General features: G+C 72.5%; 57 protein-coding genes and 1 tRNA gene (1 of these 58 cut by a window edge). 24 read left to right on the top strand and 34 right to left on the bottom strand.

The window, feature by feature from the left end; all coding sequences use genetic code 11:
- Positions 1–300, bottom strand: partial view of an LCP family protein gene (locus ACZ3YL_RS13335; RefSeq protein WP_465657179.1) — the beginning only. The gene continues 1356 nt to the left of window position 1, outside the view; only the first 300 of its 1656 coding nucleotides appear in the window; it begins with the start codon at positions 298–300; its stop codon lies off the left edge, out of view.
- Positions 293–643: a DUF6542 domain-containing protein gene (locus ACZ3YL_RS13330; protein ID WP_465657178.1), complete on the bottom strand. Its 351-nt coding sequence runs from the start codon at positions 641–643 to the stop codon at positions 293–295. The genes ACZ3YL_RS13335 and ACZ3YL_RS13330 overlap by 8 nt, the downstream gene beginning before the upstream one ends.
- A gap of 417 nt (positions 644–1060) precedes the next feature.
- Between ACZ3YL_RS13330 and ACZ3YL_RS13325 the strand changes: the two genes are divergently transcribed.
- A complete protein-coding gene (locus tag ACZ3YL_RS13325) occupies positions 1061–1699 on the top strand; it encodes a TetR/AcrR family transcriptional regulator (RefSeq protein WP_465657176.1) in 639 nt (212 codons plus the stop codon).
- A 91-nt stretch (positions 1700–1790) separates the two neighbouring features.
- On the opposite strand, the gene ACZ3YL_RS13320 is transcribed toward ACZ3YL_RS13325, so the two are convergent.
- From ACZ3YL_RS13320 to ACZ3YL_RS13300, 5 genes are all read right to left on the bottom strand, one after another.
- Positions 1791–2495, bottom strand: coding sequence for a hypothetical protein (locus ACZ3YL_RS13320; RefSeq protein WP_188309206.1), 705 nt, complete (start codon positions 2493–2495; stop codon positions 1791–1793).
- A gap of 292 nt (positions 2496–2787) precedes the next feature.
- A complete protein-coding gene (locus ACZ3YL_RS13315; protein ID WP_465657173.1) occupies positions 2788–3570 on the bottom strand; it encodes a GNAT family N-acetyltransferase in 783 nt (260 codons plus the stop codon).
- Between the two features lie 128 nt (positions 3571–3698).
- Positions 3699–4277 (bottom strand): RICIN domain-containing protein, encoded by a 579-nt coding sequence (locus tag ACZ3YL_RS13310; protein WP_465657171.1) that lies wholly within the window; start codon positions 4275–4277, stop codon positions 3699–3701.
- 85 nt (positions 4278–4362) lie between these two features.
- Positions 4363–4812 (bottom strand): CAP domain-containing protein, encoded by a 450-nt coding sequence (locus ACZ3YL_RS13305; protein ID WP_465657168.1) that lies wholly within the window; start codon positions 4810–4812, stop codon positions 4363–4365.
- A gap of 116 nt (positions 4813–4928) precedes the next feature.
- On the bottom strand, positions 4929–7847 hold the full coding sequence (locus ACZ3YL_RS13300; RefSeq protein WP_465657166.1) for an AfsR/SARP family transcriptional regulator: 2919 nt from the start codon (positions 7845–7847) through the stop codon (positions 4929–4931).
- 130 nt (positions 7848–7977) lie between these two features.
- Between ACZ3YL_RS13300 and ACZ3YL_RS13295 the strand changes: the two genes are divergently transcribed.
- Positions 7978–9474: an AfsR/SARP family transcriptional regulator gene (locus tag ACZ3YL_RS13295; RefSeq protein ID WP_465657163.1), complete on the top strand. Its 1497-nt coding sequence runs from the start codon at positions 7978–7980 to the stop codon at positions 9472–9474.
- A gap of 20 nt (positions 9475–9494) precedes the next feature.
- Here the strand turns inward: ACZ3YL_RS13295 and ACZ3YL_RS13290 are convergent, their stop codons facing one another.
- On the bottom strand, positions 9495–9983 hold the full coding sequence (locus ACZ3YL_RS13290; protein ID WP_188309200.1) for a hypothetical protein: 489 nt from the start codon (positions 9981–9983) through the stop codon (positions 9495–9497).
- A 171-nt stretch (positions 9984–10154) separates the two neighbouring features.
- Here ACZ3YL_RS13290 and ACZ3YL_RS13285 point away from each other — a divergent pair, with 171 nt between their 5' ends.
- Positions 10155–10829, top strand: a complete 675-nt coding sequence (locus ACZ3YL_RS13285) for a hypothetical protein (RefSeq protein ID WP_465657161.1) — start codon at positions 10155–10157, stop codon at positions 10827–10829.
- A gap of 178 nt (positions 10830–11007) precedes the next feature.
- Here the strand turns inward: ACZ3YL_RS13285 and ACZ3YL_RS13280 are convergent, their stop codons facing one another.
- The 4 genes from ACZ3YL_RS13280 to ACZ3YL_RS13265 form a co-directional block, all read right to left on the bottom strand.
- The gene (locus ACZ3YL_RS13280) at positions 11008–11175 is read right to left on the bottom strand and encodes a hypothetical protein (RefSeq protein WP_188309198.1); all 168 of its coding nucleotides are present in this window, start codon (positions 11173–11175) and stop codon (positions 11008–11010) included.
- Between the two features lie 170 nt (positions 11176–11345).
- Positions 11346–11489 (bottom strand): hypothetical protein, encoded by a 144-nt coding sequence (locus ACZ3YL_RS13275; protein ID WP_188309197.1) that lies wholly within the window; start codon positions 11487–11489, stop codon positions 11346–11348.
- A gap of 102 nt (positions 11490–11591) precedes the next feature.
- Positions 11592–12104, bottom strand: a complete 513-nt coding sequence (locus ACZ3YL_RS13270; RefSeq protein WP_465657158.1) for a hypothetical protein — start codon at positions 12102–12104, stop codon at positions 11592–11594.
- A 327-nt stretch (positions 12105–12431) separates the two neighbouring features.
- Positions 12432–12950 carry a DUF6879 family protein gene (locus ACZ3YL_RS13265; RefSeq protein WP_465657157.1) on the bottom strand — a complete coding sequence of 173 codons (519 nt, stop codon included), beginning with the start codon at positions 12948–12950 and terminating at the stop codon, positions 12432–12434.
- Positions 12951–13255: 305 nt separating this feature from the next.
- Between ACZ3YL_RS13265 and ACZ3YL_RS13260 the strand changes: the two genes are divergently transcribed.
- Together ACZ3YL_RS13260 and ACZ3YL_RS13255 are read left to right on the top strand one after the other, a co-directional pair.
- Positions 13256–13390, top strand: coding sequence for a hypothetical protein (locus ACZ3YL_RS13260; protein ID WP_465657155.1), 135 nt, complete (start codon positions 13256–13258; stop codon positions 13388–13390).
- Positions 13387–14529, top strand: coding sequence for a methyltransferase domain-containing protein (locus tag ACZ3YL_RS13255; protein WP_465657153.1), 1143 nt, complete (start codon positions 13387–13389; stop codon positions 14527–14529). The genes ACZ3YL_RS13260 and ACZ3YL_RS13255 overlap by 4 nt, the downstream gene beginning before the upstream one ends.
- 75 nt (positions 14530–14604) lie before the next feature.
- On the opposite strand, the gene ACZ3YL_RS13250 is transcribed toward ACZ3YL_RS13255, so the two are convergent.
- From ACZ3YL_RS13250 to ACZ3YL_RS13225, 6 genes are all read right to left on the bottom strand, one after another.
- A complete protein-coding gene (locus ACZ3YL_RS13250; RefSeq protein ID WP_465657151.1) occupies positions 14605–15774 on the bottom strand; it encodes a methyltransferase domain-containing protein in 1170 nt (389 codons plus the stop codon).
- 214 nt (positions 15775–15988) lie between these two features.
- Entirely contained in the window at positions 15989–16837 is an 849-nt protein-coding gene (locus ACZ3YL_RS13245) for a helix-turn-helix domain-containing protein (protein ID WP_465657150.1), read from the bottom strand.
- Between the two features lie 6 nt (positions 16838–16843).
- Positions 16844–17362 (bottom strand): DUF6879 family protein, encoded by a 519-nt coding sequence (locus ACZ3YL_RS13240; protein ID WP_465657149.1) that lies wholly within the window; start codon positions 17360–17362, stop codon positions 16844–16846.
- Positions 17343–17606, bottom strand: coding sequence for a hypothetical protein (locus ACZ3YL_RS13235; protein ID WP_465657147.1), 264 nt, complete (start codon positions 17604–17606; stop codon positions 17343–17345). The genes ACZ3YL_RS13240 and ACZ3YL_RS13235 overlap by 20 nt, the downstream gene beginning before the upstream one ends.
- A 164-nt stretch (positions 17607–17770) precedes the next feature.
- Entirely contained in the window at positions 17771–17971 is a 201-nt protein-coding gene (locus ACZ3YL_RS13230; protein WP_465657146.1) for a DUF397 domain-containing protein, read from the bottom strand.
- Positions 17972–17983: 12 nt separating this feature from the next.
- The gene (locus ACZ3YL_RS13225; protein ID WP_465657144.1) at positions 17984–18859 is read right to left on the bottom strand and encodes a helix-turn-helix domain-containing protein; all 876 of its coding nucleotides are present in this window, start codon (positions 18857–18859) and stop codon (positions 17984–17986) included.
- A 186-nt stretch (positions 18860–19045) separates the two neighbouring features.
- Between ACZ3YL_RS13225 and ACZ3YL_RS13220 the strand changes: the two genes are divergently transcribed.
- The 6 genes from ACZ3YL_RS13220 (at position 19046) to ACZ3YL_RS13195 (ending at position 21791) form a co-directional block, all read left to right on the top strand.
- On the top strand, positions 19046–19414 hold the full coding sequence (locus ACZ3YL_RS13220) for an ATP-binding protein (RefSeq protein ID WP_465657143.1): 369 nt from the start codon (positions 19046–19048) through the stop codon (positions 19412–19414).
- Positions 19411–19674 (top strand): hypothetical protein, encoded by a 264-nt coding sequence (locus tag ACZ3YL_RS13215; protein WP_465657141.1) that lies wholly within the window; start codon positions 19411–19413, stop codon positions 19672–19674. Before ACZ3YL_RS13220 ends, ACZ3YL_RS13215 begins: the two co-directional genes overlap by 4 nt.
- On the top strand, positions 19662–19787 hold the full coding sequence (locus tag ACZ3YL_RS13210) for a hypothetical protein (protein WP_465657139.1): 126 nt from the start codon (positions 19662–19664) through the stop codon (positions 19785–19787). The genes ACZ3YL_RS13215 and ACZ3YL_RS13210 overlap by 13 nt, the downstream gene beginning before the upstream one ends.
- Positions 19780–20067, top strand: a complete 288-nt coding sequence (locus ACZ3YL_RS13205; RefSeq protein WP_465657138.1) for a hypothetical protein — start codon at positions 19780–19782, stop codon at positions 20065–20067. Before ACZ3YL_RS13210 ends, ACZ3YL_RS13205 begins: the two co-directional genes overlap by 8 nt.
- Before the next feature lie 12 nt (positions 20068–20079).
- Positions 20080–20532, top strand: coding sequence for a hypothetical protein (locus ACZ3YL_RS13200; protein ID WP_465657136.1), 453 nt, complete (start codon positions 20080–20082; stop codon positions 20530–20532).
- A 143-nt stretch (positions 20533–20675) separates the two neighbouring features.
- A complete protein-coding gene (locus tag ACZ3YL_RS13195; RefSeq protein ID WP_465657134.1) occupies positions 20676–21791 on the top strand; it encodes an alpha/beta hydrolase in 1116 nt (371 codons plus the stop codon).
- A 3-nt stretch (positions 21792–21794) separates the two neighbouring features.
- Here ACZ3YL_RS13195 and ACZ3YL_RS13190 read toward each other — a convergent pair whose 3' ends face one another.
- The 3 genes from ACZ3YL_RS13190 to ACZ3YL_RS13180 form a co-directional block, all read right to left on the bottom strand.
- On the bottom strand, positions 21795–22511 hold the full coding sequence (locus ACZ3YL_RS13190) for a DsbA family oxidoreductase (protein ID WP_465657132.1): 717 nt from the start codon (positions 22509–22511) through the stop codon (positions 21795–21797).
- 93 nt (positions 22512–22604) lie between these two features.
- A complete protein-coding gene (locus ACZ3YL_RS13185) occupies positions 22605–22871 on the bottom strand; it encodes a hypothetical protein (RefSeq protein WP_465657130.1) in 267 nt (88 codons plus the stop codon).
- Positions 22872–22943: 72 nt separating this feature from the next.
- Positions 22944–23663 carry a chitinase gene (locus ACZ3YL_RS13180; protein WP_465657128.1) on the bottom strand — a complete coding sequence of 240 codons (720 nt, stop codon included), beginning with the start codon at positions 23661–23663 and terminating at the stop codon, positions 22944–22946.
- Positions 23664–23895: 232 nt separating this feature from the next.
- Here ACZ3YL_RS13180 and ACZ3YL_RS13175 point away from each other — a divergent pair, with 232 nt between their 5' ends.
- A complete protein-coding gene (locus ACZ3YL_RS13175) occupies positions 23896–25890 on the top strand; it encodes a tetratricopeptide repeat protein (RefSeq protein ID WP_465657126.1) in 1995 nt (664 codons plus the stop codon).
- 53 nt (positions 25891–25943) lie between these two features.
- On the opposite strand, the gene ACZ3YL_RS13170 is transcribed toward ACZ3YL_RS13175, so the two are convergent.
- A complete protein-coding gene (locus ACZ3YL_RS13170) occupies positions 25944–26135 on the bottom strand; it encodes a DUF6011 domain-containing protein (RefSeq protein ID WP_188309190.1) in 192 nt (63 codons plus the stop codon).
- 41 nt (positions 26136–26176) lie between these two features.
- On the opposite strand from ACZ3YL_RS13170, the gene ACZ3YL_RS13165 reads away from it, so the two are divergent.
- A complete protein-coding gene (locus tag ACZ3YL_RS13165; protein WP_188309189.1) occupies positions 26177–26944 on the top strand; it encodes a TetR/AcrR family transcriptional regulator C-terminal domain-containing protein in 768 nt (255 codons plus the stop codon).
- A 12-nt stretch (positions 26945–26956) separates the two neighbouring features.
- On the opposite strand, the gene ACZ3YL_RS13160 is transcribed toward ACZ3YL_RS13165, so the two are convergent.
- On the bottom strand, positions 26957–27355 hold the full coding sequence (locus ACZ3YL_RS13160; protein WP_465657124.1) for a winged helix-turn-helix transcriptional regulator: 399 nt from the start codon (positions 27353–27355) through the stop codon (positions 26957–26959).
- 100 nt (positions 27356–27455) lie between these two features.
- Between ACZ3YL_RS13160 and ACZ3YL_RS13155 the strand changes: the two genes are divergently transcribed.
- Positions 27456–28304, top strand: coding sequence for an SDR family oxidoreductase (locus tag ACZ3YL_RS13155; RefSeq protein WP_465657122.1), 849 nt, complete (start codon positions 27456–27458; stop codon positions 28302–28304).
- 146 nt (positions 28305–28450) lie between these two features.
- On the top strand, positions 28451–29455 hold the full coding sequence (gene rarD / locus ACZ3YL_RS13150; RefSeq protein WP_465657121.1) for an EamA family transporter RarD: 1005 nt from the start codon (positions 28451–28453) through the stop codon (positions 29453–29455).
- A gap of 23 nt (positions 29456–29478) precedes the next feature.
- On the opposite strand, the gene ACZ3YL_RS13145 is transcribed toward rarD, so the two are convergent.
- The 3 genes from ACZ3YL_RS13145 to ACZ3YL_RS13135 are packed head-to-tail and all read right to left on the bottom strand — an operon-like array spanning position 29479 to position 32719.
- The gene (locus ACZ3YL_RS13145) at positions 29479–30378 is read right to left on the bottom strand and encodes an ABC transporter permease (RefSeq protein WP_465657119.1); all 900 of its coding nucleotides are present in this window, start codon (positions 30376–30378) and stop codon (positions 29479–29481) included.
- Positions 30365–31447 (bottom strand): ABC transporter ATP-binding protein, encoded by a 1083-nt coding sequence (locus ACZ3YL_RS13140; protein ID WP_465657117.1) that lies wholly within the window; start codon positions 31445–31447, stop codon positions 30365–30367. Before ACZ3YL_RS13140 ends, ACZ3YL_RS13145 begins: the two co-directional genes overlap by 14 nt.
- Before the next feature lie 3 nt (positions 31448–31450).
- Positions 31451–32719 carry a LolA family protein gene (locus ACZ3YL_RS13135; protein WP_465657116.1) on the bottom strand — a complete coding sequence of 423 codons (1269 nt, stop codon included), beginning with the start codon at positions 32717–32719 and terminating at the stop codon, positions 31451–31453.
- Between the two features lie 181 nt (positions 32720–32900).
- On the opposite strand from ACZ3YL_RS13135, the gene ACZ3YL_RS13130 reads away from it, so the two are divergent.
- Positions 32901–35507 (top strand): bifunctional FO biosynthesis protein CofGH, encoded by a 2607-nt coding sequence (locus tag ACZ3YL_RS13130; protein ID WP_465657114.1) that lies wholly within the window; start codon positions 32901–32903, stop codon positions 35505–35507.
- 166 nt (positions 35508–35673) lie between these two features.
- Positions 35674–36789, top strand: coding sequence for an ADP-ribosylglycohydrolase family protein (locus ACZ3YL_RS13125; protein WP_188305759.1), 1116 nt, complete (start codon positions 35674–35676; stop codon positions 36787–36789).
- A 223-nt stretch (positions 36790–37012) separates the two neighbouring features.
- Here the strand turns inward: ACZ3YL_RS13125 and ACZ3YL_RS13120 are convergent, their stop codons facing one another.
- The 3 genes from ACZ3YL_RS13120 to ACZ3YL_RS13110 form a co-directional block, all read right to left on the bottom strand.
- A complete protein-coding gene (locus tag ACZ3YL_RS13120) occupies positions 37013–37222 on the bottom strand; it encodes a DUF397 domain-containing protein (protein ID WP_188305756.1) in 210 nt (69 codons plus the stop codon).
- Entirely contained in the window at positions 37219–38082 is an 864-nt protein-coding gene (locus ACZ3YL_RS13115) for a helix-turn-helix domain-containing protein (RefSeq protein WP_465657112.1), read from the bottom strand. The genes ACZ3YL_RS13120 and ACZ3YL_RS13115 overlap by 4 nt, the downstream gene beginning before the upstream one ends.
- 441 nt (positions 38083–38523) lie before the next feature.
- A complete protein-coding gene (locus tag ACZ3YL_RS13110) occupies positions 38524–39276 on the bottom strand; it encodes a GOLPH3/VPS74 family protein (protein ID WP_188305758.1) in 753 nt (250 codons plus the stop codon).
- Positions 39277–39574: 298 nt separating this feature from the next.
- On the opposite strand from ACZ3YL_RS13110, the gene ACZ3YL_RS13105 reads away from it, so the two are divergent.
- The 4 genes from ACZ3YL_RS13105 (at position 39575) to ACZ3YL_RS13090 (ending at position 44087) form a co-directional block, all read left to right on the top strand.
- Positions 39575–42058 (top strand): serine hydrolase, encoded by a 2484-nt coding sequence (locus ACZ3YL_RS13105; protein WP_465657110.1) that lies wholly within the window; start codon positions 39575–39577, stop codon positions 42056–42058.
- 143 nt (positions 42059–42201) lie between these two features.
- Positions 42202–42274 (top strand) — tRNA-Arg (locus tag ACZ3YL_RS13100).
- A gap of 222 nt (positions 42275–42496) precedes the next feature.
- Complete coding sequence (locus ACZ3YL_RS13095) at positions 42497–43276, top strand: ABC transporter ATP-binding protein (RefSeq protein ID WP_465657108.1); 780 nt, start codon at positions 42497–42499, stop codon at positions 43274–43276.
- A 37-nt stretch (positions 43277–43313) separates the two neighbouring features.
- Positions 43314–44087: a hypothetical protein gene (locus ACZ3YL_RS13090; protein WP_188303404.1), complete on the top strand. Its 774-nt coding sequence runs from the start codon at positions 43314–43316 to the stop codon at positions 44085–44087.
- Positions 44088–44151: 64 nt separating this feature from the next.
- On the opposite strand, the gene ACZ3YL_RS13085 is transcribed toward ACZ3YL_RS13090, so the two are convergent.
- Positions 44152–44979 (bottom strand): phosphatase PAP2 family protein, encoded by an 828-nt coding sequence (locus tag ACZ3YL_RS13085; protein ID WP_465657106.1) that lies wholly within the window; start codon positions 44977–44979, stop codon positions 44152–44154.
- A 426-nt stretch (positions 44980–45405) separates the two neighbouring features.
- On the opposite strand from ACZ3YL_RS13085, the gene ACZ3YL_RS13080 reads away from it, so the two are divergent.
- Positions 45406–46377: a sigma-70 family RNA polymerase sigma factor gene (locus tag ACZ3YL_RS13080; RefSeq protein ID WP_188303402.1), complete on the top strand. Its 972-nt coding sequence runs from the start codon at positions 45406–45408 to the stop codon at positions 46375–46377.
- A 158-nt stretch (positions 46378–46535) separates the two neighbouring features.
- On the top strand, positions 46536–46760 hold the full coding sequence (locus tag ACZ3YL_RS13075; protein WP_465657104.1) for a hypothetical protein: 225 nt from the start codon (positions 46536–46538) through the stop codon (positions 46758–46760).
- A 9-nt stretch (positions 46761–46769) separates the two neighbouring features.
- On the opposite strand, the gene mscL is transcribed toward ACZ3YL_RS13075, so the two are convergent.
- The 4 genes from mscL to ACZ3YL_RS13055 form a co-directional block, all read right to left on the bottom strand.
- Positions 46770–47186 (bottom strand): large conductance mechanosensitive channel protein MscL, encoded by a 417-nt coding sequence (mscL, locus tag ACZ3YL_RS13070; protein ID WP_188303400.1) that lies wholly within the window; start codon positions 47184–47186, stop codon positions 46770–46772.
- A gap of 571 nt (positions 47187–47757) precedes the next feature.
- Positions 47758–48096 carry an FmdB family zinc ribbon protein gene (locus ACZ3YL_RS13065; protein WP_188303399.1) on the bottom strand — a complete coding sequence of 113 codons (339 nt, stop codon included), beginning with the start codon at positions 48094–48096 and terminating at the stop codon, positions 47758–47760.
- Positions 48097–48222: 126 nt separating this feature from the next.
- Positions 48223–49590 carry an MFS transporter gene (locus ACZ3YL_RS13060; RefSeq protein ID WP_465657102.1) on the bottom strand — a complete coding sequence of 456 codons (1368 nt, stop codon included), beginning with the start codon at positions 49588–49590 and terminating at the stop codon, positions 48223–48225.
- 354 nt (positions 49591–49944) lie between these two features.
- Positions 49945–51429: a potassium/proton antiporter gene (locus ACZ3YL_RS13055; protein ID WP_188303398.1), complete on the bottom strand. Its 1485-nt coding sequence runs from the start codon at positions 51427–51429 to the stop codon at positions 49945–49947.
- 295 nt (positions 51430–51724) lie between these two features.
- Here ACZ3YL_RS13055 and ACZ3YL_RS13050 point away from each other — a divergent pair, with 295 nt between their 5' ends.
- Positions 51725–54445 (top strand): penicillin acylase family protein, encoded by a 2721-nt coding sequence (locus ACZ3YL_RS13050; protein ID WP_188303397.1) that lies wholly within the window; start codon positions 51725–51727, stop codon positions 54443–54445.
- The last annotated feature ends 145 nt before the right edge of the window (positions 54446–54590 follow it).

The raw sequence follows: 54590 nt of genomic DNA, 5'->3' as shown, positions 1-54590 counted from the left end.
GTCGGAGCCGTCCATGTTCTTGCGGCTGTCCAGGCCGATCAGCAGCAGGTTGACCGAGTTGTCCAGGTGCTTGGGGGCGTCCTTCTTGGTCTCGGCGATGGCGTTGGACGTCGTCATGCCGTCGGTGAGGGACGTGTACTCGTACCAGACCACCCCGCTCGCCGCGAACACCGCGAAGCCGACGGTGGTGGCCACCACCCGCCCGGCGATCAGCAGCGGTGAGTTCTTGCGGGGTGCCGCGTTCGTGCTGCGGCGCCCGGCGGCCCGGCCGTCCTCCTGCTGCTCACGGTCCTCAGCCATGCTGCCTCCTCCGGTCCCGGACCACCCGGACCACGATCACCAGCAGGGCCGCTGCCGCGGCCTGCGCCATCACGGGGAAGCCGTGCACCAGCCACTTCGCGGAGCCGGTGGCCAGGCCGTTGCCCTGGTACTTCTCGGTGTTCGCCGCGAATTCGACCACGGCCGTCACGCCGAGCACGACCACCGGCGAGGCGGCGACCACCCACCACCAGCCGCGGTGGGTGCAGAGCGCGGCCGCCAGGCCGGTGCCGAGCGCCGCGCAGAGGGCGAAGACCAGGCCCATGCCCGGCCCGGCGAGCTCGTCGATCACCGCGCCCAGCAGCGGGAGCCCGAGGGCCGCCACGGCGGGCAGGGTGGGCCCGCCGGAGAAGGGACGCGTGGGGCCAGTGGGCCGGGCCGCCGCCCGCCGTCGTGAACCCTGGTCGGACGACCGTCCTCGCTGCCCCGCCACTCACTCACCCCCGGTGTTCCCGTGCTTCGCGCGCCGCCTCGGCGCTGCGCCGGGTCTGCTGTGGAAGAGCGGTAGCGGCGCTGCCAGTACGGGACGCTGGTGTTCGGCCGGCCGGTTCCCGTTCTCGGTTTCCCGCTGCTGCTCGGGGGCAGGCACGTTTTCGGATTTGCTCTACAGAGGTGTAGAGATCGTACGCAGCATAGAGCACGCCTGTTCGGTGGCAGGCCCGCTCGTGAGCGGGCCTGCATACACTACACCGAGCAGTTTCTGAGAGGGTCGGCGGGGGCGCCGACGGAGAAGGAGAGCGTCGTGGCGACCACGGGCGGAGCGGGACGACCGGAGAAGCGCAAGGCGATCACCCGGGCCGCGACCACGGTGTTCGGGCGCGAGGGCTACGTCCGGGCCAGCATGGACGCGATCGCGGCCGAGGCGGGAGTGTCCAAGCGCACGGTCTACAACCACTTCGCCGACAAGGAGACCCTCTTCCTGTCGGTGGCACTGCAGAACTCGGCCGAACTGACCGAGCGGATCCGCGAGCTGATGGCGCACCACCTCGACCGGGTGCTGGACCTGCGGCGCGACCTCGTGGCCTTCGCGGTCGAGCGGGCGAACGCCGTGCTGTCCGCGGGCGAGCACGGGGCGCTCGGCCGGGCCATCCGCGCCGAGGTGGCCAACATCCCGGCGGACGTCCTGGAGGCCTGGCTGGAGGCCGGCCCGGTGGCCTCCCAGCGCGATCTCGCGGAGCGCTTCACGGCGCTCGCCGAGCGCGGGCTGCTGGCCGTCCGGGACCCTGAGCTGGCCGCCGAGCAGTTCACCCTGCTGACCTTCCACGGCGTGGCCGAACGCTCCTTCTGGGGCGCCCTGCCGGTGGCCGGCGCGGAGGTCGGGCGGATCGCCGAGCAGGGCGTGGACGCCTTCCTGACGATCTACGGCCCGGCGGCGGACTGACCGGGCGGACCGGGCGGACCGGGCGGACCGGGCCGGCGGACGCCGGTGGGCGGGGCGGCATCGGGCCGCCCCGCCCACCGGTCGTCGCGGGTCACTTCCAGTTGACGCCCTTGCCCAGGGTGTACGGCTCGCCCCAGTACTCGGCGCCGGACACCTTGGTCGCCTGCGGCGCCAGGGCCAGCACGCAGGAGGTGACCGACTGCCCGTTGGTGAAGCCCTTCGGGAAGGACGGGTGCGGGCACTTGTCGAAGGTGCCGATCAGCATCACCTCGCTGGCCTCCGAGCCGTCCGGCAGGGTGCCCTTCATCTGGGTCAGGCTGGCGAAGGACAGGTCGGTGCTGCCGGTGTTGGTGACCTTGAAGCGGACGTAGTACGGCACCATGCCCGCGGCCTTGTCGCCCAGCTTCAGCGGGGTGAGGTCGGCCGGGTCGCCCTTGTCGATCGAGGTGACCGCGAGCGAGACGGTGCCCTTGGTGCTGCCCGAGACGAACGGGATGGTGGCGGCCTCGCCGATCTTCACCGTGCTGCCCGCGGCCGCGGTCGGACCGGCCTGGGCCGGGGCCCCGCCGGTGGAGCCGCCCGTCGCCCCGTCGGTGGCGGCGCCGGTCGGCGCGGCCGCGGAGGCCACCGGGGTGGTCGGCGCGGCGGACGGCGTGGCCGGCGCCTGGGTGGCGGGCGGGGTGGTCGCGGTGTCGGACGAGGACGCGTCGTCGTTGCAGGCGGTCATGGTGAGCGCGCCGACCACGGCCAGGCCGGCCAGGGCCATGGTGCTGCGACTGGTGCGGATGGTCTTCACGTGATGTCCCCCGTTTTGCGGACCGCCGTCGCGGCGGTCCTCCTGAGGGACGTTCATAGCGCAGGGGGAACGCGGAACGCCATGCCTTTGGGGTCGTCTTGACGCCGCCGTGACGAGTCCCACGCGGGTCCGTGACAAGGGATGCCGAGTCGTGATCAGTGGTGCCCGAACCGCCCGCCACCTCGGGCGATCGGCGCCGTGCGATCCTGTGCGCCACGGCCGAGGGTGCCGCAGACGTCCCGAAGGCGGTCGATCGGGCCCGTCGGCCGGCGCCCGACCGCCTCCCGGACGGCTACGAGGCCCGCAGCACCAGCTCGTTGTACGTCGTGACGGCGGTGAACCCCAGCTGCCGGTAGAGGTGGATCGCCGGGGTGTTGTCCGTACGGACGTTGAGGCCCAGGTGGTCGGTGGTCGGCGCGAGGTGACGGGCCAGCGCGGTGACGCAGGCGCGGGCGAGGCCGCGGCCGCGGGCGTCCGGGTGGGTGACCACGTTGCCGAGCACGGCGACCCGGTGGGCGGGGGAGTGGACGTGCACCCCGGCGGCGGCCACCAGCCGGCCGTGCTCGCGGACGCCGACGTAGCCGCCGGCCGCCAGCAGCCGCCGGTCGAACCAGGACTCGGGGTAGGCCTCGGCCAGCAGGGCGTGCAGCGCGTCCAGGTCGGCCAGGATCAACGGCTCGGTGTGGTGGGCGGGTTCGGCGGGGAGCAGGCCCTGGTCCGGGAGGATCATCCGCAGCAGCGGGGTGCGGCGCTCGGCGGTGTAGTCGGGGGCGAGGGCCCGCTCGGCGCCGTCCGGGAGCCCGGCGGTGAAGCGGCGCGGAAGGAACGGCCGCAGCGCGCCCAGCAGTTCCTCCAGCGCGGGGACGGCGGCGGGCCGGGCGAAGGCGAGCAGGACGGGGGTGTCGCCGCCGCTGTAGAGCAGGGCGACCGGCCCGTGGCCGGGATCGGCCGTGTACCAGGCGGTGTTGGGCCACAGGGTGTCGTCCAGGTCGCCGAGTTCGAACAGGTGCAGGGCCGGGTCGGTGCGGAACCGTTCGGCGAGCGCGGTCCGGTCGTGCAGGCTGATGAGGGGCACGCGGTCGAGCTTAGGCCCGGCCCGAACCGGCCCGGCCTGTCCCGGCCCGGCCCGGACCGGGCCCTCCCGGACCGGCCCGTCCGTCGGCGGACGGACGGACCGGTCCGGACCGGGGCCCGCGGGGGTGCCTACTTGTGCCAGCGCTGCGCCGGGTCGTTGCCGTTGCAGGAGGTCACCGAGGTGTACTGGCCGATGCCGTTGCCCTTGAGGCACTGCCCGGTGGCGACGTTGCGGATCAGGTACCAGCCGCGGTCCTCGTCAGTGAGCCGCCACTTCTGGTTGGCGCCCATCCAGGCGCCGTTCTGCTGGTTGAGGCCGTCCCAGCCGCCGGGGGTGTCCCAGAGCTGGACGGCGCCGGTGCCGTGCGAGTCGAGGTCGAGCACCTTGCCGCCGCCGCCGTGCGAGATGGCGGTGGTGCCGTCGCAGTAGTCCCAGAACGTCCAGGTCTGGGCGGGGGACTGGTTGGCGGTGTAGGTGCCGACCAACTGGCCGTTGGCCTCGTTGTTCTGCGGCAGGTCGAGGGCGCCGGCGGAGCCGTTGACGACGCTCACGGTGGCGCCCACGGAGGGCCCGAGGTCGCAGGGGCCGGGCGTGGCGGCCTGGGCGGCCGGGGCGGCGACCAGGACGGTGGTGGCCAGGGCCGCGGCGGCGCCGAGTCCTGCGAGCAGGCGGCGGGTGCGGGTGGAGGTGCGGGTGGGGGTGGTCATGGCGGTTCTCCTGTCGGTGGGTTGTCGCGGTCGGTGTCGCTGTCGATGGCCTGTCGCCGGGGGCGGGCTGCCGCCGGGGCCGGTGTCAGACCTGGCCGAGGGTCAGCACGTAGCGGCCCCGCGTGCTGTCGCCCCGGCGGGGTGCGCGGCCGATGCCGAGGTGGTTGAAGCGCGGGTCGAGCAGGGTGTCGCGGTGCTGCGGGCTGTTCATCCAGCGCTGCATGGCCTCCGGCGCGCTGTCGGCCGCGGCGGTGATCTCGGCGGCGAAGCGGAAGGCGAAGCCGGCCGTCCGGATCCGGCGCCAGGGCGTGCTGCCGTCGGTGCCGTCGTGCTGGAGGAGGTCGTGCGCGGCGAGGTCGTCGGCGTGGCGCTGGGCGGCGGTGTTGAGCCGTTCGTCCAGGTGCAGCAGCCGGGCGCCGGCGTGGACGCGCCGGAAGTTGACGGAGGTCAGCATCTCGGTGCGGAAGTCGCCGCCGGCGGTCCGGCCCGCCGCCGCGGGGGTCAGGACCCGGCCGTCGCGTACGAGCGTGGTCATGGGTGGCGCCTCTCCTCGGGTGGCGCCCCGGGGCCGCGAGCGGCGCGGTCCGGGGCCGGATGAGGACTACCGTCCCGGACCGCGGTAGACAGGCGGTCAACGCGCGCAGCGGATGATCACCCGAGTCGGGCGAGCTGCCCTTCGACCTGCGCGGCGTCCTCGGCGAGGCCGAGCCGCCGGTACACCTCCAGCGCCTCGGTGAGCAGGGCCCGGGCGCGGCGCGGGCGGCCGAGGCCGGTGAGCGCGGTGCCGAGGGTGCGCAGCAGGGCGGCCTCCAGGGCGGCGCTGGTGCGGCGGGCCTGCGGCAGGACGGCCTCGGCGAGGTCGGCGGCGAGCAGCCAGCGGTCGGCCTCGGCGTGGATGCGGGCGGCGAGGTCCCCGGCGGCGGCCTCGAACACGGTGACCTGGAGGGCGGCGAACTCGTCCCGGGCGGTGAGCGCGTGAGTGAGGGCGGTTTCCGGGTCGCCGCACAGTCGCAGGACCCTGGCGAGGTAGTAGCGGCCGATCGCGGCGGAGACCGGTCCGGAGCCGGTCATCAGGCGGGCGCTGCGCTCGGCGGCTTCCCTGGCTTCGGGGAGCCGTCCGGTGTGGGCGGCGCTGAACGCGAACTCGCCGAGCGCGCTGCCCTCGGCCCGTCGGGCGCCGAGGCGGTGGAACAGTTCGGCGGCGCGGCCCGCGTGTTCGGCGGCCTCGGCGTAGCGGCCCTGGATCCGGGCGTTGCTGCCGAGGTTGATCAGGGCCTTGGCGAGCACGCGTTCGGTCTGTCGGTCGGTGCAGAGGTCGACGGCCCGGCGGATCTCCTCCTCGGACTCGGTGTAGCGGTTGATGTGCCAGAGCATGGTGCCGCGCAGGTAGCGGGCGAGGGCGAGCGGGCCGCGTTCGCCGCGGGTCTCGGCCTCCTGGGCGAGCCGTCCGGCGAGGTCGCCGATGACGCCGGTCTGGGTGCGTTCGGCGAGTACGGCGCCCATCCGGTCGGCGAGTTCGGCGGCGCGGTCGAGCGGCAGGGCGGGGTCGGCGCAGTTGAGCACGATGGCGGCGGCGTGTACGTCGGCCTGGTCGCGCATCCAGCGCACGGCTTCGGCGCCGTCGGTGATCGGCCGGCCGGCCGCGGTCACGGACGCGTCGAGCAGGCTGAGTTCGGCGGGTTCGGCCTTGCGGGCGGCCAGGTCGGCGTTGCGGGCGGTGGCGAGGCAGAAGTCGATGAACCGGTCGGCGGCGGCGGTGTGTTCGGCGGGGGGCTCCTCGGCGGCGAGTCGGCCCCGGGCGTAGTCCCGGACGAGGTCGTGGAAGCCGTAGCGGCCGAAGCGGGGAGAGTGCAGCAGGTTGAGGTCGACGAGGGTTTCGAGCAGTCGGTCGGTCTCGTCCTCGGTGCGGCCGAGCAGGGCGGCGGCGCAGGGCAGCGGCAGGTCGGGGGCTTCGGGGAGGGAGAGGAGGCGGAAGGCGCGGGCGAGTTCCGGGTCGAGGCGGTGGTAGGAGAGGGCGAAGGTGGCCTCCACGGTCCTTTCGCCGTCGCAGAGTTGGGCGAGGCGGTGCTCGTGGCGGAGCCCTTCGGCGAGGGCGGCGAGGGTGAGCGCGGGGTCGGCGGCGAGCCGGGAGGCGGCGATGCGGACGGCGAGCGGCAGCAGCCCGCAGGCCCGGACGACCTCCTCGGCGGCCTCCGGTTCGGCGGTGACGCGGTCGGCGCCGACGATCCTGGTGAGCAGTTCGAGGGCCTCGGCGGGCGGCAGGGTGTCCAGCCGCAGGTGGTGGGCGCCGGAGAGGCCGGTGAGCCGCAGCCGGCTGGTGATGAGGACGGCGCAGCCGGCGGCGCCGGGCAGCAGCGGTCCGACGTGCTCGGGGGCGGCGGCGTTGTCGAGGACGACCAGGACGCGCCGTCCGGCGAGGGCGGATCGGTAGAGGGCGCTGCGTTCTCCGGTGGCCGGCGGGATCTCGTCGGGGGCGATGCCGAGGGCGCTGAGGAAGCCGGCCAGCACGGCGCCGGGGTCGGGCGGGGTGCGGTCGGCGCCGCGCAGGTCGGCGAAGAGCTGTCCGTCGGGGAAGCGGTCGCGGACCTGCCGGGCGAGGTGCACGGCGAGGGCGGTCTTGCCGACGCCGCCCATGCCGTCCAGGGCGGAGACCGCCACGGCCCGGCCGCCGGCCCCGGCGAGCTGGTCGGCGAGGGTGTCGAGTTCCTCGGCGCGGCCGATGAAGTCGGGTAGGCCGCTGGGCAGTTGGTCGGGGGCCTGCCAGGGGCCGGCGGCGGGCTCGGGCTCGGTCCTGGGCGGCAGCAGGGTGGCGTCCTCGCGCAGGATGCGCAGCTGGAGCCGGGCCGGTCCGGGGTCGCCGGCGGGCAGGGTGGGGCGGGCGTCCTCGTAGACGGCGAGCGCCTCGGCCTTGCGGCCGGCCTGGTAGAGGGCGTGCATCAGGACGGCGGTGAGCCGGGGGCGGCCCGGGTGCTCCAGGGCGAGGGCGGCGGCCTCCGCGGTCAGGTCGGTGCGGTCGCCGAGTTCGGCGTCCAGTTCGAGCTGGGTTTCCTTGGCCGATATCCGTTGTTCGCCGAGCCGGGTGCGGACGGCTTCGGCGTGCGGTCCGGGCAGTCCGGCGAGGGGTTCGCCGGTCCACAGCCGCTGGGCGCGGAACAGCACGTCCCGGACGTCCTGTGGGGGTGCGTCGGTGCGGCGCAGTTCCTCGGCCTCGGCCAGGAGCGCCTGCCAGGCGAGGGCGTCGACCTCGGCTCCGGGCACCCGCAGCGCGTAGCCGTCGCCGACCCGGACCAGCGGCATCCGCTCCGGGTCGCCCCCGGTGTAGGGCCGGAAGGCGGTGCGCAGCCGGGAGACGGCGAGCTGGACGGCCTTGCGCGGGTCGGCCGGCGCGGCCCCGCCCCACACCCCCTCGACCAGCACCGGGACGGCCGCGGCCCGTCCGGCGGCGTCCAGCAGCACGGCGAGCACGGCGCGCTGCTGCGGCCGGCCCAGTTCCAGCTCCTGCTCCCCGTACCAGGCCCGCAGCGGGCCCAGCAGTCCGAAGCGCAGTCCGGCGCCCCCCATGTCAGTCATGTCCCGTCCCGAGAGTCGTCCCTGCGCCGGGATCCCGCCACTTCCGTCCGGACAGCGGCGCCCCCGTGTCCCGGCGACATATGCTCTGTCACAGATTGTGCACCGGATTCCGAGCTTCGAGGGGTGGGCTGTGTGGCTCGAATTCCGCGTGCTGGGGCCGCTGAGCGCCCGGTGCGACGGTGGTGAGATCGAGCTCGGCCGTCCGCAGCAGCGGGCGGTGCTGGCCGCGCTGCTGCTCGCCCCGGGGCAGTTGGTGCCGACGGACCGGCTGGTCGAGGGCTTGTGGGGGGAGGACGACAGCCGTTGGCCGAAGGATCCGGTGGGGCAGATCGGCACCCATGTGCACCGCTTGCGGCGGGCGCTCGGCGCCCCCGAGCTGCTCGTGGCGGCGGCGGGCGGGTACCGGCTGGCGGTGCCGCGGGAGGCGGTGGACCTCTTCCGCTACGAGGCCGCGGTGGCGGAGGCCGTCGCGCTGCGTCACCGGGAGCCGTCGCGGGCGCGGGAGTTGCTGGGGCGGGCGCTCGACGCCTGGACGGGCGGCCGGGCGCTGGACGGCGTGCCGGGGGAGTTCGCCGAGCGGGCGCGGGAGCGGCTGGCGGCCGGGCGCTTCGCGGCGGTGAAGGCGCTGCTCGACCTGGACGTGGCGCTCGGGCGGCACGTGGAGGCGGTGGAGCCGCTGGCCGTGCTGGCGGCGGAGTACCCGCAGGACGAGGAGGTGCACCGGCTGCACCTGCTGGCGCTGCACCGCTGCGGCCACCGGACGGAGGCACTGGCGGTGTACGAGGCGCTGCGGGAGCGGCTGGACCGCGAACTGGGGCTGGAGCCGGGGGCCGCCGTGGTGGAGCTGGCGAACCGGATCCGGAGCGGGGAGGCCCCGGCGTCGCTGCGGCGGCTGCCCCGGCCGAGCCAGCTCCCGTCCGACATTCCGGACCTGGTCGGGCGGGCCGGCCTGGCCCGGCGGGCGGAGCAGGCCCTGCGGGCGGGCGGCGGTGCGCCGGTGGCGGGCGGTGCGCCGGTGGTCGGAGGTGCGCCGGTGGCGGGCGGTGCGCCGCTCGCGGGTGGTTCGCCGGTGGTCGGGCTGTCCGGTCCGGCCGGCAGCGGTAAGTCGGCGTTGGCGGTGCACGTCGCCCATGCCGCCCAGGACGCCTTCCCGGACGGACAGTTGTACGCGAGCGGAGGGGAACCGGGCACGGTCCTGGCGGCCTTCCTGCGAGCCCTGGGGGAGCGGCCCGTGGGCGGCGCCCCGGTCGGGGAGCTGGTCGAGCGCTACCGCGCGGCACTGGCCGGGCGGCGCGTCCTGGTGGTGCTCGACGGGGTGCCCGAGCCCGGGCCGCTGCTGCCCGCGACCAGCGGGTGCGCGGCCGTGGTGACGGGGGCGGACCCGGGGGCGCTGCCCGGCGACGCGGTCCGGCTGACGGTCGGAGCGCTGGAGCCGCACGACGCCCACGAGCTGCTGGCGCGGATCGTGGGCGTGGAGCGGATCAGCCGGGAGCCGGCCGCGGTCGCCGAGCTGGCCGAGATCTGCGGCCACCTGCCCGTCCTGCTGCGGACGGCGGCGACGCGGCTCGCGGCCCGGCCCTGGTGGTCGGTGGCGGACCTGGTCCGGTGGTTCACCGAACGGGGGTGAGGCCGGGCGACGGGGGCGGCTTAGTACGGGTCGGTGCTCTGGAGGGTGACCGAGCTCGGGCTGCTCTCGAACCGGGAGGTGTAGTTGATCCGGAGCCCGCCGAAGCCCCAGACCTCCAGGGTGGCCCGGTCGCCGGGGGAGCTCTTGAAGGTGTCGGTGCGCCAGCAGACGTAGTTGTTGGCGTCGTAGACGACGAAGTTGCCGTCGCCCTGGAGGATCGCCCGGTTGCCGCAGTTCGCGGTGTTCGTCGCCCACCTCGGCTCGTACCGGTTGTCGGTGCGGTAGAGGACGAGGTTGCCGTCGGACTGCATGATCAGCCGGGTCTTGCCGGTGTCGAGGGACTGGCCCTGGTAGAGCGTGAACGGGTCGTTCACGGTGATCCGGGGCTGCTGGTCGGGGTCGAGCGAGTCGGCCTGCGCCGTCCCCGCCGTCGCCACCGACCCGGTCAGCGCCAGGAGGCCCGCCGCCACCGTCATGGCCATGTGCCGCATCGTCTTCGTCGCCTTCATGTCCCCGTGCTGCCTCTCTCACGTGAGTGCGCGCCCGTGAAAGTGACGGGCGCCCTGCGGTGGGGATGATCATGGCGGAAGGCGGTAGACAAACGATAAACGTGACATTGAGGGGCGGGCCCGCGCGGGATCGTTGATCGCATGTCAACCGAGGCACGAGAGCTTCGGGGCATGGAGAACACGACCACCGCAACCGAGGGCGCCCGTACGAAGCGCCCGCTGCGAGCCCTCGCCGCCACCGCCGTCGCGGCCGCCGCGCTCGCGCTCAACCTCGTCTCCGCGGCGCCGAGCAGCGCCGCGGCGCCCACCTGTTCGGGGGTGCCGTCCGGCTGGGACCACCTCACCCAGGGCATGTGCCTGCGGGGCGGCGAGCGGATGTCCTCGCCGATCCAGTACGGCAGCGAGGGTCTGGTGGCCACGGAGGAGGCGAACGTCCTCAGCTACCAGCAGGACGGGAACCTCGTCGTCTCGCACTGGAAGAGCTGGATCCCGCCGGAGGTCGGTGGGGCGCCCGACCTCGGCTCGCTCATCGAGATGATCCAGCGCTGCGTGTCGTTCCACGACTGCCAGGACGGCGAGACGGTCGTCGACATCCTGTGGCAGTCCGGCACCCAGGGCCGGAGCACGGGCGAGGCCGTGATGCAGGACGACGGAAACTTCGTGGTGTACGACGGCAACGGGAACGCGGCGTGGAACAGCGGCACCTATCAGTGCGGCGGCTCCTACGTGTGGGGCCGGATGCAGACCGACGGCAACTTCGTCCTGTACAAGGGCCACGCGGCCGGCGACAACAACTGGAAGCCGGTCTGGTCGACGAAGAACGGGCGCACCGCCGAGCCCTGCTGAACGGTCAGGAGGCGCAGCGCAGCGCGGCGCGGAGGGCGGGACGGCCGGGGCCGTGCCGCCCTCGTCGGCTTCGGCGTCAGGGGTTTCGGCGCAGCGGGTGACTGGGGCCGACGCCCCTCGACAGTGCAGCCTCCCGGGAGCCGCCTCCCTGTCACGGTGAACCATCCCGGTCACAGCCCTAGTTGTGCAGGTACGGGCAGGTGTTCGTCAGGATCTGCCACACGGTGCAGAAGTCCGTGCCCCCGGCGCGGACGGACGGGACGGACGGGGTGGCCGCACCGGCGGGCACGGCCAGCGCCCCGAGCAGGGCACAGGTGCCGATGACGAGTGCGGCGATACGGCGCATGGGGCTGCCTTCCCACGAGGCGACTGGTCCACCCGGCCCTACCCGCCGTCCCGGCCCACACACCCGATGTCGCCGGTGTGAGTGACGGGCCGGCGAAGCGAGCACGGCGCATTCGCGCCCCCGCCCGCGCGCTGGCCTCCAGCGAGCGGGCGGGGCTTCGGGGTGGTGCGTCAGCAGCAGCCGGCGTTGCTCCCGGCGAGCTGGGAGTGCGGCGCGGGGGCGGGCGCCGGGGCGGCGCTGCCGGGCGCCGTGGCGAAGAGAAGGGTGGCGGTCAGTGCGAGGCCGCTGGCGGCCGCGATCAGCATCGTGCGCATGAAGTCCCCCTGATGGTCGGTCGGCTCGGGCCTTCAGCCAAGCGGATGTGGCGGAGGACTGTCAATGGACTCGGGGCCGCCCGCCTCGGCGGCCGAGGCGGCTTAGTACGGGTCGGTGGAGAGGTAGACCGCGTTCGGGACGAAGGCCACCCGCCCGATCGAGGTGGAGTAGGGGAGTTTGCCGTCGCCCCAGAAGACGCCTGAGCTGCCGGAGGAGTTGATGGTCAGGCGGGCGTGCGGGTGGCCGGCGGTTCCGCTGGCCCAGCAGAAGCCGCCGTTGGCGGAGTAGACGACCAGGTTGCCGTCGGACTGCATGACGGCCTTGTAGCCACAGCCGACGGTGTTGCTGGCGGAGCCGACCACGATCTTGCTCGGGTCCCACTGGTCGGGCTGGTAGGCGACGAGGTTGCCGTCCGTCTGCATGATGATCTGGGTCCGGCCGGACTCGATGTGCCAGCCCGGGTAGAGCGGCTCGTCGTCCCAGATCGAGGTGTGCTCGCTGGCCCGCTCGATCGCCGCCTCGGCGGTGCCCGTGGTGGCCAGGGTTCCGGCCAGCGCCAGGCCGACCGTGGCGGCGGCCATCGCCATGTGCCGCAGCGTCTTCGTCGTCTTCATGTCCCCGTGCTGCCTCTCTCGCGTGTGGGGACGCCCGTGAGTGTGGCCGGGCGCCCGGTGGTGGGGATGATCCTGGTGGAGAGCGATAAACACGACGTTGAGGCACAGGCCGGGCCCCCGCTGACCGGGGTCGTGGAGCACACCACCACGGACGAACCCCCGCCCGCTCGTTGGAGGCCGACGAGCCGGGGGGGAGTGGTTCAGGCGAGGTGGTCGAACTCCGAACTCGCCGGCCCTGGCGCCGAGGAGGAAGCTGCGGAGCGCCGGGTCGTCCAGCCACACGTGCTGATCGCCGTCGGCCGTGATGATCAGCCCGAAGCGGGTGGGTCAGGTCAGCTTGTAGTCCTGGTGCGGTGTGGCCCGCTCCCATACGGCTTCAAAGGCGGAGCTGACCAGATCCACGGCGGCCTGATCCGTCCACCACTCCCTGTCCACGACCTCGCCGACCTCGGAGAAGTACGTGAACAGCACGGCCGATCCGTCGAACAACCACAGGTCCGTACCCGGCAGCGCGATGTCGGCAGCCTGCCGCCGGGGCAGCCAGCGCACCAGCTCACCCGCTGCGACGTTGGCGAACGTGAGGTCGTGCTCGTACCGGATGTAGTCCGTCACCGGCTCCGAGACGATCCGGGCCCGCCGCATCACCACGCCGCGCCCGGTCGTCTCGGCTACCAGGTCCGCCCAGGATCCCCACCAGTCGGGCAGCTTGGCCGGATCGCCGTCGTACCGGTGGCCGGCACGCCAGCGAGCGAACTCCGGATCATCCGGCGTGTAGCTGTCACGCATCTCCAGGTGCACGGCGGAGCGCTGTGCGTTGGCCAAGCCCTCACGTACGGGGTACTTCACCGGTCCCGCCCTTCGGCTGCGGAATGAACTGGCACATCACAGGCGGGAGTCGGATGATCGCCTCGCGGTCCGGAGAGTCCGTGCCGCGATGGGGTGATCGACCCGATCCCCTGGCACGCCCTCACCTCGTCCTCCGGGGTCTGCTCGCTTTCCGCTCGGTGGGCGATCCCCGTCCGGGCAGACTGGTTCACCCGGAACCGTTGCGGCTGAACTAGGCCACTCTCCATGCTGGACTGGTTTACTGACTGTTTGTCAGGTGAAGCGCAGCACTGCCCTGTGAGCCGAACCGAGAGAGGAACCTGACCATGGGAGACCAGAACGAGGGCGGCGCGAACGACGGCAAGGTTGGCGGGCACGCCAAGCCCGGTGGGCCGGCCGTCGGTCCGAAGCCCTCGAAGGACGGTCAGAAGCCGGATCCGGCCCCGAAGCACAAGAGGTGAAGGCCGACGAACGGCGGGCGGAGCTGGTGGCGGCGCTCACCGGCTCCGGGGTTCTGAATGCCGACTGGACCGCCGCATTCAGCGCCGTGCCGCGACACGCCTTCCTGCCCGAAACCATCTGGGCCGACGAGAGCGGCGGCGACACCGAGTGCAGCCGGTCCGAGGACCCCGGACGGTGGATGCGGCTCGCCTACAGCGACGTGCCGATCGTCACGCAGTGGGATGACGGCAGGGCGTGCGGCCGGACCACCCCCACGTCCTCGGCGTCGATGCCCACGATGGTGGCCGAGATGCTGTCCGACCTGGACGCGGCCCCCGGACATCGAGTGCTCGAAATCGGGACGGGCACCGGTTACAACGCGGCGTTGTTGGCTCATCGCCTGGGCGCCGAGATGGTGGCCACCATCGAGGTGGACATGAAGGTCGCCGAGCAGGCCCGCACAGCACTTCTCGCTGCCGGCTACACCCCCGAAGTCGTCTGCGGGGACGGCGAACGCGGGTGGGGCGCGCGCGCTCCGTACGACCGGGTGATCTCCACCGTGTCACTGCGGGACATCCCGCCTGCCTGGGTGGCTCAGACCCGGCCGGGCGGCTTGATCGTCAGCCCCGTCTCGCCGCTGCTGGGCGGCGGGGCGATCGTCAGACTCACGGTGCACGGCGACGGGACGGCGAGCGGCCGGTTCACCCGGTCGTCCGCGTTCATGATGCTGCGCCGACAGCGGTACCAGGGTGCCCCGGTGGACGACTACCTGCCGGGTGACTGGCCCGGTGACTCCGGGCAGTCCTGGACGCGTCTCGACCCCGAAGCCATCGGGGACGACTGGTTGGCGCAGTTCGCCTGTGCCCTCTCCCTGCCGGACGTGTACTACCGGCGCAACGAGTTCGGCGAGGGCTGGACGTGGTGGCTGTTCGATACGGCCGTCACGTCCTGGGCGACGGTCGACTCCGTACCGGGGGAATCCCGGTTCGAGGTTCGGCAGTCCGGGCCCCGGCGGCTCTGGGGCGAGATGGAGACCGCCTACAACCGGTGGACGGCCGCCGGGCGCCCCGGCTACGAGCGGTACGGGCTCACGGTGACGCCCGGGGGACAGGAGGCGTGGCTGGACGAGCCTGACAATCTCCTGTGGGGTAGCCGGTAGAGCGACGCCTCGCAGCCGACCGCCACACCCCCTTGGGAGCGGCGGTCGGCTGCATGCGGGCCCTCGCACAGGAGTTCAGGCGAGGTGGTCGAACTCGCCGGCCCTGGCGGCGAGGAGGAAGCTGCGGAGCGCGGGGTCGTCCAGCCACACGTGCTGATCGCCGTTGGCCATGATGGTCAGCCCGAAGCGGGTCAGCTCCGGCTTGCCGTCCTCCAGCCACGCCTGACGTGCGGCCACCACCTCGTCCCACAGTCGGCGAGGGCCGGACTGGTGGACGGCATCGGCTCCGTCCCAGTCGCGGAAGCGGACGGAGGCCCAGGAGCCCGCGTCGTCCGAGAGCTGGAAGCGGTGGGTGTCGGATGGGTCGGCTGCCTGCCAGGTGTGCACGGTTCGGACGCCGGGCATCCGGAGGCCGATGGCGAACGCCGCGTGGACGTTCTCTTCCGCCAGGTCGGGGTCCATCGGAGACGGGCCTCGGTGGTCTGGTGAGCGGTCCGGGTCCTTGACCTCGTGGGGTCGCTGGGCTCGCATCCACATGAACGACACGTCGCCGACGAATCGCCCGTGCGACTCCCGCCCCCGCTCGCCGACCTCCAGCCGGAGCAGCCCGGCGTTGGCGTACGGGGTGCCCCAGGGGGTCACGATGATGCCGCCGGGGCGGGTCTGCTCGATCCACGCGAGTGGCACCCGCTGAACGGCTGCCGTCGAGTGGATGCGGTCGTAGGGGGCACCGGCCGGGTACCCGAGCAGGCCGTCGCCGACGACCCGGAGGGGCTTCAGCCCGAGCCCTGCCAGGCGCTCCGAGGCAGCCGCAGCCACCGCCGGGTCGACTTCGATCGTCGTCACGGCCCCTTCGCCAAGCCGGTTGCACAGCAAGGCGCTCGTCCAGCCGGTCCCGGTGCCGATGTCGAGCACCGTGCTCCCGTCCACCACGTCCAGGTGGCGAAGCATGGACGAGACCAGGCGTGGCATGGATCCCGACGAGGTGGCGATTCCGGGCCCGTCCGCCCGGCCCTCGTCGAGCTGCGTGACGATCTGGCGGCCGGAGTTGACCTCCGCCCACCATCCGACCGGGTCCGCGTCCTTGCTGAGCAAGCGATATCCCTTGGGGGCGTCGTCGTCCTCGACCCAGACCTCGCCAGGCACGAAGGCAGAGCGCGGGGCGCGCTCGAAGGCGCCCCGCCACTCCTCGCCCAGGGCGCCGGCCTCGGTGAGGTCGGCGAGCAACTGCGCGTACTCGTCCATCAGTTCGGGCTCACTTCTTGGGCGGGTTGGTAACGGGCTTGGTCCACTGGCCGTCCGACTCCTTCGTGGACTGCTTCTTGTCCCCGGATTCGCCGCCCTTGCCATCACCGTGCTTGCCCATGTCGGCCACTCCTCGGAGTCGCTGGAATCGATGGCAATACGCTAGGCAGGGAGGTGAGTTGGGGTCCACGTGATTCTATGAGATTGCATGCCGTCACCCGATCGCAGCAATGACAGCCGTGATCAACGCGCGAGCCTTCGAGCCGTAGACCGCCATATCCGCGAGCGCGGCGTACGTGTCGGCGTACATGGCCACTTCGCTGGGCTGCGTCAGGGTGAGGTGCCCGGAGACCAGCTCCACGTTCACTTGGGTCGTGTCGAAGATCCAGAACCCTTCCACGGGCATCCTCGTGCGGTGCAGCCGAGCCGGGACGATCCCCACACTGACATTCGGCAGAGCGCTCACCGTGACCAGCTGTTCAAGCTGCTCGGTCTGGGCATCCGCGTTGCCGAGCCCGTTGCGAAGGACGGACTCCTCAAGGAGGAACGCGAAGCGCCGTTGCCCTTCGCGGAGGACGCGTTGCCGTTCCATCCGGACGGCCACGGCATCGGCCACGTCATCGACCGGCACTCGCCTGAGCTGGACGGCGCGCAACACGTCCTCGGTGTAGGTGTGAGTCTGGAGAAGTCCGGGAACGAGCCACGACGAGTACGCCCGGAACCAGTGCGTTCGCTCGAACAGAGGCAGAACGGCCTCCTGTGCCCTGCGCAGCCCCGCACGCTCCATGCGGCGCCACTCCACCCACATGCCTTCCACGGTCCGCAGCGAGGCCACCAGGTTGGCCGCCTGGTCCTCCCTACCGCACGCACGGCACCATGCGCGCAGGTCATCAGCGGACGGCGAGGTCTTGCCGGTGGAGATCCGGGACACCTTGGACGGGTGCCAACCACACAGCGCCGCGAGCTGCTTGCCGTCCAGTCCGGCTTCCTCGCACATCTCCCGAAGGCGATCTGCGAGGACCCGCCGGGCGGCTTGGACGTGGGACGATCCCGAGACGGACATGATGGGTCAGGTCAGCTTGTAGTCCTGGTGCGGTGTGGCCCGCTCCCATACGGCTTTAAAGGCGGAGCTGACCAGATCCACGGCGGCCTGATCCGTCCGCCACTCCCTGTCCACGACCTCGCCGACCCCGGAGAAGTACGTGAACAGCACGGCCGATCCGTCGAACAACCACAGGTCCGTACCCGGCAGCGCGATGTCGGCAGCCTGCCGCCGGGGCAGCCAGCGCACCAGCTCACCCGCTGCGACGTTGGCGAACGTGAGGTCGTGCTCGTACCGGATGTAGTCCGTCACCGGCTCCGAGACGATCCGGGCCCGCCGCATCACCACGCCGCGCCCGGTCGTCTCGGCTACCAGGTCCGCCCAGGATCCCCACCAGTCGGGCAGCTTGGCCGGATCGCCGTCGTACCGGTGGCCGGCACGCCAGCGAGCGAACTCCGGATCATCCGGCGTGTAGCTGTCACGCATCTCCAGGTGCACGGCGGAGCGCTGTGCGTTGGCCAAGCCCTCACGTACCGGGTACTTCACCGGTCCCGCCCTCCAGTCGCGGAATGAACTGCCGCATCACGGCCGGGAGCCGGACGATCGCCTCGCGGTCCGGAACATCCGTGCTGTGACCGGGGATCGATCCGATCTCCTGGCATGCCTTCACGTCGTCTTCGGTGGCTTTGTAGGACTGGATCAGCAGATCCCCGCTGTCCTCGTCTAGCCAGATCGTCGGCGAGTCGTCAACGGGGGTGTTCGGGATGATCCCCAGGAAACGCAGCCTCATGACCTCTCCCTATGCCGGTCTGATGGCGCTCAGTCGCACGACTATCGCCCCGGCAGCCGATGAGCGCAAGAACCACAGGGTGCGGGTGGCGCGGTGCGGCGGTGGGTGGAACGAACCCCGCCCGCTCGTTGGAGGCCAACGAGCGGGCGGGGAGGGGGAGGCGTTCAGCCGAGGTGGTCGAACTCGCCGGCCTTGGCCCCGAGGAGGAAGGCGCGGAGCTTGGTGGCGGTTGTGGTGATCACGGTGTTGGGCTCGTCGGACTCGCGAAGGTGACAGAGCGGATCGACGCCGGTAGCCAGTTCTAGGCAGGCGTTGCCAGCGTCCCCGCCGCTGAACGATGACTTCTGCCAGGAGAGTTCGGGCATTTGTGGCGCCTCTCATGCTTGTAGTGGGTAGAGGAGATATTGAAGAAGCCCCCACGAGGTCCGCGAGCTGTTCGCTGATGTCGCGTCGACAGCGGGTAGTGCGATCTCGCTCAACTGCTGGAACTTCCATCCATACGCTGCGATGTTCTCAGGGGCGCCATCATGTTCGGCCCGCCCGGGTAGATCCAGAACGATGGTTGAGAGATCAATGCATCCGGGGTCGCACACGACGAACGGCCCAGATGAGGGTGGCTTCCGGGTTGCTGTGAAGGGGAGGATCTGGATCGTGACATTGGGGCGTTCAGCCACGGCCAACAGGTGCGCCAACTGGACCCTCATGACTTCCATGCCCGGGAAGAGCATGCGCAGGGCGGCCTCATGGATAACAAATCGGAACTGGCGGTCGCTGTCCAGGATTTGCTGGCGATCTGTGCGGAATTGGATGGCTGTTGCGAGGTCCCAGTGCCCGTTGCGGTATGTGTCCTTGTAGATGGCCTCGGCGTACTCAGGAGACTGAAGCAAACCGGGGATGTATAGGGTCTCGAAGTTATCGATACGGATGGTTCGGTCTTCGAGCTCCGCCAGATCGAGCGAGAGATCGGGCACTTGGCCCTTGTACTTGCTCCACCAGCCCTTGCCGTTGCGGGATCCGAGATCGTGTAGCAGTTCGATGTAGGTATCATCCGTGCACCCATAGCCATCGAGCAGGACCGAGAGTCGCTCGGGGTCGAGCGATGTTCGGGCGGCTTCGATGTGGCTGAGCTGTGGGCCGACGATGCCGATGAGTGCGCCGGCGTCCTTGACCGCAAGGCCTGCCGCCTCGCGCAACCTCCTCAGCTCAGCGCCGAACCGCCGCTGTCGTTCGCTGATTTGGGTCCTGAGTGCCAAGGCGGGTTCCTTCCGTGTCGGGCCAGTCTCCACCCATACGAGTGAGCTTAGCCAAGTGGGGCGAGGTTTCTTGGCGATCAGGTTGCACGCGTAAGACCTCTAGCCCTACTCTCAGTGTTGCACCGATCACATGGCGAAGTGTCAGTCTTCGTCGATTCCCCTCTCCTCCCTCCCCTGGGGTCTCTCATGTGTGCTTCCAGCCCTCCCGACTGCTCCGCCGCCCGCGCCGAGCTGTCCGACCTCCTCGGCTCCGCCGGATGGCCGCCCTCCCGCATCTCCGACGCCGAACTCGCCCTGCACGAACTCTTCGTCAACGCCTGGGAGCACGCGGGCAGCCTGGCGCCGCTCGTCACGTTCTCCCTCTCCCCGCGCTGCCTCCGGGTCCAGGTCTGCGACGACAGTCCCGTCCTCCCGCCCGCGCCTCACCTCCCCTTGGACCCGCTCTCGCTCTCCGGCCGGGGCCTCCACCTGGTCCGCGCCCTCACCCACCGTTTCGGCGCCGACCCCCGTAAGCACGGCAAGGTCGTATGGTTCGAACTGGAGCCCCTCGCGTGAACCATCGCCAGCCGATGAAGCCCACCGATCCCCGGATCCGGGCCTACACCGACGACCACATCCGCACCCTCCTGGCCGAACTCCACGAGCGCGGCCGCAAGTTCGGCCTGGTCTTCCCCTCCGCCACCACCGACAAGACCCTCGACGGCCGCGTCCTGGTCCGCTTCAACACGGCCCCGGCCTCGACCTTGCTCAACCTCCTCACCCTCCTCCTCGACGCCGACCGCGACCGCGACCGCGAGCGCCCGTGCGGTTCCTGATCGGCGCCGCCTTCGCGACCCTCCTCGCCCTCGCGCTGGCCACCGTCGCCCTGGGGGTCATCACCGCACTCAACGTTGCAAGGCCCGACGAAGAGGAGCCCAGAGATGTCTGACCCCGCCCTCGCGAACGCCCTCGCCGCCGCGCAGTACGCCGTTGCCGCCGCCTTCAACTCCGTCTCCCTCACCCCCGTCACCCCGCCCGTCCCCGACGACTTCGACTGGCCCGCACTCGAAGCCTTCGTCTTCCACCTGGGCTTCGCCGCCGACGACTCGGACGCCGCCCTCAACCTCCACCGGCTGCTCTTCGCCGTCCAGCGGATCGCCTACCGCGAGGCCGCCGGCCGTGACGCCCCCTGGCCGGCCACGCGTCTCGATCCGCGCTCGCCGGTGTGAAACCCTCGCCCCATGAAGGACGAGTTCACGCGCCGGATGGACAGCGCCTGGGAGTGGTGGGACGCCGCCATCGAGGACTCCCAGGAGGGCCGGTGGATCCGCACCGACACCGAGCGCCGGACGATCGACGACATCGCCGCCGCGACCGTCGGTTGCCCGCCCGCGTCCGGTGAACTCCCGTGGCGGGCCCGGCTGGCCCGGATCGTGCGCTGGGCCGCCGTGCTGAGGCTCGCCGCCCGGGCCGGCGGCTGGGAGCTGGTGCCCGTCACCGGTGTGGCCCCGGCCCGGCCGGCCGGCATGGCGACCCTGCTCTCCGCCGTCTACGCGGTCGGGGAGCAGGGTGAGATCTGGCTCGACGCCCTTCGGACGGAGGGCCCGCCGCCGGTCGTCGAGGTCGGCCGGGCGGAGGCCTTCCTCTTCGGGCCGGGCTCGGTCGAGGACCTCCGCCAGTTCTTCTACGACTGACGCGCTACGACTGACGCCCGGCTCGGCTTTCTCCCCGTGCGCCGACGGGCCCCCGGCGCCGGAAGTCGGCCCGTCCGACGTCCTGTGCCGTTTGGTGCCGGATGGGTGCAACCGAACACGCGTTTTCACCCGTTTCAGCTGATGTGAATCTCACCGGCACCCCGTTCTTCGTCCTCGCGCTCCTCCTCGTCCCGATCTCCGTGGGTCTGCTGATGTACCTGTGGAACCGGGTGCGCGGCCCGCAGGCCCTGCGCTTCGGGTCGCGGCTGCTGATGGTGGCCTTCGCGCAGGTCACGGCGGTGACGCTGGTGTTCGTGCTGGTGAACAACGACAACCAGCTGTACGGCAACTGGGACGACCTGCTCGGCACCGGCAGCCACGTGCACGCCGTGCCCGTCCCGCCCCCGGCGGACGCGACGGCGGCCGCGAACGCGCCCGACCAGCCCAAGGTGGTGCAGCAGTTCGGGCCGGTGGACGACGACGCGGTGCCGAAGGACGTGAAGACCACCCAGCTGAAGGGCCGGGTGTCCGGGGTCGACGGCGAGGTGCTGGTCTGGACGCCGCCGCAGTACGACGACCCGGCCTACAAGGACAAGAAGTTCCCGGTGGTCGAGCTGCTCGCGGGCTTCCCCGGCTCGTCCAGCGCCTGGTTCGGCAGCATGAACGTCTCCAAGCAGCTGGGCCCGCTGATGAAGTCCGGGCAGGTCGCGCCGTTCATCCTGGTCGCGCCGCGGGTCGTGCTGCTCGGCGCGCACGTGGACACCGGCTGCGCGGACGTGCCGGGCAAGGTCAACGCCGAGACCTGGCTGGCGCGGGACGTGCCGCAGATGGTGCTGGACAACTTCCGGGCCGAGCCCGGCCCCGAGCGGTGGGCGGTGGCCGGCTACTCGGCGGGCGCGCACTGCGCGGTGCGGCTGGCGCTGGGGCACCCGAACCGGTACCACGCGGGCGTCGGCCTGTCCGGGTACAACGACCCGATGGGCGAGTCCGCCTCGCTGACCGCCAAGGACCCGCACCTGCGCGAGGTCTCCAACCCGGTCTACCTGCTGCAGCACGCCCAGACCCCGCCGAACGTCGCCCTGTACGTGACCGGGAAGAAGGGCGACGGCTACGAGGACGCCTTGGCGCTGCAGAAGAACGCCAAGGCGCCCACGGCCGTCACCCCGGTGGAGGTCGACGGGCCGCACCTGACGTCCACGTGGCAGCCGCTGGTGCCGTCCGTGTTCACCTGGCTCACCCAGACCGTCGGGAAGGGCTGACGGTCAGCGCTGGGGCAGCTCGCAGCCGTCCGGGCCGCAGGCCTCCGCGTCGCCGGGTACGCCGACCTGGATCAGCGGGGTCGGCACCCGGCTGCCCCAGGCCTGCTCCAACGCCTGGGTGAACGTTTCCGCGGGCTGGGCGCCGGAGACGCCGAGGCGCCGGTCGAGGACGAAGAACGGCACGCCCGTCGCCCCCATGGCGGAGGCCGTCTCCTCGTCCTCGCGCACCGCTTCCGCGTACGCCTCCGGGTCCGCCAGCACGGCGGCCGCCGCGGAGGCGTCCAGCCCGGCCTCGACGGCCAGCTCGGTCAGCCGCCCGGCGTCGAAGGCGGAGCGCTCCTCGGCGAAGTTCGCACGGTACAGCGCGTCCAGCAGTTCGGCCTGCCGACCGTGCTCCTTGGCGAAGTGCAGCAGCCGGTGCATGTCGAAGGAGTTCGCGGCGTCCCGCCCGCCTGCCAGATAGGGCAGGCCCTCGCCGCGGGCGTTCTCGGCGATCCGGGCCTCCGCGGCCTCGGCCTGCTCCAGGCTCATCCCGTACTTGGCGGCGAGCAGCGGGATCACCGGGCGGGCGGTGCGCGGGGCGTTGGGGTCCAGCTCGAACGAGCGGTGGACGACCTCCACCTCCGCGCGGTGCGGGAACACCGCCAGGGCCCGCTCGAACCGGGCCTTGCCGATGTAGCACCACGGGCAGTTGATATCGCTCCAGATCTCCACGCGCACGGCGCCGCACTCCTCACGGTCTCGCGCGGACCGTCCGCGCCGACGCCTACCGGAACGCCGGCCTCCACCTGAATATTTCTCGTCCTGAAATGTTCAGGTGCGAGAGCCGGCGACCGGCCGCTCGTAGCGGCTCATCCAGAGCGCCGGGACGTCCTCCTTCGGCTGCCCCGGCAGGCCGGGCCGGCGCGTGTCGCCGCGGTGGACGAAGCCGCGCCCCTCGTCGTAGTCGCGCAGCGAGCGGTTGTGGGAGACGCAGTCCTGGGAGGCGTCGAGCCGTCGAGGCGTCGAGGCGTCGAGGCGTCGAGCGGTCGAGCCGTCGAGCGGTCGAGCGGTCGAGCGGACGCCACGGACACCGTTCACCCGATCGGCTGAAGCGCGGAGCGGGAGGTCGGACCGGCCGACTTCCCGCTCCACCGGCCACCAACCCGGCGCTCAGCAGGAGATGTTGCCCCCGCCCACGGTGGTGCCCAGCACACCGACGAACTGCTTGAACAGGTTGATCCGGTCGTTGCGCTCGTCCGGGTTCTTGCCGTTGCACTCCAGGTCGCCGTTGATGCTGCGGATGGTCTCGCCGAAGCCCCGGTTGTCGACGATGGCGTCGTGCGGGGTCACCGTCCCGGCGCCCTTCTGGCTGTCCCAGAACCAGAGGGCGGTCTTCCAGGAGACGGCCGGGTTCTTCTCGACCTGGGAGGGGTCGTGCAGCAGGTCGATGTGAAGGGCGTCGCCGGCGGCCTTGTAGTTGAAGTTCCAGCTGATCTGCAGCGGTCCGCGCCCGTAGTACGCGGACTTCCCCGCCGGGCAGCCGTACGGCTGGGTGGTGTCGCAGTAGTGGCTGTAGTTGGCGGTGTTCTGCTCGACGACGTACCGGAGCCCGCCGGTCTCGTGGCTGACGTTGGCGAGGAACGCGGCCGCTTCGCGCTTGCGGGTGGCCGTGTCGCCGGTGGTGGTGAACTGCGGGTAGGCGCCCAGGGCGTCGGTCAGGCCCCGGTACGTGTAGAAGGGGTTCCGGTTCGGGAACATCTTGTCGAACTGGGCCTCGCTGACCACGAAGGAGGCCGCCGCGGCCGCCTGGCCGGCGGTCGGACCGGTCAGGGCGACGGTGCTCAGGGCGGCGGCCGCGGCGGCTGCGGAGAGGGTGCGGGAGAGCTTCATCGTTCCTCGTCGGGGGTCTTGGGGGGAGCGGTGCTTCGCGCTCGAAGCGCCGGTGCCATCGTGGTCGGCGGCACCCCGGGATCCGGGCCGTTCCGAGGTCCAAACCACTCGTACGGGTCCCATCCGGCCCGGGAGTTGTCGCCGCGTTCACCGCGGGGTGATCATCCGGCAGTCATACGCACCGGATAGCCTCATCCGCGCACGGCACGAGAGCGGACCCGGGGGACAGGGCATGGCGCACACCGACGACGAGGGTGACGAGCGGCTGGCAGCCGAGGGCGAGGTGGCCGTCGCCCGGCTAGCGATCGACTCCGGCGACCTCACCCACGCCGCCGACCACCTCTCCGACGCGATCCTCGCCGACCCCCAGCTGCCCGAACTCCACGAGGCACTGGCCGAGTTGTCCGCGGCCGCGGGCGGCCCCGCCAAGGCGCGCGAGCTGTTCCCGCTGGACGGCGAGGTCTACCTGGGCACGGTCGTCTGCCGGGCCCACGTGGAGGCCGCCGCCGGGGACTGGGACACCGCCGTCACCCTGCTCGCCTCGGCGATCCAGTACGAGCCGGCCCGCCCCTGGGCGCACACCGCCTGGCTCGCCCGCGAGGACCTGCCCACCCTGGTCGACCCGGACGCCGTCGCCCAGGCGGTGGCCCGCGCCGCCGGCACCCTGCCCGACCCGCTGCCCACCGAACTCGCCGACGCCGTACGGCCCTTCGAGCGCTTCCTGCGGGCCGTGGTGGCCCGCCACCCCGAGCACCCGCTGCTGCTGGCGATGGCGTCCGGCCTGACCCGCCGCTTCGGCGCCACCGCCCGCGCCGTCGAACTCGCCGAGCGGGCCCACCGCCTGGCCCCCGGCTACCTGCCCTCCGTGATGCTCGGCAACGCCCTGCGCGCCGACGGCCGCCCCGAGGAGGCGCTCGCCGTCTGGGAGGCCGAACTGGCCCGGGTCGCCCCGGACGAGGGCAACTCCAGCAGCTACCTCGCCGTGGACGTCGCCGAGCTGTACGCCACCCTCGGCCGCCCCGCCGAGGGCCTGCCCTGGCTGGAGCGCGTCCTCGCCACCGAGCCCGACCACCCCAAGGCCGCCCCCGCCCGGCACGGGCTGCGGCACGCCGTCGACGGCGACGCCGTGCACCTGCTCGCCCTCGCCGACCACCACCGCGACCACCCCGACCACGAGTACGCCCAGGACCTGCTGGAGCGGCTCAGCCACCGGGAGTCCTGGCTCGGCATGGTCTCCGGCGCCACCGAGGCGACCGTCAACGTGCTGCACCAGGTGCTCGGTTCGGCCGGCGCCGGCCCCGACGCCGAGATCGACTGCACCGCCTCCGCCGTCGAGCCGCCCAGCTCGGTGCTGGCCGTCCACCTCGCCCTGCCGCGCTCCACGGTGTCCTACCGGTCCGTCGGCGAGCCCGACCCCCGGCTGCCGCTGACCGAGCCCACCACCCGGATCTGGGCCTGGGACGGCACCGACCCGCGCCCGGCCGTCGCCGCGCCCGCCCCGTCGAGCGCCGAACTCGTCCGCGCCACCGCCGAGATCGTCTGGCCGACCGTCCCCGCCGCCTACGACCACGCCGTCCGGCTGGCCGGGCTGCCGCTGGACGAACTGCTCGGCGTGCTCGTCCACCCGCCGGCACCCCGCGAGGACGACCTCGGCCGCGCCCTGCTCGCCCACCAGCCCGAGCTGTGGGTGCGCGCCGTCCAGTCCTTCGCCTGCCTCGGCATCGCCCACCACCGCACCGACCAGCCCTGGGAGGGCTCCGAACGCCGCCGGGTGCTGCGCGACCTGCTGCTCGGGCCGGAGGACTGGGTGGTCGAGGCGGCCGGCTTCGCCCTGGTCGCGATCGGCTGGACCCACCCCGCCGCCCGCGCCGACGTCGCCGCACTGCTGCGCCAGCGGCTGGACTACAGCGCCCGGGCGAGCCGCAGCCGGGTGGTGACGATCCTCCGCTCGTACTGCGCCCTGGTGCTGGCCGCGCCCTGGGCGGAGCCGGCCGACCTCGCGCTCGCCCGGCAGCTGCTGGAGGAGGCGGACGCCCGGGACGCCGAGGACGGCGAGGACAGCGAGGACAGCGAGGACGGCGACGACGGCGAGGAGGCGGAGGACGCCGACGGGACCGGCGACGCCCGGGGCGCCGACGAAGGGCCCGCGCCGGCGGAGCCCGGACCGCCGCAGGACCGGGGGCAGTCCCGCCCCGGCCTGTTCCGCCGCCTCTTCGGCCGCTCGTAGCGCAGCGGGCCGGTGGCAGCGGGCCCCTGCACCCCTGGTGGCAGCAGCGGCCGCTACACCCCCGGCAGCGTCTCCTGGTCCACGTCGAACCGCGCGACCCGCTCCGCCGGATCGCGGCACTCCGGCCCCAGCCGCAGCATCCGCGACTCCGGATCGTGCAGCGGCCGGTGGCAGCGTCGGCAGGTCACCCGGGGGCGGAGGGCCTCGGTGGTGGCCGTGCCGGGCAGGGGCTCAGGGCTGGTCATGGGGAGACGGTAGCGGCCGTCGGCCGTGAAAGGATCCCCGCATGGCCACCGACCGCAGCAGCGCAGGAGACCCGGCGCGCACCCTCGCCCTGCTCTGGGGGCTGACCGCCGAGGAGAAGCCGGGCCGGCGCGGCCCCCGGCAGGCCCGTTCGACCGGCGAGATCGCCGCCGCCGCGATCGCCCTGGCCGACGCCGAGGGCGTGGACGCCGTCACCATGCGCCGGGTCGCCCAGGAGCTGGGGCTGTCCGCGATGGCGCTCTACACCTACGTGCCCGGCAAGGCCGAACTCGTCGACCTGATGCTGGACACGGTCTACGCCACCATGCCCCGCAGCACCCCGGCGGACGAGGGCTGGCGGGCCCGGGCCACCGCCGTCGCCGACGACAACCGGGCGCTGTTCCGCGCCCACCCGTGGGTCGCGGCCGTGTCCACCAGCCGCCCGCCGCTGGGCCCCGGCCTGATGGCCAAGTACGAGTACGAGCTGCGCGCCCTGGAGGGCACCGGCCTGCCCGACGTCGAGCTGGACGCCGCGCTGACCCACCTGCTCGGCTTCGTCCAGACCTGTGCCCGGATGGCCGCCGACGAGCGGGCCGCCCAGCGGGACAGCGCGCTGACCGACGCCCAGTGGTGGCAGGCCAACGCCGAGCTGCTGGCCCGGGTCTTCGACCCCGAGCGCCACCCGGTCGCCGCCCGCGTGGGCGCCGCGGCCGGGGAGGCGCACGGCGGCGCGTACAGCCCGGACCACGCGTACGCCTTCGGCCTGGCCCGCGTCCTGGACGGCCTGGAAGCCCTGATCAGGGAGCGGTAGCCCCCGCCCGGATCAGGCGGTGGCGGCCCGCCCGTCGTACTCCTCGCGGGCCGCGACCACGGAGGCCACCTGCTGCTCCGACCAGTGCGCGAGCGCCGCGACCAGCTCCGCCGCCTCCTGCCCGAGCGGGGTGAGGCTGTAGTCGACCCGGGGCGGGATCACCGGGTGCGCCTCGCGCCGTACGAAGCCGTCCCGCTCCAGCGTCTGCAGGGTCTGGGCGAGCATCTTCTCGCTGACCCCCGAGACCCGCCGCCGCAGTTCGCTGAACCGGTAGCCGCGTTCGCGCAGCGCGCCGAGGACGAGCACGCCCCAGCGGCTGGTGACGTGCTCCAGCACGCCCCGGGACGGGCACATCCGGTCGAAGACGTTCGCGGGCGGGAGTCCGTCCGCGATCCCTGTGCTTACCTTCATGTCAGTACCATACTTTGAAGTGCGTACTTTCGAAAGGTTAGTGCCGTCCCTAAGGTTAGTTGCGAGCCCGAAAGCCCGCGAACCCCCTGAGGAGCACGCCATGTACGTCGTCACCGGAGCCACCGGCCAGCTCGGCCGTCTCGTCGTCGAGGGCCTGCTGGCCGCCGTCCCCGCGAGCGAGGTGGCGGTCGCCGTCCGCTCCGCCGAGAAGGCCGCCGACCTGGCCGCACGCGGGGTCGACGTCCGGGTGGTCGACTACGACCGGCCGCAGACCCTGGCGGGCGCCTTCACCGCCGGCGACCGGGTGCTGCTGATCTCGGGCAGCGAGGTCGGCCGCCGCATCCCGCAGCACCGGGCCGTGGTGGAGGCCGCGCGGGCGGCCGGGGTCGGCCTGCTCGCCTACACCAGCATCCCGGGCGCCGCGACCTTCGGGCTGGCCGACGAGCACAAGGCGACCGAGGAGCTGATCCTCGCCTCCGGGCTGCCGTACGCCTTCCTGCGCAACGGCTGGTACACCGAGAACTACCTGGGCGACGCGGCCGGCACCGTCGAGCGCGGCGTGGTGCTCGGCAGCGCCGGGGGCGGCCGGGTGGCCACCGCCCCCCGCCGGGACTACGCCGACGCCGCGGTCGCCGTGCTGCTGCGCGAGGGCGAGCGGAACCGGGTCTACGAGCTGAGCGGCGACACCGCCTGGAGCCTGCCCGAGCTGGCCGCGGAACTGGCGCAGGCCTCCGGCAAGCCGGTCGCCCACCGCGACGTGACCCCGGCCGAGCACTTGGAGGTCCTGGTCGGCGCGGGCCTGCCGCAGGGCTTCGCGCAGGCCCTGGTCGACGTGGACGCGGGCATCGCGCGCGGCGAGCTGTCCGGCACCCCGGGCGACCTGGCCCGGCTGATCGGCCGCCCGACCGTCCCGCTGGCGGAGTCCGTCCGTACCGCGCTGGGCGTCTGAGGCACCCCGCCTGAGCAGCGGAAACGACGGGATTCGTCCAGCATTCAGGCGCTGTCATGACCAAAATACGGAAACGGAGATGACAGGCTGCCCTCCCGCCCGCTACCGTCGCCTCGATATTCGCGCGCGCGGGAGGGCACTCGGCCATGCCAGAGACAACCCAGCAGGACAGTGGCCGAGGCCTCTGGTACGGCATGGCGGCCTACGGCATCTGGGGCCTGTTCCCCCTCTTCTGGCCACTGCTGGAGCCCGGCGCCGCCGACGACATCCTGGCCAACCGGATGGTCTGGTCCCTGGTCGCGGTGGTGCTGATGCTGGTCGCCCAGCGGCACTGGAGCTGGATACGCCCGCTGCTGCGCCAGCCCCGCCGGGTCGCCATGCTGGCCGGCGCGGCCGCGGTGATCTCCGTCAACTGGGGCGTCTACATCTGGGCCGTCAACAACGGCCACGTCGTGGAGACCAGCCTCGGCTACTTCATCAACCCGCTGGTCACCATCGGCTTCGGCGTCCTGGTGCTCAAGGAGAAGCTGCGCGGCGCGCAGTGGACGGCCGTCGGCATCGGCGCGGCCGCCGTCGCGGTGCTGACCGCCGCCTTCGGGCAGCTGCCCTGGATCGCGCTCACCCTGGCGCTCTCCTTCGCCACCTACGGCCTGCTGAAGAAGCAGGTCGGGCTGAGCGGGCTGGAGAGCCTGGCCGCGGAGAGCGCCTTCATGTTCCCCTTCGCCCTCGGCTACCTCGTCTACCTGGAGGTCAGCGGGCGCGGCACCTTCGGGCACACGGTGGCCGGCTCGTACGGCTGGGGGCACTCCGGGCTGCTGGTGCTCAGCGGGGTGATCACCGCGATCCCGCTGCTGTTCTTCGGCGCGGCCGCCATCCGGGTGCCGCTGACCGTGATGGGCCTGCTGCAGTACCTGGCGCCGGTGTTCCAGTTCCTGATCGGCGTCGCGGTGTTCCACGAGTCGATGCCGCCCGCGCGCTGGGCCGGCTTCGCCCTGGTGTGGGCCGCGCTGGCGCTGCTCACCTGGGACGCGCTGCGCCAGGTGCGCGCCGACCGGGCCGACCGCGCCGACCGGGCCGACGGCGCCGGGCGGGCCGCGGTGACGCCGCAGCCCGCCCCGGCCGAGGCCGCCCGGGAAGCCGTCACGCGCTGAGGCCCCTCACGCGCTGAGGCCCCTCACGCGCTGATGTCGCGGCTGGTGAACCGGGCCCAGGCCGCCGCGCCGAACACGGCGACGTAGGCGGCCTGCAGGCCGAGGTCCTTCCACACGCCGTCCCAGTACATCGGCGCGCGCAGCAGGTCCGAGAAGCTCATCCAGTAGTGGGTGAACAGGAACGGCCGGATCGCGTCCAGCTGCGGGAAGGCGTCCAGGATCTGCACCGTGATGACCAGCCCGACGGTCGCGGCCATCGCCGCGATGCCGCTGCCGGTGAGGGTGGAGACGAACAGCCCGATCGCCACCAGCCCGGCCAGCGAGACCGCGACCACCCCGGCCACCAGCACCGCCCGCAGCAGCGCGTCGGCGAAGCCGATGGTGTCCCCGGAGATCAGCGTGACCTCGCCGAGCGGGAACAGCGCGGCACCGGTGGCCAGCGCCGCCAGCGCGACCGCCGCGGTGGCCGCCAGGCAGAACACCAGCCCGGCGGTGAACTTGGCGGCCAGCAGCCTGGTCCGCCCGGCCGGGGCGACCAGCAGGTAGCGCAGCGTCCCGGTGGCCGCCTCGCCCGCCACCGAGTCGCCGGCGACCACGCCGACCGTCATCGGCAGGAAGACCGGCAGGGCCACCGCCAGCGCGGTGAACACCAGGAACAGGCCGTTCTGGGTGGTCTGCGCGATGAAGTTCGGACCGCCGCCGTCGTGCGGGCTGTCGGTGTTGAGCTTGACGACCACCCCGATCAGGACCGGCAGCACCGCCAGGATGCCGAGCAGCACCTTGGTGCGCATCCGGCGGAAGGTCAGGTGCAGTTCGTTGCGGAACAGCGCCAGGAACCCGGACGCGGTCTGCGGCCGCCGGCCGGTCACCAGCACCGCCCCGGGCCCCGTCGCCTCAGCCGCCTTCGCCTCAGCCTGCGACATCGAAGCCCTCCCCGGTCAGCGCCACGAAGGCGTCCTCCAACGTGCCCCGCTCCAGCCCGAACCCGTGCACCCGGACCCCGGCCTCGACCAGCGCCGCGCACAGCTTGGGCAGCGCCTCGTCGCCGCTCGCGCCGAGTTCGCCGTCCACCCGGCCCTCGCCGGGCACCAGCGCGCCCACCTGGTGGGCCGCCAGCACCTCGGCGGCCTGCGCCACGTCGGGGGTGCGGACCACCAGCCGGCCCTGCGCCCGGGCGGCCAGCTCGGCGACGGTGCCCTGGACGACCAGCCGGCCCCGGGACATCACCGCCGCATGGGTGCAGACCTGCTCGATCTCGTCCAGCAGGTGGGAGGAGAGGAACACCGTGGTGCCCTCCGCCGCGACCTCCCGGACCAGCGCCCGGATCTCCCGCATGCCCTGCGGGTCCAGCCCGTTGGTCGGCTCGTCCAGCACCAGCAGTTCGCGCGGCTGCAGCAGCGCGGAGGCCAGGCCCAGGCGCTGCTTCATGCCGAGCGAGTAGGCGCGGGCCTTCTTGCCCGCGGCGGCGCTCAGGCCGACCCGCTCCAGCGCGGTCTCGACCCGCTGTCGGCGGGTGCGCGGGTCGGCGGTCGGGTCGGCGGCGTCGAAGCGGACCAGGTTGTCCCGGCCGGACAGGAAGCCGTACAGCGCCGGGCCCTCGATCAGCGCGCCCACCCGGGGCAGCACGGTGGCGACGGACTGCGGCATCGACTCGCCGAGCACGGTGGCCATGCCGGCGGTGGGGGCGATCAGGCCCATCAGCATCCGGATGGTGGTGGTCTTGCCGGAGCCGTTGGGGCCGAGGAAGCCGAACACGGAGCCGCGCGGCACGGTCAGGTCCAGTCCGTCGACGGCGAGTTGGCCGCCGCGGAAGCGCTTGGTCAGGCCCCGGGTCCTGATCACGTCGTCACCAGCGGAAGCGGAGGAAGCGGAGGAAGCGAGGGAGGCGGGGGAGGAAGCGGGGGAGGCGGAAGGAACGGGGGCCGGGCGCGACACCGCGCCCGGGCCCCCGGCCGACTCCGTAACGTCCCCCGTTACGGGAGTCTCGGTCATGCGTCAGTTCACCCCGGCGGCGTGCTGGAGGACCGGCAGGGTCACCGCGCCGGCGAAGACCCGGCCGTCGTCGGTGAGCAGCACGTTGACGACCTTGGTGCTGATCAGGGTGCCGCCGCCGACCGGCTTGCCGAGCGACTTCACCAGCGCCTGCGGGTTCATCGGGGGCTTGCTGTGGTGCTTGCCCTGCTTGCCGTCGCCCTGAGCGTCCCCGGCGGGGGCGCCGGCCGTGCTCGGCAGCTGGGTGGAGACGACGGCCGTCCAGCCCTCGCCGATCACGTTCACCCCGTCGTGGCCCTTGCCCTGCTTGCCCTGCTCGCCCTGGGCGTCGTGCCTGCCCTGCTTGCCCTCGGCGCCCTTGGCCGCCTCGTCCGCCTTCTTCTCGGTCACCTTGGCGCCCTTGGGCGCGGCGAAGTCGAAGGTCTTGGCGGCCGGCTTGGCGAAGGAGACGTCGGTGAAGTGGACGTCCAGCACGGTGGAGCCGTCGCTGGACTTCACCACCACGGCCAGCGGCACCCCGTTGTCGGCGGCGACCGAGATCCGCACCTCGGCGATGGTCGAGCCGGACTGGGTCGGCTTGACGCTCAGCTGGTAGGCCTTCTGTCCGGCCACGTTGGCCGTCCCGGCGACGGTGACGGAGGTGGTGCCGGCGCTGCCGGTCAGGAACTGCCTGGCGGCCTCCTGCGGGGTGGTCGGCACCCCGGTGAGCGGGGTCTTCGGGGCCTCGGCGGACCCGGCCGGACGCCCGGTCATGTGCAGCGCGGTGTTGGTCGAGCTGTCCCAGGCCCAGCTCTGGTCGCCGTTGCGGACGAGCGTGTAGCCCGCCATGTTCTCCATCAGGTCCACCCGCTGGCGGTCCGGGCCGTCCACCGCGACCCGCAGCGTCTGGTCGCCGCCGAGCAGGCCGAGCAGCTTGGCCTGCGGGTCCGCGGACGCGCCCTGGCCCTGGCCGCCGCCGTGGCCGGCCGCCGCGCCGAGCCCGCCCGCGGCCGCGCCCAGCAGCTGGCTGGGCACGCCGAGGTCGGTGGAGACGGAGACCGTCCCGGACAGGGCCTGGGCGTCGGATCCGAGCGCCTTGGCCACCACCTGCTCGGCGGACTGCTGGGGCAGGTCCGGTGGCGAGTCGGCGGCCAGCGCCGGCACCAGCCCGACCCCGGCCGCGATCACCGCGGCCACCGCCAGTGGCACCCCGGCCCGCACCAGGGTGCGCCGCCGCGAGCGGTACGGCACCCCGCCGTCCATGGTGTCGTCCACCGCCGTCTCATTGGTCATGGCGTCCTCAACTCCTCTGTGAACCTGTTCGATTGGTACTGCTCTCCCATTAGAGGCCGGTACCGCCGCCACGTCATCGCCCTGCGGGGGCACTTCGGGGTGAACCTGACGGGTACGCCGACCCTGAGACGGCCTCAGGGTTGTGTCCTCCCGTCGTACGACCCTGACGTAGGGTCGCGCCATGGACGGAACCGCTACGGACGCAAGCAACCCTCCGACCGCGAACGCGATGCGGCGCGCCCTGCGCCGCGCCAGGGACGGCGTCGCCCTCGACCTCACCGAGGCCGCCGTGCTGCTCCAGGCCAGAGGCGAGGACCTGCGCGACCTGTGCGCGAGCGCCGCCCGGGTGCGCGACGCCGGTCTGGAAGCGGCCGGCCGGCCCGGTGTCATCACCTACTCCAAGAGCGTGTTCATCCCGCTCACCCGGCTCTGCCGCGACAAGTGCCACTACTGCACCTTCGTCACCGTCCCCGGCAAGCTGCGCCGGGCCGGGCACGGGATGTTCATGTCCCCGGACGAGGTGCTGGACATCGCCCGGCGCGGGGCCGAACTCGGCTGCAAGGAAGCCCTGATCACGCTCGGCGACAAGCCCGAGGACCGCTGGCCGGAAGCCCGCGAGTGGCTGGACGCGCACGGCTACGACGACACCATCGCCTACGTCCGGGCGATGTCCATCCGCATCCTGGAGGAGACCGGACTGCTCCCGCACCTCAACCCCGGGGTGCTGAGCTGGACGGACTTCCAGCGGCTCAAGCCGGTCTCCGCCTCGATGGGCATGATGCTGGAGACCACCGCCACCCGGCTGTGGAGCGAGCCCGGCGGCCCGCACTACGGCTCCCCGGACAAGGAACCGGCCGTCCGGCTGCGGGTGTTGGAGGACGCGGGCCGCAGCTCCGTCCCCTTCACCAGCGGCCTGCTGATCGGCATCGGCGAGACGTACCAGGAGCGCGCCGAGTCGCTGTTCGCGCTGCGCAAGGTCTCCCGGGCCTACCACGGCGTCCAGGAACTGATCCTGCAGAACTTCCGCGCCAAGCCGGACACCGTGATGCGCGGCATGCCCGACGCCGAACTGGACGAGCTGGTCGCCACAGTGGCCGTCGCCCGGCACCTGCTCGGCCCGACCGCCTGCCTCCAGGCGCCGCCGAACCTGGTGGACGGCGAGTACGAGCGGCTGATCGCGGCCGGCGTCGACGACTGGGGCGGCGTCTCCCCGCTCACCCCGGACCACGTCAACCCCGAGCGCCCCTGGCCGCAGATCGACCGCCTCGCCGAACGCTCCGCCGCGGCCGGCTTCGCCCTGCGCGAGCGCCTGGCCGTCTACCCCGAGTACGTGCTGCGCGGCGAACCCTGGCTGGACCCGCGGGTGCTGCCGCACGTCCGCGCCCTGGCCGACCCGGCCACCGGCCTGGCCGACCCGGACGCGACGGTCCAGGGCCGCCCCTGGCAGGAGCCGGAGGACCTCCCGGAGTCGTACGGCCGGACCGACCTGCACACCGCCGTCGACACCGAGGGCCGCACCGGCGACCGCCGGGCCGACTTCGAGGACGTGTACGGCGACTGGGAGGTGCTGCGCGAACAGGTGCTGGCCAAGGGCGCCCCCGAGCGCCTCGCCGGGGACCTGCGCGAGGCGCTCGCGGTGGCCGCCGACGACCCGACGAAGCTCACCGACGACCACGCGCTGGCCCTGTTCCACGCGGACGGCCCGGCCCTGGACGCCCTGTGCCGGATCGCCGACGACGTCCGCCGCGACGCGGTCGGCGAGGACGTCACCTACTGCGTCACCCGGAACATCAACTTCACCAACGTCTGCTACACCGGCTGCCGCTTCTGCGCCTTCGCCCAGCGCCGCACCGACGCCGACGCCTACACCCTCTCCCTGGAGCAGGTCGCCGAACGGGCCGCGCAGGCCTGGGAGGTGGGCGCCACCGAGGTGTGCATGCAGGGCGGCATCCACCCGGACCTGCCCGGAACCGCCTACTTCGACATCGCCCGCGCCGTGAAGGCCCGGGTGCCCGGCATCCACGTGCACGCCTTCTCCCCGATGGAGGTGGTCAACGGCGCCACCAGGACGGGCCTGTCGATCCGCGACTGGCTGCAGCGGGCCAAGGAGTCCGGCCTGGACACCATCCCCGGCACCGCCGCCGAGATCCTCGACGACGAGGTCCGCTGGGTGCTCACCAAGGGCAAGCTGCCGGCCGCGACCTGGGTCGAGGTCGTCACCACCGCCCACGAACTGGGCATCCGCTCCTCCTCCACCATGATGTACGGGCACGTGGACACGCCCGCACACTGGCTCGGGCACCTGCGGCTGCTCGCCGAGATCCAGCAGCGCTCGCTCGAACTCGACAGCGGTGGCGGCTTCACCGAGTTCGTCACCCTCCCGTTCATCCACACCAACGCCCCGGTCTACCTGGCCGGCATCGCCCGCCCCGGCCCGACCGCCCGGGACAACCGCGCGGTGATCGCGATGGCCCGGCTGCTGCTGCACCCGCACATCCCCAACATCCAGACCAGCTGGGTCAAGCTGGGCGCCGAGGGCGCCGCCGAGATGCTCCGCTCCGGCGCCAACGACCTCGGCGGCACGCTGATGGAGGAGACCATCTCGCGGATGGCCGGCTCGGCGTACGGCAGCTACAAGTCGGTGCGCGACCTCCAGGCGATCGCCGAGGCGGCCGGGCGCCCGCACCGCCAGCGCACCACCCTCTACGGCGAGGTGCCGGCCGAGCGGCGGGCGGCGGCGCTCGCCTCGGACGGGCACCTGCCGGAGCTGCTGCCCGTCCTCGACTGAGGTCGCCCGCCCGGCCCGCCGCACCGTCGGCGGGCCGGGCCCCGGGGGCACCGGACCGCGAGGGATCCCGTCGATCCGTTCGAACCTTCCAAGTACAGTGCCAGGGCGCGTCGGCCGCCGTGGTGCCGCGCGCGGCCCCGACCCCGACGAAAGGCGCTCCGTCGTGATGCCACTGTGGTCACGAGCCCAGCAGCAGGACTTCCGCAGCAGGGTCCGCGGCTGTCTGCTCGGCGGTGCCATCGGTGACGCGCTCGGCGCGGGCGTCGAGTTCGAGTCGCTGGACAAGATCCGGGCCCAGCACGGCCCGCAGGGCGTCACCGGCTACGTCCCCGCCTACGGGCGCACCGGCGCGATAACCGACGACACCCAGCTCAGCCTGTTCACCGTGGACGGCCTGATCCGCGCCCACATCCGGCGCGACACCGGCAGCTGGCACCCGCCCACCGACCTGCACCTGGCCTACCTGCGCTGGGCCGCCACCCAGCGCGACTGGGGCCCGGACGAGCGCCGCCCCGACCTCGGCTGGCTCGGCCGCGAGGAGTGGCTGTACGCCCAGCGCGCCCCCGGCCAGGGCTGCCTGACCGGCCTCACCGGGCCGGACGGCGAGCGGCTCGGCACCCTGGAGCACCCCAAGAACCCGCACTCCAAGGGCTGCGGCACGGTGGTGCGGGCGGCGCCGTTCGGGCTGCTCACCACCTGGGAGCCGGGCCTGGTGTTCCAGCTCGCGGTGGAGTGCTCGGTGCTCACCCACGGCCACCCCACCGGCTACCTCGCGGCGGGCGCGCTCGCGGTGATCGTCCAGGCCGTCGCCCGCGGCGGCACCCTGGAGGAGGGCGTCCACCTGGCGCTGGCCCTGCTCTCCGAGCGGCAGGGGCACGAGGAGACCACCACCTCGCTGAGGGCCGCGCTGGACGCGGTGCGGGCCGGGGAGCCGTCCGCCGAGCGGGTCGAGGCGCTGGGGGAGGGCTGGGTCGCCGAGGAGGCGCTGTCCATCGGGGTCTACTGCGCGCTGGTCGCCCACGACGTCCGCTCGGGCCTGCTGCTGGCCGTCAACCACTCCGGGGACAGCGACTCCACCGGCGCGATCTGCGGCAACCTGCTCGGGGTGCTGCACGGCGACACCGCGCTGCCGCCGGGCCTGGTGGCGGGGCTGGAGGGGCGCGGCGCGATCCTCGAACTCGCCGACGACTTCGCTCTGGAGCTGACGCACGGCACCGAACTGCACGACCGGCGGAGCCCGGAGGGGTCCGACTGGGCCGGCCGGTACCCGGTGGCGCACTGAGCGTCCGTCACGCACGGGAGCGGGCGCGGCACCGGAGGCCGGCACCGTCGGACGACCGCAGCAGTGAGAGGCCGGCACCGGAAGACGGCGGAAGGCGGCGGAGGGCGGCGGAAGACGGCCCCGGAAGACGGCGCCCGGAACGCGAGTTGCCCGCAGCGCCGTCCGCCGCTCGGGGCGACGGACACCGCTACGGGCAACTGGGCCGAGCACGGATCCGGTCGGGTCAGACCTCGCCGAAGGACCCCGCCGCCGTGGCCGACGCGAACGCGTTCCAGGCCTCGGTGGAGAAGCGCAGCTGCGGGCCGGCCGGGTCCTTGGAGTCCCGGACCGCGACCGCCCCCGCGGCCGGTCCGGCGATCTCCACGCAGGCGCCCTGGCCTCCGCTGTGACTGCTCTTGCGCCAACGGATTCCGTGCTCGGCGGGGGTGCTCATTCGTGGTATCCCTTTCCGATGTCGGCTATCAGCGACCGGCTCTCCGCGACACCGAGCGCGGCCGCTCTCAGGTAGTCGTAGAGACCGGTATAGCGGCGCACATCGGCTTCCTTCTCCAGGTAGAGATCGCTCGTCACACCTTCGAAGTAGACAACCGTGGAATCGGCTGACTCCGGGAACTCCAGCAGGGAGAATGTCCCGGTCATGCCGGGATGGGCTCCGTGCGAGAACGGGATCACCTGGATGGTGATGTTCGGGCGCAGGCTCAGCTCCAGCATCTGCCGCAGCTGGCGGGCCATGATCTCGCGGCTGCCGACCTCGCGGCGCAGCGCCGCCTCGTCTATGACGGTCCACAGGCTGCCGAGCTGGTTCTCGCCGTGGACGCGCTCCTGCCGCTTCATCCGCACCTGCACCCGGCGCTGCACCGCGTTCGCGTCGGTGTCCGGCTGGGTGCCCTCGACCACCGCCTGGGCGTACTGCTCGGTCTGCAGCAGCCCGGGGATGAAGGAGGACTCGTAGGCGCGGATCGAGGAGGCCTCGGCCTCCAGGCCGATGTAGACGCTGTAGGGGGTCGGCATGTCGTTGAAGTCGTGCCACCAGCCGCGCTGGCGCGACTCCTTGGCCATCTCCATCAGGCTGCCGCGCATCTGCTCGTCGGCCACGTTGTACACGTCGCAGAGGTCGCGCACGTCGCGCTGGCTGATGCTGCGGCGGCCGTTCTCCAGCCGGCTGATCTTCGACTGGGAGACCATCAGGCGGCCGGCCACCTCCTCCGCCGTCATCCCGAGGCCCTCGCGGAGTTTGCGCAGCTCGGAGCCCAGGCGCCGGCGGCGCACGGTGGGATTGATGTTCGCGGACACGTCGACCTCCGGCCGGACCTCTGGTGATCGTTGGAGCGGCAGCCCTGGGAACACTTCGGACATTGGGACCAACCCCCCTGACTTGGAGCAGCATGTCACCTTGGGCCAGGTCGGCGCCCGGGAATCACAGCAGCGCAGTAGAACAGATCATCGGAAAAGCGCGTCCGTGAGACAGCGAAAGCCCCCAGGTGGTAATGCGGCTCGGCGACTAGGACCGGTAGTTGCAATGGGCCTCGACGGGCCTCAGGGAACGGCAGAGGGGCGGTCGCCGGGCGACTCGCGTCGCGGGGCGACCGCCCCTCGGTGCCGTTCGTGGTGCCGGTGATGCCGGGTCATGCCGGGTGATGCCGGTGGTTCGGATGGTGCGCGGTGGTGCGGTTGGTGGTCCAGCGCCCTGGAGGAGCGCGAACCGGGCGGCGTGCGCCGTCGGGCCGATCGGGCTCAGCGCACCCCGACCCGGGGAGCGGAGACCCGTCCGCCCGGAGCCCGGTTTGTCGCCCGGGCGCCGGAGCGACCGGAACCGGCCCCGGAACCGGCCCCGGAACCCTGGGAAGAACGGTTCTGCTGCGCTGGCAGGCCGTTCTGCACGTCCATCACGGCGTGCGCGACCATCCCGCCCAGCGGGTCGTACCGGATCAGATCGCGCAGCCGCGACCGCGAGGACCGGCCCTCGTTGCCCGGGTACAGGTGCTTGCCCAGCCCCACCGAGTGGGCGAGGGCCGCGAGCGCGGCCGTCCGCGGGTCCGGCGGCACGCCGGTGCGGATCGCGGTGTCCAGTCGCTGCTTGATCGCGGCGTTGGTGCAGTCGTCGGACGCCTGGTACCGGGTCGTCGGCAGCACCCCGCACATCTGCCCCGGCACGGCCGTGACCATGCCACAGCGTTCCAGGTGCGCCAGGTACGTCTGACGCAGCCCCAGTCGGGGCCCGCCGATCCAGTGCGCCGCGCGGACCGGACTGCCGCGTCGGCGCAGCAGTTCCAGTGCGTGGTCAAGGGTCGGGTCGCCGGTCGGCCGTGCGAGCACGACGGCGATCCGGTCGCCCTCCGGTACGATCCGTCCGGCCAGGGACAGCTCGACGAGCTGCGCCCCGGCGAGTCCGAGGTCGAGGGTCTGCGGCTGCGCCGTGGTACCCGTGGTCGGGTCCAAAGCGAGCAGCAAGAGTTCCTCGGGAACAGTTCTGCGGCTCTTGCCCATCCAAGCCTCCCCGCGTGGATGAGAGACAGGGTGACGCCTCTCACACGGGCTTGTCGAGTACGCCTCCGAATCGTGACCTTGAGGTGAAGGCGCGGAACCGGCGGCCACAGGCCCGGCGTCTGACCCAGGAACAGACCGCGTTGCGGCCGTGCGGCGGCAATAAGCGCCGGTCGGGCGGGGTGTGCGCGGCTGGTTCGGCCGTCGGTGGCGGAGACTGTACAGGTACACGGGGCGGGGCGTCGGTTTCCCGAAATCGGGTCTGCCGATGCCCCGCCGGGCGTTGAGGAGGCTGGGATACGTGGGCGAGTCCCCCGACAGGGTGCTGAGGGACGGCGAGCAGGGCCGCGAACGCGAACGGACCGGGACGAAGGCTGTCGGGGCGTCAGCCGCGGCCGTCGCGGCCGGGGACGCCGCGGCAGCGCCGGAGGCGACCTCCGGGGAGAGTTCCGCCGGGGAGTCGGCCGGGGCCTCGGCCGGGGTGTCGACCGAGACGGCGACCGGGACGGTGACTGCGGCGTCGACCGAGGCGTCCGCGGACAACTCCGCCGACGCTTCCACCGAGGCCTCCACCGACGCCTCCGCCGACGCGCCGAGGACGGGCAGCAAGGGCGGCTCGACCGTACAGCTCCGTGTCCGGGATGTGGACAGCCGGACGACGATGCTGCGGCTGCCGGTGGACAACAAGACCACCGCGCTGCGGCTGCCGGAAGAGCTGCTGACCGCCGTCGACGAGGGCGGTTCCGATGACGCGGCGGGGGAGAAGAAGGACTCGCCGAGGGTCGAGGAGAAGAAGGAGGCCGCCGAGCGGCCGCCCGCCGCCGACCCGCGTCTCGCCATGCGGACTGCCGCGGCGAAGGAGGAGCCCGCCGCCGAGGCCGACGGGAAGGCCGCGGACAAGGAAGGGGAGAAGGCCGGCGAGGAGGCCGGAACACCCGACTCCGCCACCGCCGACGACGAGGCCGCCGCCGAAGCGGCCGACGCGCCGGAGCAGGACGCTCCCGCCGTCGCCCCCGCGCCCGTCGCCCTGAGCAAGAACGGACAGCCGGGTCAGAAGCCGGGCCGGCCGGGGCAGTCGAAGCAGTCGGGTCAGTCCGAGCCCTCCGAGCCCTCCGAGCCCTCCGAGCAGTCCGAGTCCTCCGAGCCCTCCGAGCAGTCGGGCCGGACCGGCAAGCCGGAGAAGCCCGAGCCGCTGCGCGCCCCGGCCGCCTCCCCGTCGGCCGGTACCGTGCCCGAGCCCCCGGAGCCCGCTCCGACGCCCGAGCCGGGCCCCGAGCCGAAGCCGGCGCCCAAGCCCCTCCCCGAACCCGAGCCGACCCCGGGCCCCGAACCGCTGCCCGCCCCGGCCCCGAAGCCGGCCCCGGGCCCCGCGCCCGCGCCGACGCCGCTGCCCCGGCCGGACCGCGAGCCGGTGCCGCCCGTCCCGCCGCTGCCCCGGCCCGAGCCGCTGCCCTCCCCGCAGCAGCCCCAGCCCCAGCCCCAGCCCGAGCCGCTGCCCTCGCCCGAGAACACGGCCGAGGCGATGGAGGTGCTGGCCACCCTCAACGCCCGCCCGGTCTCCCCGCTGCGGCGCGTGCTCAAGCGCGTCACCATCTGGACGGTCTTCCTGGCCGTGGTGCTCGGCGCCGTCGTGGTGGCCCAGCTGCTGCGTCCGCTGCCGGACCCGAAGCTGCGGATGACGACCGCGGGCAGCTTCAGCTTCGCCGGCGACCAGCTCGACCTCGCCTGGCCGGCCAAGGGCCAGTCCGCCGCCGAGGTGGTCGGCGTCGGCACCCTCGGCAGCTCGGGCCAGGAGACCCCGGCCCCGATCGCCAGCGTCACCAAGGTGATGAACGCCTACCTGGTGCTGCAGAAGTACCCGCTGAAGAAGGGGGAGAGCGGCCCGAAGATCACCGTCGACAAGCAGGCCGCGCAGGAGTCCGGCAACAGCGACGAGTCCCGGGTGACCCTCACCGAGGGCCAGGTGCTCACCGAGTACCAGGCGCTGGAACTGCTGATGCTGCCGTCCGCCAACAACGTGGCCCGGCTGCTCGCCCGCTACCACTCCGGCTCCGAGGAGGCGTTCGTCAAGCTGATGAACGACACCGCGGCCAAGCTCGGCATGACCAACACCAGCTACGCCGACCCGGCGGGCTTCAGCGCGGACACCAAGTCCACCGCGAAGGACCAGCTGAAGCTGGCCGAGCAGGTCATGCAGGACGACATCTTCCGGCAGATCGTCTCCACCCCGGAGACCACCTTCAACAACGTGAAGATCCTCAACACCAACAACCTGATCAACCCGAAGACCGGCGTCATCGGCGTCAAGACCGGCTCCAGCACCCCGGCCGGCGGCTGCCTGATGTGGGCCGCCTACAAGGACATCGGCGGCACCAAGCGGCTGATCCTCGGCGTCACCCTGGGCCAGCAGGCCACCTCGTCCGCCCCCGGCGACGGCATCCTGCCCACCGTGCTCAAGGTCAGCGGCAAGCAGATCCAGGCCGCGCAGAACGGGCTGACCGGCCAGACCGTGGTGAAGAAGGGCGACGTCGTCGGCAGCGTGGACGACGGCCTCGGCGGCAAGGTCCCGGTCGTCGCGACCAACGACCTCGTGGTGCCCGGCTTCCCCGGCGTCACCGGCACGATCAGCCTGGACCCGTCCGCGCTGCAGCACAACGAGAAGGCGGGCAAGGAGGTCGGCACCCTGCGGGTCGGCGCGGGCGACGCCAAGACCGAGGTCCGGGTCGCCCTCCAGAACGACCTCAACCCGCCGTCCATCCAGTCCCGGCTGCTGCGCCTCCTCTGACCCCGTCCCTCGGGAACCGCGAAGGGGGAGCCGGCCCGCCCGGCTCCCCCTTCCGCTGTCCTCCCGTCAGCCGCCCCGGACCGCCACCCCCGGCCGACCCCCGATCCGGTAGGCTGTGAGCGGCCTGGTCATCGACCGGCCACGCCTCAGTAGCTCAGGGGATAGAGCACGGCTCTCCTAAAGCCGGTGTCGCAGGTTCGATTCCTGTCTGGGGCACAACAGAACCGCAGCTCACAGGCCCTCCACCCACCCGGGCGGAGGGCCTGCGGCATTTCCCGTCCTCCTTCACCCCGCCCGTCACGGGAGACCGTGCGTCGCCCTCCCGCACCGGGCCGGAGCCCCTTCCGGAATTCGGAATCCCTTTGTGGCCAGCCGGAAAACGAAACCTCCGGTTATCGCGGTGGAATTGCCCTTTGAGACGGCCATAGGGTGCACGTCATGGGGGAGGGAGCCCACATGGCGGTTCTTCAGGCCAGAGGCGTAGGAAAGAGTTACGGGGACACGTGGGTCCTCCAGGACTGCGGGTTCGCCTTGCCCGAGGGGTCCGTCACGGCCCTGGTCGGGTTGAACGGGGCCGGGAAGTCCACGCTGCTGCGGCTGATCGCGGGGCTGGACCGCAGCAGTGCCGGCGGGATCGAGATCGCGGGCCGGGAAGTGGTCTTCGGCGAGCCGCCCGCGGTGTCGTACCTGTCGCAGGAGCGCCCGCTGTACCGGGCGCTGCGGGTGCGGGAGATCCTCGGGTACGCGGCGGCGCTGAACGAGGGCTTCGACGCCAAGCTGGCCCGGGAGTGGCTGGACGCCTTCGGGATCCCGTTGGCCCGGCGTTGCCAGGACCTCTCCGGCGGGCAGCACACCCAGGTGGCGCTCGCCGTGGCGCTGGCCAAGCGGTCGCCGCTGGTGGTGCTCGACGAGCCGATGGCCGACCTGGACCCGCTGGCCCGGGAGGACGTCTCGGCCCGGCTGCGGGAGATCGCCGCCACCACCGGGCGCTCGTTCCTGCTCTCCTCCCACGTGATCGGCGACCTCGAACCGGTCTGCGACCGGCTGCTGGTGCTCGCCGACGGACGGATCGTGCTGGACGGGCCGGTCGACGGCCTCGCCGAGCGGGTGCGGGCGAACGGCGGGACGGTGCCGGAGGCGGCCACGCTCACCGAGATCGTGCTGGGCACCCTGCGCGGCTCCAGGGCCGGGGCCCCGCCGTCCCGGCCGGCCGGCTGACCTCCTGATCCCCTGGCCCCCGAAAGGCAGCGTTCCCATGTTTCGGCACACCGTCCGGCTCGACCGGCTGCCCCTGGCGGTCACCGTCGTCGCGCTGGCCCTCTACCTCCCGTCCAGCCTCTACGAGGTGTCGAGCCGGCCGGGCAGCGGCATGACCGAGGGCCTGGCGCCCTACCTCGCCATCCTGCTCGCCGTGGTGTGGGCCGCGCCCATGCTGGCCCGCGAGTTCGAGACCGGCACCAGCGTCTGGGCCTGGACCCAGGGCACCAGCCGCTCGCGCTGGTTCGTCAGCCGGGCGGCGCTGCCGATCCTGGCCGCGATGGCCTCCGGACTGGCCCTGACCGGCGCCGTGATGATCAGCGGGATGCACCGGCCGGTCTTCGTCGCGCACGACCACATGAGCGAGAACTACCTCAGCACCCACGGCCCCTACCTGGTGCTGAGCGCGCTGTGCGCGATCGCCACCGGCCTCGCGGCCGCGGCCGCCACCCGCCGGGCCGTCCCGGCGATCGGCATCAGCCTGATCGCGCAGATCGCGCTCACCCTGGCGATGCCGAAGCTGGCGACCCTGGTCGCGCCCACCACCACCGCGACCTTCGGGCGCGGGGTGACCGACTACCAGATCGCGGTTCTGGACGGGCACCAGACCTCGCTGACCCGGCTCGCGGACGGCGGGGTGGCGGTGGAGTACCAGTCGAACGGCTACTTCTGGGAGGCCCAACTGGTCGCCAGTGCGGTCTTCCTGCTGCTGACCGCCGCCCTGCTCGGCTACGCCTGGCGCACGGTGCGGACCCTCCCGACCAAGGGCTGACCGCCACCGCCCGCTCGCAGGCCCTCCGCCGACTCCGGCGGGGGGCCTGCGGCGTTCGGGTGCGTCAACTACGGCCCCAGCCGGGTCCGTCGACGCCGTGGCCGTCCGACTCGGCTTCCTCCAGAGGCTCGTCGGCCCGCGGCGCCCGGACGGACGGCACGATGACCCGCTGGACCCTGGGCCTGGTGCGCCAGTTGACCCGCCGGACGTCCCGGGCCAGCGCGCCCGGCCGCCAGAGTTCTATCGCGGAGGTCACGAGGCCCAGTACGGCGCCGGCGGCCAGCCAGCCGGCCACCACGTCGCTGGGCCAGTGCACCCCGAGGGCCGTCCTGGTCCAGCCGATGGTCAGCACGGTGACGGCCGCCACCGAGCAGGCGATGGTCCGGCCGCGGCGGTCGACCCGGTACCAGACCAGGCCGACCAGGACGGCGCAGGTGATCGCCGAGGCCATGGCGTGCCCGGAGGGGAAGGCCGGGCCGCCGGCGTGCGAGACCGGGTCGGAGAAGGCGGGCCGCTGCCGGTCGACGGCCAGCTTGAGCGCCCACTGGGCACCCCAGCCGACCAGCGCCTGGGCGGCCACCCAGCCGGCCAGCACCCGGGCGCCGATCAGCCAGAGCCAGCCGGCGGCGATGCCGAGCAGCGCACGCATCGTGACGGGGCCGCCGATGTCGGAGAGGGTCTGCACCGCGGCGGTCCAGATCCGGTGGTCCCGCGCGTAGTCGTGGAGTCCGCCGGTCCAGTCCTGGTCGAACTCGTGCAGGGGGTGCCAGTGGCCCGTCACCAGCATCGCCAGGAGGCCGAACAGCGCGGCGCAGCCCAGCGCGAGCGACGCGTCCCGAAGGAGGCGGCGATGACGCACGGTGACGGGAGTCGTGCTGTTGGTCAGGTGCATGCCTGACACCTTCCCAGCGCGCTGTGCCGATCGGGAGCTGGAGTGATAGCGATTCGGCATCTTTTGTGCGGAGGACCTGCGTGCGCCGGGGGGTGGGCGCGGGCGGACGTTCGGGGGCGCCCGGGAACGCCGGCGATCGTCCGCCTGTTCAACCAAGGGGCGGCGGTCGGGTGTGCGGACGGTGAAGAAGCGCTTGCGAAGCGGTCGCTCGCGAGCACCGGAGGTGCCCGATCGGTCACCGAGTGTCCAGAGCCGGGGTGAAAACCGGCAGGATACTGCATCGCCGGGAAGAATCTGAACGACTTGGGAATGTTGTCCGGAATCTGTTCGTTGGATCGTTACGTGTGAGCCCCCAGGGGCCCGCACTTCTTGCCCTCCTGGGGGCAGGCAGGCAGACCTCGGCAACACCAGTCAAAGGGAGCAAGCATGGCCACCCGTGCCGTCGTTCGTGACAGGGCCGACCGGACTCGCGCGGCCCGCCCGACCAACTTCGAGGCCGACCGCGACCTGGTCGGTATGTACCTCGACGAGATCGCCAGGACGCCCCTGCTCGATGCCGCCGAGGAGGTCGAGCTCTCGCTGCGGATCGAGGCCGGTGTGTACGCCCAGCACCTGCTGGAGGGGGACGAACTCCCCGACGGTGTCACGCGCGAGGAGCTGGAGGCGATAGCCGCCGACGCCGAGCGCGCCAAGGACGTCTTCATCCGCTCGAACCTCCGCCTGGTGGTGGCGGTCGCCCGGCGCTACCCGCGCAGCGGCCTCCCCCTGCTGGACCTCATCCAGGAGGGCAACGCGGGCCTGGTGCGCGCCGTCGAGAAGTTCGACTACGCCAAGGGCTTCAAGTTCTCCACCTACGCGACCTGGTGGATCCGCCAGGCGATCACCCGCTCGATCGCCGACCAGTCCCGCACCATCCGGCTGCCCGTGCACCTGGTCGAGGAGCTGGGCAGGATCCGACGGGTGCAGCGGGAGAAGTCCAAGGAGCTGGGCCGTGAGGCCGAGCCGGCCGAGATCGCGGCCGAGCTGGACACCACCGAGGCCCGGATCAAGGACGTGCTGGACTGGGCGCGCGACCCGGTCAGCCTCAACATGTCCGTCGACGACGAGGGCGAGACCCAGTTCGGCGACCTGGTGGAGGACACCGGGGCGACGTCCCCCGAGGACGCCGTGATGGTCATGCTCCGCCGCGAGGAGCTGGACGGCCTGATCGGGCGGCTGGACGACCGCACCGCGTCGATCATCCGCTCCCGCTACGGGATGGAGGACGGCCGCGAGCGCACCCTCACCGAGGTGGGCAAGCAGCACGGCCTCACCCGCGAGCGGATCCGGCAGATCGAGAAGCACGCCCTGGCCGAGCTGAAGAAGATCGCCGACCACGCGGGCTTCGAAGCCGCCTGACGATCGGCGGCCGGTGGCTGACCACCGGCGGCCGACGGCCTGCCACCCGGGCCCTGATGCGGAGCGCTCCGCACCGGGGCCCGAGGCGCGTCATGGGCCTCTTAGGCTGGAGGGACAGGTCAGACCGTGAGCAGGGGATCGGCAGGGGAGTGGACAGGGTGAACGAACAACGGCAGGGACAGGAAGACGGGCAGGAGCAGGAGCAGGAGCAGGAGAAGCGCGAGGCCGAGGCCAAGGCCCGGCTGCTCTTCCGCGACCCGCTGGACCAGCAGTCCCGGGACGACACCGACGCCGGCTGGGGCGACCGCCCGGGGGCGGGGCAGAGCGGTGGGCGGGGGCTGGACTGGTACCTGAGCCAGCGCCCGCCGCACCACGGGGACTGAGGGCGTGCCCTAACGCGTCGCGACCAGCGCGTCGCGGATCTCGGTCAGCAGTTGGACCTCCTTGGCCTCGGCCTCGGCTGCCACCTCGGCGATGCTCTTGCGCCTGGCCGCCATCCGGTTCATCGGCACGATCAGGACGAAGTAGACGACGGCGGCGGTGATCAGGAACTGCAGGGCGGCACTGAGCACCGACCCCCACAGGATGAGGATTCCGGACGTGACCTCACCGGTGCCGCTCACCTCGCAGGGCCCCTTGAGGCAGGAACTGTAGGACGCCAGGTCCTTCGTCCCGAACACGCCGACGAGCGGGTTGATCACGCCCTTGACGAAGGCGTTGACGATGTTGGTGAAGGCCGCGCCGATGACCACGGCGACGGCGAGTTCGACGACATTTCCACGCAGCAGGAATTCCTTGAAGCCTTTCATGCCGCCTCGAACGACGAAGTCGTTCCTGGGTTACGGGTGATCTTCCGGCAGCCCGGATTGACAACCCGTACGGCCCACCGCGCCCGCGGCGGGCGGCGGCAGCCCGGCCCGCAGAGGCCCGGAGGCGAGCGCCGCGGCTACCGCGAGCAGTACCAGCGCGGGCACCCCGCCCCGCCGTCGGACGGCTCGGCGCCAGCGGTGCCACCTGCCGCACCCGCGCCGGATCGGCGGGAAGCTCGGCACCTCCCGCCGGGGCGGCACGGTGGGGGCGGGCAGGGGGAGGGAGAGGGGCGGGCTCGTGGTCGTCATCGGGACACCTCCGGATTCGGTCGGTCCTTGCTCGATGACCCACACCCTGCGCGTTCCCGCCGCGACCGGGAAACGGATTCCCACAGCCTGTGGACAAACCCGCCCCTGTGGATAACTTCGTACACTCACACGAGCTAATTCGGCCCTCGAAAGTTGACGAAGGCGACGGAAGGCCGCGCGAGAAGCGGGCGACAAGGCACGCGAAAAGGCCCGCCGGCCCCCGCGCGAAGCGGGGCCGACGGGCCTTCCCGTGAAACCGAGGTCAGCCGGCGGCCGGAGCCGGGCTGCTCGACGAGCTGGACGAGCTGGACGAGCCGGAAGAGCTCGACGAACCGGACGAACCCGAACCCGAGGTCGACGACGAGGCCGTGGTCGACGTCGAGGAGCCGGTGGACGAACCCGCGCCCACCGTGCTGCTGGAGGACGAGCGGCTGTCGGTGCGGTAGAAACCCGAGCCCTTGAACACGACACCCACGGCCGAGAAGACCTTGCGGAGCCGTCCCTGGCAGTCGGGGCACGTGGTCAGCGCCTCGTCGGTGAACTTCTGCACCGCCTCCAGGCCGTTGCCGCACTCGGTGCACTGGTACTGGTACGTGGGCACTTGTCTTCCTCCTGGCACTCTCGCCTGATGAGTGCTAACGATGGTCAATGATGCGGTATTCCGTTGGATCAGTCCAGCGAATCCGGTGTGAGATGAGCCGGTACCGCGTCACCGCCCACCGCGCGTTCAGCCCTTGGCCGCGCCGACGAGCTGCGCCGCGTTGCCGCGCTCGGCCGACGAAGCCACCACCCGGCTCGCCCCGCCCGGGGCCACCAGCAGGTGCCGCATCGACAGCAGCGCGATCAGCCCCAGCCCGGCACCGACGGCCGGCACCAGGAACCCGACCGAGGGCCCGTGGCCGTCGAGCAGCTTGCCCGCCGCCATCGAGCCGAACGCCAGGCCCAGCCCGATCGCGCCGGTCAGCCAGGTGAAGGCCTCCGTCTTGGCGCCGTCCGCGACCAGCGTCTCGACCAGGGTGTAGCCGCTGATCAGGGTCGGGGCGATGGCCAGACCGCAGACCAGCCCGGCGACCGTCAGGGCGACCAGGTTGGGCATCGCCCACAGCACCGAGCAGCCCAGCACCAGCATCGTGTAGCTCATGGCCATCCGCTGCTGCACCGGCCGCCGCCAGGCGATCACGCCGTACAGCACGCCGGCCAGCATCGAGCCGCCCGCGAAGATCCCGTACACCGTGCCGCCGGAGTCGTGCTGCCCCACCGAGTCGGCGAAGGCGTTGACCGACACCTGCATGCCGCCGAACACCGCGCCGACCCCGAGGAAGGCTCCGACCAGCAGCCGGACGCCGGGCGAGGCCAGCGCCGAGGCGCGCCGCACGCCGGGTTCCGGGAGGATCCGGGCGGGGGCGCTGCGCCGCTGGGCCGCGAAGGCGAGACCGCCGACCAGGGTCAGCGAGGCCTCGACGACCAGCGCGACCGCCGGGCTGGCGAGGGCGGCGATGTTGGCGGCCAGGATCGGGCCGACCACGAAGGTGAACTCGTCCGTCACGGACTCGAAGGCGAAGGCGGTGCTCACCTTGGCGCCGGCGGCGGGCGAGGCGCCCTCCCCGGTGAAGGTGGAGACCCAGCGGGCCCGGACCATCGCGCCGACCTGCGGCACGCTCGCCCCGGCGGGGACGGCGGCCAGGTACACGCTCCAGTCCGGTGCGTGGCCGAGCGCCAGCGCGATCAGCACGCCGACCGAGGTCGCGTGCACCAGCACCGTCGGGACCAGCACCGCGGCCTGGCCGTACCGGTCGGCCAGCCGCCCGGTCTGCGGCCCGATCAGGGCCTGGGCGACGGCGGCGACGGCGACGGCCGTACCGGCGGTGCCGTACGAGCCGGTGGTCTGGGTGACGAGCAGCAGGAGGCCCATGCTGAGCATCGCGTAGGGCAGCCGCGCGACGAGGGCGGGGGACAGGAACGTCCAGGCGCCGGGTGTGCGCAGCAGCTCGCCGTACCCGACCCTGGCGGGCGGCTCGGCGGCGGTGTCCACAGTGCTGGTCGCGGTCTCCGGAGCGGAGTCCGCGGTGATCTCGACCGTTCGGCGGGCCGTCACGGTCGGTCCTTCCTGCTGCCTGGTAGCGCGGCAGGGCATGGGGTGGCCCCGACGGCGCCGAGAGTCGTCCTCTCGCGCGTCGACCGGGGTAGATACCGGGTCGGCCGGGCCTGGTGGGCCGGTGCCGGACCGCGGCCGCCGAGCGGTCGCGCCAACTCTGCGTCAGGCAGATGCTGGGGGTGGTCTAACGGTAGTTATACGGCGTGGTCGAACCAGCATACAGTTACGCGCGTAGATACCGCCAGGCCACCCAGGTCGCGCAGGTCACCCGAGCCACGCAGGTCACCCGAGCCACCCAGGCCGCCCAGGTCGCGCTGGCCACCCGAGCCACGCAGGCCGCCCGCGCTCAGGCGCTCACCGCCCGTTCAGCCACCCCGCCAGCTTGCCGCCCTTGTCCACGGCCCGCAGCCGCCGCTCGGCCGCCTCGCCCACCTCGTCGGTGGTGACCACCAGCAGCTCGTCCCCGCCGCGCAGCATCGTCGCCTTGTCCGGCACGAAGGAGTTGCCCTCCCGCACGACCAGGGTGACCGCCGCCCCCTTGGGCAGCCGCAGCTCGCTGATCTCCACGCCGGACATCCGCGAGGTCGGCGAGAGCGCGACCGACAGCAGGTGCCCGTGCAGCTTCTCCAGCGGGGCGGACTCGATGTCGAGGTCCTGCCCCATCGCGCCCTCGCCGATCCGCAGCCGCTTGGCCATCCAGGGCAGGGTCGGGCCCTGGAGCAGGGTGAAGACGACCACCAGGATGAAGACGATGTTGAACACGTCCTCGGCCCGGTGCGCGCCGGAGACCACCGGGATGGTGGCCAGCACGATGGGCACCGCCCCGCGCAGCCCGGCCCAGCTGAGCAGCGCCTGCTCCCGGACGGGCATCTTGAACGGGGTCAGGGTGAGCACCACGGACAGCGGCCGGGCCAGGAAGACCAGCACCGCGCCTATCACCAGCGCGGGGACCACCGCGTCGCCCATGCTCTCGGGCGCGGCCAGCAGGCCGAGCAGCACGAACATGCCGATCTGCCCGATCCAGGCCAGTCCGTCGGCGAAGCCGCGCACCGCCGGTCCGTGCGGGAGCTTGGAGTTCCCGAGGATCACCGCGCTGATGTAGACGGCGAGGAAGCCGGAGCCGTGCAGCAGCGAGCCGCCGGCATAGGCGAGCACGGTGAGCGCCACCACGGCGATCGGGTAGAGGCCGGAGGAGGGCAGCGCGACGTGCTTGACCGCGAACGCGCCGAGCTTGCCGACGGCCAGGCCGACCGCCACGCCGATCGCCAGTTCGGCGGCGATCGTGCCGAGCAGCACGTACCAGGAGTCCAGTTCGCCGACCGAGGCGAAGGCGACGACCAGGATGACCACGGGGGCGTCGTTGAAGCCGGACTCGGCCTCCAGCAGGCCGGTGAGCCGGTGCGGCAGCGGGACCATCCGCAGGACCGAGAAGACGGCCGCCGCGTCGGTGGAGGAGACGATCGCGCCGAGCAGCAGCGAGGTCCGCCACTCCAGGCCGACCAGCCAGTGCGCGCCGGCCGCGGTGACGAAGACGCTGATCCCGACGCCGACGGTGGCCAGTACGGTGGCCGCCGGCATCGCCGGCTTCACCTCGCGCCAGCTGGTCTTGAGGCCGCCCTCGGCCAGGATCACCACGAGTGCCGCGTAGCCGAGCACCTGGGTCAGTTCGGCGTTGTTGAAGGTGACGCCGATCCCGTTCTGGCCCAGTGCCACGCCGATCCCGAGGTAGATCAGCAGACTGGGCAGTCCTGATCGGGTCGAGAACCGGACGGCGACCACCGCGAAGAGCAGGATCACGGAGGCTTCGAGCAGGAGCTGGTTCAGGTGGGCGACGTTCACGCAGTGGCACCTCGGGCAGGCATGGGCGGGCGGGGTGTCAGGTGGTGCTGAAGGTGTTCCGTTGGTACAGGGAGGGTGCTGTCGGGCACCGGACCGCTAAGAAGGCGTCAATGCTCCTGTTGCGGATCGTTACTCAGTCTAACATTTTGCCATACCTTTAGCTTGGTCCCGGCTTGGCTCCAGCTCGGTCCCCCGTTCACAGCGCTCCGCCGACTCGGCCTAATGTGGTGCCCTGTCCCGGCCCCAGGCCCCGGACACGCCCGCCCGCCCCGAAGTCAGGACCGCAAGGACCCAGATGCCCCGCTCGAAGAAGTTCCGGCGCGCCCGTCTGATCGTGATCATGCTGGTCGTGCTGCTGGTGGCCGGCGTCGGCTACGGCGGCTACCGCGGGGTCACCGCGGTCCGCGCCTCCTTCCCGGAGGTCGACGGCACGGTCAAGATGGCGGGCCTGAGCGCGCCGGTCGACGTCAAGCGGGACGCCAACGGCATCCCGCAGCTGTACGCGGACACCCCCGAGGACATGTTCCGCGCCCAGGGCTACGTCCAGGCCCAGGACCGCTTCTGGGAGATGGACGTCCGCCGGCACATCACCGCGGGCCGGCTGTCCGAGATGTTCGGCGACAGCCAGGTCGACACCGACTCCTTCATCCGCACCATGGGCTGGCGGCAGGTGGCGCAGAAGGAGTACGACACCAAGCTCTCCCCGGAGGCCAAGAAGAACCTCCAGGCCTACGCGGACGGCGTGAACGCCTGGCTCGGCGAGCACCCCGGCGGGGAGAAGGCCTCGCTGGAGTACGCCCTGCTCGGCGCCGTCAACAGCGGCTACAAGCCCGAGCAGTGGACCCCGGTCGACTCGGTGGCCTGGCTCAAGGCGATGGCCTGGAACCTCTCCGGGAACCTCCAGGAGGAGATCGACCGCTCGCTGCTGGCCCAGGACTTCGGCCCGGACAAGATCGCCGAGCTGTACCCGGACTACCCGTACTCCCGCAACGGCACGATCGTGAAGACCGGCACCGTCAGCGGCGACACCTACCGCCCGGCCGACGGCTCCGCCCAGCCCGGTACGGCCCCCGGCGGCTCCACCACCCAGGGCGCGGCCACCACCAAGGCCCTGATGCAGGGCCTCACCGACCGGATCGACGCGATGCCGCAGCTGCTCGGCCGCCCCGGCCAGGGCATCGGCTCCAACTCCTGGGTGGTCGCCGGCTCGCACACCACCACCGGCAAGCCGCTGCTGGCCAACGACCCGCACCTCGGCCCCGGCCTGCCCTCGGTCTGGTACCAGATGGGCCTGCACTGCCGGACCGTCTCCTCGGCCTGCCAGTACGACGTCTCCGGCTTCACCTTCGCCGGCATGCCCGGCGTGATAATCGGCCACAACAAGGACGTGGCCTGGGGCTTCACCAACCTGGGCGCGGACGTCAGCGACCTCTACCTGGAGAAGGTCACCGGCCCGGACACCTACCAGGTCGACGGCAAGGACGTGAAGTTCGACCTCCGCAAGGAGACCATCAAGGTCGCCGGCGGCGAGGACCGCACCATCACCGTCCGCACCACCCAGACCGGCGCCCCGCTCATCTCCGACGTGAGCACCGAGCAGCAGAACGTCGGCAAGTACGCCCCCAACGGCAGCTCCGCCCCCGACCGCGGCACCGGCGGCTACGGTGTCGCCCTGCAGTGGACGGCGCTCAGCCCGGGCAAGACCATGGACGCCGTCTTCGAGCTGGACAAGGCCCGCAACTGGGACGAGTTCCGCGCCGCCGCCAAGGACTTCGCCGTCCCCGCGCAGAACCTGATCTACGCCGACGCCAAGCACATCGGCTACCAGGCCCCGGGCGTCATCCCGGTGCGCGGCAAGGGCGACGGCTCCATGCCCGCCCCGGGCTGGGACTCCTCCTACCAGTGGAAGCCGGACCCGGTCCCCTTCACCGCCCTGCCGTGGAGCCTCGACCCGGCCGCCGGCTACATCGTCACCGCCAACCAGGCCGTGGTGGACCCGAGCTACAAGTACAACCTCACCAAGGACTGGGAGTACGGCACCCGGGCCAAGGAGATCACCGACCAGATCGAGGGCCTGCTCAAGAACAACGGCAAGATCTCGCCGGACGACATGCAGACCCTCCAGCTGGACAACACCAGCATCATGGCCAAGACGCTCGTCCCGCTGCTGCTCAAGCAGCAGATCGACGACCCGTACGTGCGCGAGGCCCAGGACCTGCTGAAGGACTGGAACTTCCACCAGGACGCCGACTCGGCCGCCGCCGCCTACTACAACGGCGTCTGGCGCAACCTGCTCAGCCTCGCCTTCGGGCAGAAGTTCCCGGCCGACATCCGCGCCAAGGACAACTGCCTGCTGGTCCGCCAGCAGGACGACCCGACCAAGCCGGACAGCTCCAGCAGGATCGTCACCCAGTGCGGCACCCGCGACCCGGGCAAGGCCCAGCCGGACGGCGGCGACCGCTGGACCGAGGTGGTGCGCGCCCAGCTGGACAAGCCCGACAGCTCGTGGTGGACGTACATCGACTCCCAGCACAAGGAGCAGAAGGGCCTGGACAACCTCCTCAAGGAGGCCATGAAGAACGCCCGCCAGGACCTGACCTCGCTGCTCGGCAAGGACATCTCCACCTGGAGCTGGGGCCGCCTGCACAAGCTGGACCTGCGCGAGCAGACCCTCGGCACCGACAACTCCTCGATCGCCTCCGGCGTCGTCCACAAGCTGCTCAACCGCGGCCCCTACCGCCTCTCCGGCGGCTCGGCGGCGGTCGACGCGGCGGGCTGGAACGCGGCGGCCGGCTACCAGGTGGACTGGATCCCGTCGATGCGGATGGTGGTCGACCTGAACGACCTGGACTCCTCGCGCTGGGTCAACGTCGGCGGCGCCTCCGGCCACGCCTTCCACCAGAACTACAACGACCAGACCGACCTCTGGCTCAAGGGCAAGCTGCTGACCTGGGCGTTCACCCCGGACGCGGTCGAGAAGGCCACCCAGCACAAGCTGGTGCTCACCACCGGCTGACGCCGGTACGACGCGCGGACGGCGGCGGGGCCCCCCCCCCCCGGGGGGGGGGGGGGGGGGCGGGGGGGGGGGGGCGGGGGGCGCCCCCGCGGCGCAGCAGCGCGCCGCCGCCCCCCCCGGGGGGTTCCGGACGGGGTCGCGCCGG

The sequence above is a fragment of the Kitasatospora sp. NPDC023176 genome (assembly GCF_055560495.1).
The sequence above is the reverse complement of the archived record's forward strand: the minus strand, read 5'-3'. Positions and strand labels throughout refer to the sequence as shown.

Bases quoted from the DNA above. Each gene is read 5' to 3' on its own strand.
- ACZ3YL_RS13310 (WP_465657171.1), bottom strand. From the start codon at position 4,277: ATGACCACCCCCACCCGCACCTCCACCCGCACCCGCCGCCTGCTCGCA.
- ACZ3YL_RS13305 (WP_465657168.1), bottom strand. From the start codon at position 4,812: ATGACCACGCTCGTACGCGACGGCCGGGTCCTGACCCCCGCGGCGGCG.
- ACZ3YL_RS13300 (WP_465657166.1), bottom strand. From the start codon at position 7,847: ATGACTGACATGGGGGGCGCCGGACTGCGCTTCGGACTGCTGGGCCCG.
- ACZ3YL_RS13290 (WP_188309200.1), bottom strand. From the start codon at position 9,983: ATGAAGGCGACGAAGACGATGCGGCACATGGCCATGACGGTGGCGGCG.
- ACZ3YL_RS13285 (WP_465657161.1), top strand. From the start codon at position 10,155: ATGGAGAACACGACCACCGCAACCGAGGGCGCCCGTACGAAGCGCCCG.
- ACZ3YL_RS13280 (WP_188309198.1), bottom strand. From the start codon at position 11,175: ATGCGCCGTATCGCCGCACTCGTCATCGGCACCTGTGCCCTGCTCGGG.
- ACZ3YL_RS13275 (WP_188309197.1), bottom strand. From the start codon at position 11,489: ATGCGCACGATGCTGATCGCGGCCGCCAGCGGCCTCGCACTGACCGCC.
- ACZ3YL_RS13270 (WP_465657158.1), bottom strand. From the start codon at position 12,104: ATGAAGACGACGAAGACGCTGCGGCACATGGCGATGGCCGCCGCCACG.
- ACZ3YL_RS13260 (WP_465657155.1), top strand. From the start codon at position 13,256: ATGGGAGACCAGAACGAGGGCGGCGCGAACGACGGCAAGGTTGGCGGG.
- ACZ3YL_RS13250 (WP_465657151.1), bottom strand. From the start codon at position 15,774: ATGGACGAGTACGCGCAGTTGCTCGCCGACCTCACCGAGGCCGGCGCC.
- ACZ3YL_RS13245 (WP_465657150.1), bottom strand. From the start codon at position 16,837: ATGTCCGTCTCGGGATCGTCCCACGTCCAAGCCGCCCGGCGGGTCCTC.
- ACZ3YL_RS13235 (WP_465657147.1), bottom strand. From the start codon at position 17,606: ATGAGGCTGCGTTTCCTGGGGATCATCCCGAACACCCCCGTTGACGAC.
- ACZ3YL_RS13230 (WP_465657146.1), bottom strand. From the start codon at position 17,971: ATGCCCGAACTCTCCTGGCAGAAGTCATCGTTCAGCGGCGGGGACGCT.
- ACZ3YL_RS13220 (WP_465657143.1), top strand. From the start codon at position 19,046: ATGTGTGCTTCCAGCCCTCCCGACTGCTCCGCCGCCCGCGCCGAGCTG.
- ACZ3YL_RS13205 (WP_465657138.1), top strand. From the start codon at position 19,780: ATGTCTGACCCCGCCCTCGCGAACGCCCTCGCCGCCGCGCAGTACGCC.
- ACZ3YL_RS13200 (WP_465657136.1), top strand. From the start codon at position 20,080: ATGAAGGACGAGTTCACGCGCCGGATGGACAGCGCCTGGGAGTGGTGG.
- ACZ3YL_RS13180 (WP_465657128.1), bottom strand. From the start codon at position 23,663: ATGAAGCTCTCCCGCACCCTCTCCGCAGCCGCCGCGGCCGCCGCCCTG.
- ACZ3YL_RS13175 (WP_465657126.1), top strand. From the start codon at position 23,896: ATGGCGCACACCGACGACGAGGGTGACGAGCGGCTGGCAGCCGAGGGC.
- ACZ3YL_RS13170 (WP_188309190.1), bottom strand. From the start codon at position 26,135: ATGACCAGCCCTGAGCCCCTGCCCGGCACGGCCACCACCGAGGCCCTC.
- ACZ3YL_RS13165 (WP_188309189.1), top strand. From the start codon at position 26,177: ATGGCCACCGACCGCAGCAGCGCAGGAGACCCGGCGCGCACCCTCGCC.
- ACZ3YL_RS13160 (WP_465657124.1), bottom strand. From the start codon at position 27,355: ATGAAGGTAAGCACAGGGATCGCGGACGGACTCCCGCCCGCGAACGTC.
- ACZ3YL_RS13155 (WP_465657122.1), top strand. From the start codon at position 27,456: ATGTACGTCGTCACCGGAGCCACCGGCCAGCTCGGCCGTCTCGTCGTC.
- rarD (WP_465657121.1), top strand. From the start codon at position 28,451: ATGCCAGAGACAACCCAGCAGGACAGTGGCCGAGGCCTCTGGTACGGC.
- ACZ3YL_RS13145 (WP_465657119.1), bottom strand. From the start codon at position 30,378: ATGTCGCAGGCTGAGGCGAAGGCGGCTGAGGCGACGGGGCCCGGGGCG.
- ACZ3YL_RS13140 (WP_465657117.1), bottom strand. From the start codon at position 31,447: ATGACCGAGACTCCCGTAACGGGGGACGTTACGGAGTCGGCCGGGGGC.
- ACZ3YL_RS13135 (WP_465657116.1), bottom strand. From the start codon at position 32,719: ATGACCAATGAGACGGCGGTGGACGACACCATGGACGGCGGGGTGCCG.
- ACZ3YL_RS13130 (WP_465657114.1), top strand. From the start codon at position 32,901: ATGGACGGAACCGCTACGGACGCAAGCAACCCTCCGACCGCGAACGCG.
- ACZ3YL_RS13125 (WP_188305759.1), top strand. From the start codon at position 35,674: ATGCCACTGTGGTCACGAGCCCAGCAGCAGGACTTCCGCAGCAGGGTC.
- ACZ3YL_RS13120 (WP_188305756.1), bottom strand. From the start codon at position 37,222: ATGAGCACCCCCGCCGAGCACGGAATCCGTTGGCGCAAGAGCAGTCAC.
- ACZ3YL_RS13110 (WP_188305758.1), bottom strand. From the start codon at position 39,276: ATGGGCAAGAGCCGCAGAACTGTTCCCGAGGAACTCTTGCTGCTCGCT.
- ACZ3YL_RS13095 (WP_465657108.1), top strand. From the start codon at position 42,497: ATGGGGGAGGGAGCCCACATGGCGGTTCTTCAGGCCAGAGGCGTAGGA.
- ACZ3YL_RS13090 (WP_188303404.1), top strand. From the start codon at position 43,314: ATGTTTCGGCACACCGTCCGGCTCGACCGGCTGCCCCTGGCGGTCACC.
- ACZ3YL_RS13085 (WP_465657106.1), bottom strand. From the start codon at position 44,979: ATGCACCTGACCAACAGCACGACTCCCGTCACCGTGCGTCATCGCCGC.
- ACZ3YL_RS13080 (WP_188303402.1), top strand. From the start codon at position 45,406: ATGGCCACCCGTGCCGTCGTTCGTGACAGGGCCGACCGGACTCGCGCG.
- mscL (WP_188303400.1), bottom strand. From the start codon at position 47,186: ATGAAAGGCTTCAAGGAATTCCTGCTGCGTGGAAATGTCGTCGAACTC.
- ACZ3YL_RS13050 (WP_188303397.1), top strand. From the start codon at position 51,725: ATGCCCCGCTCGAAGAAGTTCCGGCGCGCCCGTCTGATCGTGATCATG.